Below are 51,256 nucleotides of genomic sequence, written 5' to 3'. Positions count from 1 at the left end.
CGTTGACCCCCGTGAGCACCTCATGCAGCAGCTCACCCGTCCACCCACACGCATCGGCTTCAAGCCAGAGTTGTTTGAGTGCGCGCTCTGTACGTTCCATATCGGTACTGCCCACGATGGACGCGGTGGCGAGACGCTGCTGCAAACACGCCTCCACTTTTTCCAAGAGCGCTGCAATCACCTCCTCCGAGAAGAGATGGCTCATTCTCCACGTGTGCGCCAGGGTAATGGCGCGCTTCCAGGTCGTGCGTTCTTCCGCCCACTCCTCTTCAAATGAGGCATAGGGCAGCGTGGGAGGCACTGCGCATGGGCCAGTTCATGCAGGAGTGTCCGCAGAGCCTGTTCCTCGGATATCTCTGAGGAATACCAGACCCATACATCATGAAGAACTTCGCCCACTATTGGGTGGTTTTGCTCTTCCCTTTTTAACCAGCTTTTCAGTACACTAAGAGCAGGTCGTGTGGCTCTCGCGTTGTGCCTCCCTACCCCTACTATTCTCCACGGCCAACACACGCGTGAGGGCCACACGATCTCATACTAATGAAAGGTAGACAGAACGACATGATCAGTAAAGCGCGCCTCCTGCTATCCTCACCTGCCCTGAACATTTGTATCATGCACCTCCAAAAGAGATGCAAGGGCGTGAAGAGCAGCTGATGGCTCTGAGTATGCTGCATCTGGTTCCTTTTGCATTACAGGAGCAAGTGCAACAGTTATTCGGGTCACACGACCGGCGCTGTCTCAAGGGGCGGGCGTTTCTGAACCAGTGGCTTCGGGTGGCGAGGATCGAGCAGATCCCACTTGTCCCTCATGAGCCTCCTCATCCCGTTGCGGTGCTCACGATCCAGAACCTTCGCGCGTTTTGTATCTCGCCCTCGTCAGCTTGGCCCTGGTGCTATGACAGCACTACAAAATATCTCTCGGTGTTACAAGCGGCAGGCCTTCTCTATAAAGTAAGACAGCCCAAAGGGGTGGGGACTACCTATTATTTTCCCCTGACGTCGACGCCCTGTCTGCCCGTTTGTGCCGAACAGGTGCAGCAGCTCACGCGTCGACGCAAAAGTGTCAAACGTTCGCGTGCGCTGCAACGGGTTGTAGTGTGTCTTGAGGAGACTACCTGCGTCGAGAGTGCTCACGATGGAAAGGAGGTAAGCGACATGAAAACCGGCCCAGGGTATCTGAGCCTGGTCCCACCTCCACAACACGAACAAGGAACACATGAGATCCCTTCTCTGACCACGCAACAACAGGGCAAGCCATCTGGCAAAGAAGATCAGGTGAGACGGATAGTTGAGCGCCTGACGGTGACGATGCAGTCCTATGGGATGCGTCTCACTCCTGCCATGAGAGCATCGATAGCCACTATTATCTGGGAGGAACTGACACACCCAACGCAGGAGGCCTCATCACAACTGCCCGAGGAGCGGGAGCCGGTTTCTTCGTTCTCCGGAACACAGACGAAACCAGCAGGTACGGTGATGCATCATGATCGAACGATGATGAGACGCCAAAGTCGACGGTTTCGAAGCAGGTCGAGGATCTTCTTCCACGATCCTCGACCTGAATGCGAGAGGGGAACTCCAGAGGAAAACCATCGGCCTCAACCTACGGCATCGACGTGTGTGGAGCAGGGGAGATATGCTGAGAAACCGTCGACTTCTGTGGAAGACCGTCGACCTGGAGGAAATACCTTAGTGCTTGAGGGAGAACGTCGACCTCAAGCCAAACCGTCGACTTCTGTGGAGAACCGTCGACCTGTGGTGCAAGAAACCGTCGACTTGGACGGTGCACAAACGCAGACCCAGGAGGCCCATACGCGTACATGCGCGCATGCGCGCGTTGAACTCACTTCTCTCACTAATCATCAATTACCAAAAAAAGAAATAGATGATAAAAGTGAAGATGAAGTGAGAGAACAGGTCTTACAAAAAAACAGGTCGACGGTTTGGTGCGTACCGGAGAGCCGCAAGGTCGACCATCGGTTGACTGTGTCCATAGAGAGGTCATTGATGAACCATCCCCCACTCCGGCTTCTCCAGCGCAAGAGGATGTCTCTCTTGTGACCACCAATGAAGAGAGTGATGGTCCTTTTCGTTCACTTCGAGATCAGGTGGTTGCGATGAAGCGTGTGTATGAGTCGGCGACCCATGAGATGCTGGAAGCACTGGCTCTGGATTACTCGGAGCGCTTCAGTGAGACGAATGGGAAGGTCGGCGTCTACCTCAAGCGTCTGCGTGAGCGCCCGGAGTGGCTACATGTGGCGGCAGTAGATGCCCTGGTGCGCACCTGGTTTCCTGATCCTGGACGTCGTGAGGCTCGCTTGGGGGGAGGATGGGTGATCAAGAAATACCGTGAGTATGTGGAGGGGCAGGAAGAGCCTCCCGCCGAAATGGTGGCCTGGGCACAGTGGATGTTGAATGGTGGGTTGACCTATAACCACCTGGAGTGGGTGCTGGAAGTTGCCGCGCGCAGTGGAAGCATCACGCCAGGTGAGGGAAAACGCCCACTTCCCCACGAGGTGATCATCGAAACTGGACGGTTGCAGGAGTTTTGGGCCGAAGGCGGTGCACAAGGCTTGGAGCGCTCCGGCTATCTCTTTGTGGATCTTGACGGAGACTTCTTTACCCCACAGGACTACGAGGGGTATCGTCAGGTGGCGGTGAATGAAGTGCTTTTCGCCCCATATGACCCCAATGATGCAGAGGTGATGTATGAGATACAAACGTATCTGGCCTGGGCTGAGTCTCAGCGGCTTCCTGTGGAAGAAGAGCAGGCCCTCCTCACCAATTTGCCGCGCTCCCTGGTGCAATGGGTGAGTGCTTTGGGCAAGCGTATTGATACTGATCGCTATAGCATTGGTGTCCGTCTGGCTCCTCGAAGCCGTCGACGCGTCATTGAAATCATTGAGAGCGCCAATCCAGCATAGGTCTGGCATCTGGCCAACCAACAGCAGATCCTTGCGTGGCTTGAGTGGTATGCTCGCTCAGCGTTTGTTATGCCTAAACAGGTGAGTGAAGAAGTCACTCTTTTGGAGAGGACGTGGCGCTTTACTGGATGATATATCTTATAGTCGAGAAGGCAGGAGAGGAAGCTTGGCCGAAGGGTGAGGAGGTCTTGCCATGATGCTGTCTTCTTTCTTTCCGCTTCCAGAGGGGCGAGAGGAAAACCCAGCACAGAGAAGTGCAATCCCGTTTTTCTTCAACAGAAGAGCATCTTGAGGTTGGGCTAAGATCCTAGCTCAACCTCAAACCTGCGTGTCGATGGTGTGCTGCACTCGTGATATTACAGAAAATCGGGCTTGATTCGCGGGGAGTCACCACACCAACATATCTTTTCGATCGCTGATGAGACCGCATCTTCTGCTAAAGGTTCCTTTGGCGTGCATATTCGATCTCCTCCAGCAAGCATTCAATATCCGACTCATTGGTATGGAAACTGGTGATGCATACCCGCAAGACGCGCTCCTGTTTGCCCAACACGACGTCTGAGATCCAGACATGGCCACGCTCATACATGGTTTGGAGGATCTCGCTTGTCGAAAGCAGCCCCTGCTGGATGTCTGGATGCGTAAAACAGATCACTGGCAACGTCGTTTCATTGACCACTTCCCAGCCGAGTTGGTGCAGCCGTTCACGCAAGTAATCACCCATCTGTGCTTGGTACTCGATCAGTTCCCCATAGCCGCTCGTTCCCAATTCCGCGAGGGCCATGAAGACCTTGAAGCCGATAGCACGACGCGACCATTGAGCTATCGTCGCGTAGGGATCGACCGTGTCATCAGCGATCGCATTGGGCATATAGGAGGCGGTAATGGCAAAGGCGCGTTTGATCGCCTCGGGATGTCGGCAAAAGAACATTCCTGCTCCCATGGGCACACTGAGCCATTTGTGGGCATCCCAGGTAATTGAGTCTGCTCGCTCGATGCCTGCTACTCCTCCTTTGAGTCGCGGGGAGAGCACAGCGCTGCCACCCCAGGCTGCATCGACATGGAACCATATTCCGTGCTCTGTAGCGACTTCCGCCAGTTTTTCCAGGGGATCGACGATCCCCGCACTCGTGGTCCCGGCAGTCCCCACGATCATCAGCGGGTGCCAGCCCGAGACACGATCAGCATCGATACGAGACTGGAGGGCATCGATATCCATCATCAAACGGCTATCCGTGGGAATCTCGCGTAGCGCATCTGTGCCCAAGCCAGTCATCCGCGCCACCTTCACGAAGGAGTGGTGCGTCTCACTAGTCAGGTAAATCGCAGGCCGGCTTTGTCGCACGAAGAAGCCCGTTTCGCTCCACTCAGGAACGTGCTGAGCAGACGCACCCCAGGATCACCATCGCGTTGCAATCTGGCAACGAAGCGTCGATTGTGCAAGCTGTTAAAGAAGGACAGTGCGATCTCGGCCTGATCCTGGACCGTCTTTCCGTGGACCCGGAAGTGGTGTGTCTTCCATTACGCAAAGAAGAGTTTGCCATCATTGCTCGGCCAGACTCTCCCTACAGCCACTTGTCGGAAATGAGCGTACAAGAACTGGCACACGCGCGTTTGCTTCTCACTGAAGAAGGGTGTACCTATCGGGCCTTCTTACTCCAGGCACTCCGCCAGTGTGACACTCCGCATCAGGTGGTCTGTGAGTTTGGCAGTCTCGAAGCCATCAAGCAATGCGTCATGTGTGGCCTGGGCATGGCGTTCTTACCGTACATGACCGTGCAGGAGGAAGTAGCACAGGGCAAGTTGCAGGCAATTCCGTTCACATCCCCCAGCAATCTCTATACTCAGGTGATTTACCTGGGAAGAAAGTGGAGATCTGAGGCGTATCAGAGCTTGCTGGATCTGATGGGATCTGCCCTTCAGCAATGATTGGGCACTGTTGATATCGTGACGACTCCCCACGCATGAATGCGGGGGCTTCTCAGGAGGCCGAAGCTTCCTGAAGGCTCCGTCCGAGCCTATGATGTGTTGCTCTCTTGGATGAAAGGCGGCTTGTGGGCTCTTAAAGACCTTTCGAGAGGTACAGGGACACTTGTACGCAAGCATTTTTACGCAAGGACGCGAATTTACCTTGCAACCCAGGAAACACTTTTCATTTGTGTATGTACAAAAATACTTGTTCTAGTCTATCGGAGAAGAGTGAGTATGTCAATACGGGTGTATCCCCCACAACCCTATCCACCAGAAAAGGACTCGCTTGTATCCCCATGCCTGAAGGCAGGGGTCTTCCGCTCGGTCTGATAAATAAGCTTTCTGACAATTTTTGGATTTTCGAGGAAACGACGCATTCGGGTGAGATAGATTTTTATAATGGGTTTGCCCCAGAATATCTATCTATTTATAACCCATCCAAACTATTTATTATATTAATGAACTAGTACATGAAGGCTCAAATAGCTCCACGATCAGGAAAGAGTCCGGTGTAGAATACCGACTCAACACGTAGAGTGCGCATTTTGCACTGACTCTTTGCGGGTACAACCTTGAAAACAGGACCAAACCCCAGTATGCTACGAGTGGCTTAAACTTGTCCCACCATTCGGGAGATTCGTGGACAACCCTTAAAGAAACGTCGATTTTTTACAAGACTCCTGGCGAAGTTCTCTGGTATGATCTCTCTCAGAACGGCTACACGTGAAGACACCTCTCTCCAAGTGAAAACAGTGGTGTGAGAAGCTCTTTACAAAACTGGTTCTTGTAGAACAGGCGACGAGGTAAGATGCACGATGGAAAGATCTGGTACAGTTCATCGAAAACAAATGTCACCGCTTGATCAACAGACGATACCGCTGACTGTCCCACGTGATGGCATCTGGCTCCGCCTTGCCCTCACCTTGGAGGGAACGGTACGCCGCAGTTCTTCTGCCAGGCACATCCTCTCCTCGCAACAATTTAACGCCGCGCGAACGCGTTGGACCCTTGCTGATTTGACCTTTCTGCCAACTGCTCTCGAATTGCTTTACAACACGCAAGGTCAAATACGTATGAGCGCACTTGCTACCAACTGTGGTCTCTCCTTGCGCCAATTTGAGCGACGATTTAAGCAGCGCATAGGCGCATCGCCGAAGGTATTCGCTCGTCTCCTCCGCTTCGAGGCATTGCTTCACTCATTGATACAAGAACCAACCTCTTCTCTCGCTGACGCCGCTTCCCATCTTGGCTATCAAGATCAAGCACATGTCATCCATGAATTCAAACTATGGGCAGGCTGTACGCCAACGGCGTTTCTCGCCCAAGCAAAACAGCGGGCAATGCGAGGACCTCTCATTCCTGATCCTCGCCCTGCTCATACGCCCGTCTACATCATCTGGAAAAAGAAAGAAGGATCAGAAGAAGGATGTCCCTAACAGAGCAATCATTTCAACTTCCCTGGCATGGGATTCATCACATTGCCTTACTTACAGCGGACTTGGACGCGACGATTCGCTTCTACCGAGACGTGTTGGGGATGCATACCAGTGAGATCGCCCCGTCCAAAGAGGGACGCGGCAGGCATTGTCTCATTTTTGTCAAACCAAATGACGACAACGTCTGGGGCTTCCATTTCTTTGAACGCCCGATAGCAAAAACAACGCTCGGCGCTTCAGACACGCATCCACAGAGTTTCGTCCCCCATGTTGCCCTGCGGCTCCCAGATGGAACTGCCGCCCACGCCTTACGCGAGCGTTTGAACGGCGCTCATGTCTCCATCACAGATATTCCTGAATTGGGATCATTTGTGTTTTTTGACAACAATCAACTGTGTTTAGAAGTCACATGGCCCAAAGGGGAAAGTGTCTCTTAGATGAAGAGGCTTGTTTGAAACATTCATCGGTATGACACGATGAGGAAGTCAGGGGTGTACGTCCACTTTATGGGCTTAGCCATTGCCCCATTGTAATAGGCCATAAAGGCCAGCATCTGGTCACGCAAGTCATCGAGCGAGGTGAAGTTACCGCATTTGAGCAGCTTGCGCACCAGAATACTGAGCCAGATCTCCACCTGATTCATCCAGGAGGCATGCTTTAGGGTGTAATAAAACGCGACTCGATGCGTGGGGTCGTGCAAGAAAGCGGCCCGGCTGGCCATCGAACGAAGAATGCCTCTCTTGCCTTTCTTGCCCAGAGTCGTCGGTTCAATGCCTTCCAGATTAGCAATCCATCGCACGAGGGCTTCTGAACTGCGTATTTAAGTTATCCATCATCACATGCCAACGTTTGACCTCTGGCGCGCTTTCCACCAGCCGTTTGAGATGCATGACACAATCCTGTTCCCCTCGTGTAGGACCCCAGGAGGGTTCGATCACCTGGCCGGTGGCGACATCGAAATTGATGAACCAGGACAAGGTTCCATGCCGGATATATTCAAACTCACGGCGTAGCACATGGCCTGGCTGCATAGGCAAATCGGGATGTTTGCGTTCCAGAGCTTGTACCCCGGTCAATTCATCCATGCTGATCGTGCGTTCTCCTTGTTTGGCTCGCTCTGCGGCTTGGGCATAGACCTGGCACCCCTCTACGATTTTCTCCTCCCGCTGGGGGTCTTCTTCCTCGGTTAGCCAATAGCGGAACCGATGCGGTTGAAAGCCCCCTTTTTCAGAAGCCGAGCCGCATGCCGGGAAGAAATCTGCGTGACGATCCCACGCGCCTTGAGTTCATCGGCGATCTCTCGGCCTGTCCACTGGCTGATGGGGCGGCCTGTTTTCGCAGGGGCCTCGCAGGCCAAAGCCGCCATCTGAGCACGTTTGCTCCGCTGTAAACTTGGGAATCGCCCCTGGACGGGGAGCATCCCGTAAGCGTTGGGCAACACTCCCTGGTTTCTGCTCATCTTCCTCTTGATCCATCTCTTGCCCACTTGCCCAGCGATCTCTTCACAGACGCACCGTATCGACGTTGATACCCAACTCGCGCAATCTGCGCATTGGAAGAGCCTTGTGCCGCTGTCAGAATGATGCGCGCTCTTAGCACCACTTGTCGTTCGCTTCGATGACGCTTCGTCAGCCGCGTCAATTCTTCCTGCTCTTGCTCACTCAACTGAATCACTGTCGCTCGTTTCGGCATCGATATGGTGATCTCCCTGCTCTTTTCCTCCTATTCTATCATGGATTCTTCAATGCCTTAATGTACTAGTATGTAATTGTCAAGCATTAAAGGCGTAAATACAGGGCAATCGCATCTAAATTTTTAAGTGGCCTCTAGAGGGCACCTGCACAGCAGAGCTTTAAAATCTAGCACGTTATGACATGGCTTGTAGAGCCAGTTCCAAAAATTAGATGCGATTGCCCCGATCATTTTTCGAGACTATCCTACACTCGAAATCGGGTGTGATTTCCATCGCCAACAAACTAGCGGTAAAATCGAGCAACTATGCCAGCACCGATGTTGAGTGTAGTAAAGGAACAATGATATACTATGAATCTCGACCACTTTTTCGCTGAAGAGAAAAGTGATACTATTTTCAACGTTGGAACAGTAAATAAGGAGCAGTGCGCGATGAAGCCAAATCTTCACCTGAAAAAGGAACGAGAGTTGCGGGGATGGTCTCAGGCGAAAGTTGCCAGCGAAATTGGCGTTGAACCTCATAGCGTAAGCCGCTGGGAGCGTGGCGTATCCCACCCCTATCCATTTTATCGCGAGAAGCTCTGCACACTTTTCGGCACTGATGCCGAAACTCTGGGCTTCCTTTCCAATATTGATAGCGAGGAGCCGGGCGATTTCGCTCTGGTTGACCCCTCGGCGCAAGTAGTATCGCCAGACCGGAGTTATCTCTTTGATCCCGCGATACCTCTACCGCTTGCTCTCCCAGGAGAACTGGTAGGTCGCTCAGCTCTGTTCCATCAGCTAAAACAACGCCTGCTGGAAGGGAAAAATACCGGCGAAATAACGCTGCTCCAAGGCTTGCCCGGCGTCGGTAAGACGACATTGGCCTGCGCTCTTGCTCATGATCCAGAGATCAGAGAATGTTTCCATGCCGGCATTCTGTGGGCTAGTGTAGGGTCTACGCCAGATGTATACAAACATCTGGCACGCTGGGGTACATTGCTTGGATGCTCTCTTGAGCAGAATTATCAGCGTGAGGACTGGGCAGAGACAATTCACGTGCAGATGGGCCAGAAATCCCTATTATTCATTCTTGATGATATCTGGGATATCGAGACGATACTCGAGCTCAAAGTGGGTGGGAACCATTGCGTCTATCTCATTACATCGCGCTTACCACAGGTGAGCAGGCATTTCGCGCGTGAAAATGTCTGGATGGTCCCAGAACTAAACGAGCAGGATAGCATAGCTCTGCTTGAGCACTTCGTCCCCACTCTTACAACGCATCATGTTGATATAGCTCAGAAGCTTGCCTATGTTACTGGTGGGCTTCCTTTCTCTCTGGCTCTAATTGGAAAATATTTGCGGGCACAGTGCACAAACGACCAGCCGCATCGCCTGCATACTGCGCTCAGACAGGTGCAGAACAGGATTTTTCGTTTTCGCTTGAGCGAGCCAGCTTCTCTCGTCGATCGCCATTCGTCCCTACCGGCTGGCACGCCACTCTCGCTCTCCGCCATCATTGCACCGAGCGAGTACCGGATCGATAAGTATGAACGAGAAGCCTGGCAAGCGCTTACGGTCTTTCCAGCTAAGCCCAACACTTTCTCAGAAGAGGCTGCGCTTGCGGTCTGTCAGTTGCCGCTTGCGATTCTGGATGGTTTGAGTGATGCGGGATTATTGGAAAGTCCTGAGCCACACCGCTATCAACTGCCACAAACGCTCCATGACTATGCTCAAGCGCAACTAATAGATATGTATGATGCTACTCTGCGTTTTGTTTTCTATATAGTACATTATGTGGAAGAGCATGCGACAGATTATGCGGCACTGGACCGAGAATATTATAACATCCTCACCGCCATCGAGCATGCGCAATTGCATGCATTGAAGACAGAATATATTCGTGGTGTGATTGCTTTTTCCTCCTTCCTGCTTCTCCGAGGTATGTACGAACTGGCTCGAGAACTGCTCTTACAAGCGTACCACTGGGCGCAGGCTCAACAGGATATCCCCCATATTCAGTTGCTGCTTATTTATTTATTCCAGGTGGCGCGCGAGCAGAATCAGATTCACCAGGCGGAAGTCTATCTGCGCGACGGTTTGCTGTATGCACGGCAACAGGCCGATGAGACAATGATCAATTATTTCCTTACCAGTCTAACAGAAGTGCTAGAACAGCAAAAAGAATACGATCGTCTCCATGACTATGTTACAGAGGGGCAGGGAAGCAAACTACAATTGCTTTTTAAAACCTGGCCACTCACGCGCTATCAGGTCAGAAGCAAGGCCATGATTGAGCGCAACTTTGTCCATTTTACTGAAGCACAGAAGCTATTGCAGCACGGTGTACTTGCTGATATCAATGAGTTTTTTCAGACCTGGAAATACGCCAATAGTGTTCATCCCACGTATCTCAAGATTGTCATGGGACCAGATCAACATATCTATGGTCTTCCGGCAGAAGCCTATACGATGTGCCTGGTTTACAATCGTCGCCTTTTTCAAGAGGCCGGGCTCGATCCTGATCAGCCTCCCACCACCTGGGAGGAACTGCGCGCGATGGCCCAGCAGTTGACCCATCGACGGCGGGGATGCTATGGATTTGTTGAGACAACGACCAACAATATGGGAGGCTGGCACTTTACCAACTGGCTGTATACAGCAGGAGTCGAGCCGCAGTACTATCAGAATGGAGCATGGAAGACGGCTTTCAACGATGCGCGTGCAGTCTCTTTCCTGGAGATGCTCAAGAAAATGCGCTTCCAGGATAGCTCAATACCCAGCCAGGCCTTGCTCAGTTCGCGTGAAATCGAGTATTTGTTTAGCCGGGGCCAGGTCGCGATGATTGTCGCGGCTCCCAACATTATCAGGACACTCTCTAAAGATGGTGTAATGAATATCAATGATATTGGTCTGGCCGCGATGCCCCAACATGGTGGCAATGCCTGCCTGACCGGAGGCACGGTGCGGGTCTTTCATGGTCAGTCATCGTTCCACGCCATCAGGGCTGCATTTGAGCAGATCCTGGCCGAACACTTCGACATTGATAACTATGAGGCCCGCCTGAAGGCCCTGGCCCCCCACGAAGTTATCGGCATACCAACTTCCTCACTATTCGCGGGCAAGCTTCAACAACAGCTAGAGGAAATTACGGCGAAATATGCCAATGTTCCCGTCGAGAACTATCGATCGTATATCACAAGCAAGATCACGCCCAGAACCGAGCCACCGATTGAAGCCCAGAAATATTATGCCTTGATCGATCCCGTGCTTCAATCTATCCTCACCAATCCGTGGGCCGATCCGCAGAAATTGCTCGACGCAGCTACACAGCAATTTCAGGAGCAGGTGCTGGAAAAGCTTGATTTTCCACATCATGATTAAGACTGCGTGATTTCCGGGACGCGCTTGATGCGTGGGCCGCTGAAGCTCCCCGCGCGCTAAAGCGGCGGGGGTTCCAGAGGTTCGTCCCACGCTTCCAGTCCTTCCCACCGAAGCAGGAAGGCTGGCTCTTGTGGTGGTTCCCCTGGACTTTTGGGCAGGCGCGCTCCGGCTCTGGGGATGCCAAAGCTTCGGGGCAGTCTCTGCCCCTCTTTCGCGCGTTGGATGAGACGCTCGTGTGCTGCCCGCAGGCGCGCCTCCGCACCTTCCCAATACCACTGGTATCAGGCACACGAGGGAGTGGGATCTGCTGGATCAAGGTAGGCGGCCAAAAAGGCCGAATACAGGTCGCGTTGCACGGGACCTATGCCGCATTTGCAGTGATGCCACCGCTGGGAGAGCGGCTTCTTGACCTTCTGGGCACAGCCGTGACACCATTGGCTCAGCGCCGTCGCGCGAGTAGGGACTTCTACCAGGGTGCCGCCCGTGCTTGCAACGGTGCGCTTCAACAACTCCACAAACATCCCTGGAGCTCGCAGTCCCACGCTCTTGCCAAACTGCTTCTGCCATGCCTTGTAGGAGATCTTTTCGATGATGATCGTGTTGCCTAGCGCGACCACCTCATGGACCTTGCGGCCATGCAGGCTCTTGCGGTGCGCTGCCAGCTTGCGCTCTTTGGTCGCTTTGCGTCGTCTGGTCGCCTGATAGCGTTTGCTCTGTTTCCAGCGCAGCTTCTTGTTGCCCTGTTTCTTGATGCGCCCCTTCTCATCGTAGTGCTCGGGATTGGCGGCTCTCCTCTGCCGGTCCATCTGCCGCTGCAAGCGGCGAATGGCCTTGGCATCAGGGGCCAATTCCGCGCAGAACATCTCGAGGCTGGCCTCCCCTTCCTGGAGAACGAGGGCCAGGGGCGAGGGTCCAAGGTCGGCTCCAACAATGCCCTGGCCAACCTTGTGCTTGGGCTTGTGGTGGGGCTTGCCCTCCAGGGCCAATTGCACAAAGTAGCGGTCGCCTTAGGCATCAGCTCCGGCCGCTTTGGGGCTGCTGGCGGGGCGTTGGATGAGGCGGGCGTACTTGATGCGGTGCCTCAGGCCATGGGCCACTACCTCATCCTTCCAATCGATGAGGACGGGCAGCTGGTCTCCGTTCCAGAGCACAATGCCTGCGTTGCCTTCTTCGGGGGCTTGCAAGACAAAGCGCAGGCTTGTATCGTTGCGCTTATTCTCAATGCTGGAGAAGCCACGTCCTCGGCTCTTGAAGCGGACGCGCCTGGCCCACACAGACACGGTTGAGGGCGCGATAGGCCCGGCTGGCCAGGGTCTGAGCCAGCACCGCCTCGATGTGCTCGGCAATCCAGCCCACGCGTAGCCCTTTGACCGCTTCATGCAAAGCGGCCTCGGTGAAGCCATGGGCTTTGCGCAAGGCGGAGAAGGCGGCCGCCCGCTCAGTCTTCTGGGTGCGAGGAAGGGCACGGGCCTCTTGCCAGGCGGGGTCAGCTCGCATGCGGCGCAGCCGCTTCTGTCCTTCGGAGAGGATGGCATTGTAGAGCTGACGAGCGGCTTCCAGGTGGGGGCGCAGGCGGGCGGCTTGTCCTGGATCGACGACCAGAGGCAGTTCCAGTAGAAAGGTGGGCGTCGCCGGTCGCTTCTCCTGCTGTTTCTTCGGTTTCCCCTGTCCCTGGCGTTTCTTCGGCATCTTCGCTCCTTCTTCGAACGCATCCGTGATCTCGATCCACTGACCTCTATTCTACCAGAGAGAGTGGAAGAACACAAGTTCTATGTACCTGTTTCCTGCTCTCTTTCCCCCTCATCCAGCAGAGGCTGCGATTCATCCCCGGCATGAATGACCGGGGCGAGAAAGCCCCGGTCTCTGTAAAAACGCCGAATTCGTCACGGCTGGTGCTGGAGAATTCTGAGACAATCGCCCCTTCATCGCCCGCCTGGAACCAATGGAGGGTGTCAGGAGGAATTGTGTATTGCTCACCAGGGCGCAGTTCAATTTCGTGGAAAACGGTATAAACGATGATCTGCAATCCTGTGCGTTCAATTTCACCCAGGTTAAAATCGACGATCTCGATTGCGTTCTGTTCGCTGGATGTTAACGCTGTGCCTTGCTCGGTCAGAAAACGGGCGGCTTGCGCCCGTAGTGCGCGGATCTGGCTTTGTTCTAGTACTCAGTCCAAGTTCATGCGAAGGGTAAAGGCGTTTGAGCTTGATACGAGCATCGTCAGTGGTAAAACGCTAATTGATCTTGGGAGCCTGGCTATTGCGATCTTGCTGCCACGCACCCACCTGCTGTTCAAGTTCCAACGGTGAGCCAATGCGTCGGTTCAAACATTGACGAGCAAGCGTACTGAGTTCGATCTCTGCCATGTTGAGCCAACTGCCATGCTTGGGAGTGTCATGGATTTCCAATTCTTCACACAATCGGCGTGCCAGAGCCGGAGCGAAGGCCTCATACAACGAAGCCATCGTATGGGTATTCAGGTTATCCATCACCAGCACCACTTTTTCGGCCTGAGGAGAGTGGATCTCGATCAACTCCCGTACAAAGGCAGCCCAGTCGTGCTTCGTGCGGCGTTGGGTCACCTGAACCTGTCTCCACCCCGTGAGTGGCTCGCAAGCCAGAAACAGGTTGCGAACCCCTTCGCGATGGTATTCGTTATCCTGTTTGGCGTGGTTTCCTGGTTGGCTGGGCAAGGGATCACGCACCTCGCTGAGCAGTCGTTTACAGAAAACGAGCCAGAAAGCCCCTGTGATTTATCCAGGGGATGAATGGCTCTTCCTTGTCTGGGGCGTGGGTGGAGTTGGCTGGTAGGTTGGATCATCCCATGCCAAATAGGCATCTAAAGCCCGGCGTACTATTTCCGCTTCAGGTAAGTTCTCCTCTCGACTTTTTCTCTCTAATCGTTCCACCTGTTTCTCAGTAAAGTAGATATTTTTGCGTGCTCGTACCATGATCTACCTCTCTTGACTACATCACAATTGTGATGTAAAATATACCACTGGAAACGAGAAGGAGCAAGAGGGATGCTGATCTACGAATACAAACTGGATGGCAACAAGGCTCAATATACAGCCATTGATGAGGCTATCCGTATCGTGCAGTTCATTCGCAACAAGTGCCTGCGTTTGTGGATGGACAAGCATGCGAGCAAGAATGATCTGCAATGCTATTGCGCTGTTCTTGCCAAAGAATTCCCCTTTGCTTTTTCTCTCAATTCTCAGGCTCGGCAAGTGGCTGCTGATCGGGCATGGGCTGCCGTCTCTCGCTTCTATGACAACTGCCGTAACCAGAAACCAGGCAAGAAGAGCTATCCACGTTTTCAGCATGATAACAGGTCGGTCGAGTACAAGACGACCGGGTGGAAGCTGGACTCGGACGGCAAACATATTACCTTCACCGACGGATGCAACATCGGTCGCTTGCGTCTGATCGGCAGTCGTGATCTCGCCACCCGCCCCATCCCTGACATCAAGCGTGTTCGTCTCATCCGGCGTGCCGATGGCTACTACTGCCAGTTTGCCGTCGTGGCCGAGCGGCATATCGAGCATCTTCCCTCTGGCAAGCAGATTGGTATCGATGTTGGCTTGAAAGCCTTCTCTACCGATTCTGAGGGAGTCACCGTTGAGAACCCTCGCCACTATCGCAAAGCAGAAAAACGCCTCAAACGTTTGCAACGTCGTCTCTCTAAGAAACAAAAGAAGAGTCAGAATCGAAAGAAGGCTCGCAAAGCCGTTGCAAAAGCCCACTTGAAAGTCCAAAGGCAGCGTGAAGATTTTGCCAGAAAGCAGGCAAACGCGCTCGTCTCGTCTCACGACTTGATTGCCTTTGAAGATTTGCAGATTCGCAACATGGTCAGAAATAGGCACCTTGCCAAGAGCATACACGATGCTGGATGGGGGCTATTTCTGGCTTGGGCCAAGTACTATGCGGCAGCACATGGTATCCCTGTCATTGCTATCCCGCCACACTCCACCAGTCAGAATTGTTCAGCCTGTGGCACGCTCGTCAAGAAGAGCTTGAGCGTGCGAACTCACATATGCACAGGTTGCGGCATCGTGTTGGATAGAGACCACAACGCCGCTATGAACATTTTGCAGAAGGCTCTCAGTCCCGTAGGGCATACGGAAACTGATGCACCTCTGAGTGCATAAAACGCTTCTGGACAGGAGGGCCTCTACTGTCTCTCAGTAATGGGAGTGAGCAAGTCGCCTGGATGAAGGAAGAATCCCCCTGGATGTATCCGGGGGAGTGTCAATGATCTCATCCAAACAGATTTGGGGAAACCGCTCATCGTAGGGTCGTTGATACACGCTCAGCACATCTTCCATGGCTGCGACAAAGGCAGCGTTGGCTTTGGGTGGGATGCACTATTGCTTCTTGAGCCAGGGCTTGAGTTCGTTTTTTTGAGTGTGGTACGCACGGTTTCATGGCTCACCCTCTCGACGATCTCCAGTTCCACCAGTTTGTCTGCCAGCAAGCGCAATGTCCAGCGAGCCCGCCCGTCCGGAGCTTGGTGGCAGGCCAGGGCAATCAGATGGGCTTCCTGTTCCCCGGTAAGCTTGCGCTTCTCTGGACGCTCCGGTTGGTTTCGACGTTCGACCGCGGCTGGGATCCCTGCTTGCAAAAAGCGGGTTCTCACACGCCAGATCATGCTCTCGACAGCGCCAAAGGCTTCTTGGATTTGCTTATTGGACCAGTTGGGGCCATACTCACCAGCGTCCACCTTTAACAAGATCTGGGCATGTAAAATCTGGCGTGCGGGGGCACAACCGGCTTTGATCCGCTGCTCTAAGATCTGCCGTTGCTCTCGGCTCAAACAAATGATATGCTTTTTCATGAGGGTCTCCTTGATCGTCTTTTTTGGTTTAAGATCTACATTCAGGGACACCTCATCTTTTTTCTCCTTTCCAATCAACTTTGACTGAGTACTAGCATGGATGCCCTTCTTTCAATATTGCTCAATATTGTTTAAGCTATACTACCATATCAGACCCCACCCTTGGCCGGGGCTCAATTGAATGGCGTCAGGGTTGGCTGCGACAAGCGTTGCCACGGCCATATCCATATGCTCGATCCCGGCCAGAAACGTTCCCTCGTTAAAGAAGCCGTGGTCGATTGCTACATCAAAACACTTCCCATCCGTGCCAAAAAGGCGGCGAAACCTCGGTAAAATCGGCATGCTTTATTCCTTTTGTTAGAAGTGGAACGAATATTACAGGTGAAACAAAAGTTAGCTATTTTTCAGGGCTTCGGACCAGGAATAGGAAGGGTGGTAGCCAAGCAACTGGCTAGCTTTTTTTCCATCCAGGAGCGACCAGCGTCCTGGCCGCACGCCGTCACGCCGGGGGACATCAGGATAGTAGCGATCAAGCAGTTCGTCGGTGGGCAAAAGAGACATGGTATCCGCGGCAGTAATAAAGAAGGGCTGATGCCCCTCAAAGTTAGCTGTAAGAGCAAGCAGACAGGCTTGGGCAACATCGCGAGCATCGACGTAGGACCAGAGGTCGCGTATACCACGATCAGGATGTTCGCGTGCTCTATCTATGACCATATGATATTTTTCGCGTTCATCTGGACCTACAACGGTTGAAAGGCGCAGGCTGGCAACGCTGCCACAGCCGCGACGACAATACGCAGCGGCAATCTCTTCCCCAGTAGCTTTTGAAAGGCCATACGAATCCTGTGGGAGAAGCGGATGCTCTTCATCAATGGGGAAATAATATGGTTGAAAGCTGCGCAACTGGAAAGGAAAGCCGAGAGCTGAGACGCTGGAAATATTGACAATACGCCGAATACCCAGATTTGCCGCAGCCTCAAAGACATTAAACTGGGACAGAACGTTGTTGCTATAGACAACATCTGCTGGCGCATGATGCGGCGAGGGCAGCGCGCCTAGATGAATAACGGCGTCTGCCCCAATCAGGGCAGTATAGACATGGCCGAGATCACAGAGATCCGCGAGCACCAGGCGTATGCCAAGCTGGGAAGCTTTTTTGTCCAGACCAATAACCTCGATCCCTTCGGCTAGCAGACGCGGCACAATCGCCTGACCAATCGCGCCACTAGCACCAGTAATCACCACTTTCATAGAATGATACCTTTTTCAGCTTCTTCTTTTTTAGGTTGCAACATCGCTGGCTCACCCTCGAATGAGAGCGGCAAGACGGCAGGAAAGGGAAAGCAAGGAATTCCTTTGCTATCTCCATAGCTTAACCAGAGAGTCAGATCGGGACAATAAATTTCTCTCGCCAACTACTGAACATCTCCAATAAGCTATGGCCCCGACGCGAGGCTTCTCGATCGTGTTCAGTAGTTGTGCTGTACTCGACCACATATGTTCATTCCTTTCTGAGGAACCGGTATGTTACAGTACAACGTAAGGCAGGGATATCACCTGAGTGCTTGCCCACAAGGCAGGCCGGTAGTACCTCGCGACCGGTGTATGGCCACTCTTTACTATTTTTCCCAAAGGAGAGAAGAATATCATGGGCTTGGAACACTTCTACAAACATCCTGTGAACCGGAGGACATTTCTCCGTGGCTCGGCACAAACATCCCTGGGTCTTGTTGCGGGAGGGAGCATCCTTGCTGCCTGCGGCGGTGGTACCGGCTCGCCCGGCACCGTTACCACCGTTAAAGTTGCCAGTATGCCCAGCAAAGCCTCCGATCCTAAAAGCTATGCTGCCTGGAATTCCTTTGCTACTGCCTGGGCCAAAAAGAATCCCGCGTACAAGATCGTCGGTATAGAAGGTGGATTCGATTCCTCAACCTTCTATACACAGTTCGCGGCAGGTACAGCACCCGACGTTATCCATACCTTCTTTACTGAATCCCAGAAAATGATAGAGAAGCGCGTGGCGACGGACATCACTGACTTATTTCAGAAATCTTCTTACGCCAGGATTTTTACCTCGGATGCGCTAGCACTCATCAGCAAACAGAATCATCTCTATGGCCTGCCGTATGCTACCTATCGCTTATCGCTGATGTATAATCGTACGCTATTTCAGCAGGCGGGTCTTGATCCCGCGAAGCCGCCGCAGAATTGGGCGGACTTCCGCGACTATGCTAAACGTGTAGCGGATAAGACTGGTGCAAGCGGTTTTGTCCTGCCCGCTGCGGGCAAACAGGGCGGATGGAATTTTACCAACTGGCTCTATAGCGCGGGAGGCAGGGTTGAAACTACCGTCAATGGCAAGGTCAAAGCGACATTTAATGACAAAAATGGGCTCGCGGTCCTGCAACTCCTCAACGATATGCGCTGGACCGACAAATCGATGAATGCCCAACAGGCAAGCTTTAAGGCGACGGATTGCGCCAACGCTGTCGCGACCGGCAAAGCCGCGATGTGTATTGGCTCTATCAACACACCTGAAACCTATTATACGGACAAGGGCAGCATCGATTTTCTGGGTATGGGTCCGATGCCGCAGAAAGATGGTATTGCGCATGGCGTGCTCACGGGCGGCAACCTCTGGATCTTTAATTCAAAGTCCAGCGCGACCGCCGTTCAGGGCGGCTTAGATTTTATCGCTTACAAGACCTACGACCTGGGCGTGTACGAGGATGATCTTAAAGCGAAAGTTGCCGATGGAAAAGCAGTGGGTTTTCCCGATACGGCCATCTTTAGCGGCGATTATCTGAAGCAGTTGAGTGATATCACCGAGAAATATGCCAACGTTCCGACGCAAAACTATACTGCTTATATGCAGGCCAATCCGCCCATTGTGCCAGAGCCCGCGATCGACACTCAGGTCTATTACAGCCTGCTCGACCCGGTTCTTCAAGCGGTCTTTACCCAACAAAATGCGAATCCACAGCAGTTGCTTGATGATGCGGCTTCAACGTTTCAGTCGCGCTATCTCGACGTTGACGCGCCAGCCTAAGATGGTGAGCGCTTTTCTCTTCTGCATTTTTCCTCTGGATGCTTGCTTCCAGAATGGGAACCTGGAGTTCAGGAGGTATGTATGGCGGTACAAAGTCGGCAGCATACGGGTGAGTTTGCGCGTTCGTCTCCACGTCAGTACACTGGGGATACTGGAGCGCGGCGCAATCGCTTGCGGCGTGCGGTTATGCATAATGTGACGGGCTATCTCTGGTTGGCCCCGGCCATTATTTTCTTCACGCTTTTCGTGGCAGTCCCTATCGTTAAGGGACTGCTATTTGCCTTTGAGCGCGTTGATCTAATTAATCCGCCGAGCTGGATTGGCTGGGCGAACTTTCACTATGTGCTAACAGACCCACTCTTCTGGCTGGCCTGGCGCAACAGTCTGCTATTTCTGGCCTATGGGCTGGTCTTTGGCTATCTGGTGCCGGTGATTCTGGCGATTATTGTCAATGAATTGCCGTTTGGGCAGGGCTTTTTTCGCACCCTTTTCTATCTTCCGGCGCTTCTGCCACCGGTCGCAGGCTCTTTCTTGTGGAAATGGATCTTCATGCCGTCGGGCGGGCTGGTCAATGCGTTTCTTCAGTTCTTGCATATTCCCGCGCAGCCGTTTTTAAATTCGACGAGCCAGGCTCTCCCTGTGCTGCTCTTCATTAATATCTGGGGAAGTTTCGGCGGGGGCATGCTGCTCTATATCGCGGCTCTGCGCGGCATTCCATCTGAGCTCTATGAGGCGGCGGAGATCGATGGTGCCAATATCCTGCGGCGCGTCTGGCATATCACGTTTCCGCAGATCCGCTTTCTGATGCTGATCACTTTGATTACTCAGATCATTGCAGCCACCCAGATATTCAATGAACCGTTTTTGTATACCCAGGGTGGGCCAGTGAATTCGACAACCACGGTGGTCTTTTTGATTTACAACTATGCCTTTACAGAAAACGATTTTGGGGCCGCTGCCGCGCTCTCGCTCATCCTTTTTCTGGCACTGGCGAGCTTCTCGATCTACTATCTCTACCTGATGAGGCGCAGCCTGGGGCTTGTGGGGCAGAAGACTTCTCGCTGATGAGGGATAATAGCGCGCCATCGCCAGGGTTTATTGTCTGACATGCATTTGTAAAAGAAGGAGCGTTCTTGCTATGTCTCTGCAACCGCTGACTGGAAACGATACGCCGACCCTACCGGTCAGGGAACAGCCACGGCGGCGCTTTCCCTGGGCTGCTGGCGAACAGGAAGGCAATGAGCGTGGGCTTATCTCTTCGATTGAGAGACGCAATCCGCTGGTACGCGCCGGATACGCAGGCATTTTGCTGTTGCTGCTGATAATTCTCTTTACAATGCTTTTTCCGGTCTACTGGCTCTTTACCAGTGCGCTCAAGGGACCGCTGGAGATCGCGCAGAATCCGCCGACGCTCTGGCCGCTGCATCTCGATTGGAGCAACTTTGCCGCGGTCTGGAACGCCGTTGACTGGCTGAAAGCGGTGCTGGTGACGCTGATACTGGCGCTGGGAAGCTGGCTGCTGGGCACGTTTGTCTCGGCGACGGCGGCTTTTTCTTTCTCGCAGATCAGGCCGCGTTTCGCCAATATGCTGCTGCTACTGTTTATGTGCACGCTGATGATTCCTAATATTGTGCTGCTCATTCCACAGTATGCCAATATTCTGGATGTGCCCATTTTTCACTGGAATCTCATCAACACACCATTTGCTATCTGGTTTACCAATGCCTTTGGTGCCTGGCATATTTTCATCTATAAACTGTTCTTCGATCAGGTACCGCAGGACTTAGTCGATTGTGCGCGCCTGGAAGGGGCAAAGCAGTGGACGATCTTCTGGCGGTTAAGTCTGCCGTTGATCAAGCCAGCGATCATTGTCGGGCTGATCTTTACATTTATTAGCGACTGGACTGCTTTTATCTGGCCGCTACTGACGCTGCAAGGCTCCTGGTGGCAACCGGTCAGCCTGATTCTCTACCTGGATGTGCAGACGATGACGCTGCCACAGCAGATTGCCGGTGGCTGCATTGGCGCAATCGTGCCATTTGTCCTGGTCGCTGTTTTCCAGAAGCAGATCGTTAAGAGCAACGCTGCTTTCGCCGGCATTAAAGGCTAAGCAAGACAAACCTTGGAAAGATTGTTAAACCTATGACTGACCTTACAATTCGGAATGTGCGCATAATCCTCACAATGCCGGATGGCGCGAATCGGCTAGTGATTGTCAAGCTTGAGACCAGCGAGCCCGGCCTGTATGGTCTGGGGTGCGCGACGTTTACGCAACGTCATCTGGTGGTGCGCACCGCGATTGAAGCATATCTCAAGCCTTTTCTCATCGGGAAAGATCCGACGCGGATCGAAGATCTCTGGCAGACGATGGCAGTCAATGCTTACTGGCGCAATGGGCCGGTGCTCAATAACGCGATCTCCGGTGTTGATATGGCGCTGTGGGATATTAAAGCGAAGCTCGCGGGAATGCCGTTGTATCAGTTGTTTGGCGGCAAGTGTCGCGAGGGTGCAGCGGCCTATGGTCACGCCGATGGGCACGATGAGGTTGAGGTGGCCGACAATGCACAGGCGTTGATTGCGAAGGGCTATCGCTATATCCGCTGTCAGGCCGGTGGCTATGGTGGGAAAGCCCCAGTCAGGCACTCGCCGGAAAAGAGTCAACCAGGCATCTATTACGATTCTGCCACTTATGCCCGCAGCATTCCGCGCCTCTTTGCCTATTTGCGCGAGCATTGCGGCGACGAGGTTGAGCTGATGCACGATATTCATGAGCGGCTCGCGCCCGGCGATGCGATCCGTGTGGCAAAACAACTGGAACCCTATCGGCTTTTCTTTCTGGAAGATCCGTTGCCACCCGAACAGCTTGAGTGGTTGCACATGCTGCGCCAGCAGAGCGCGACGCCAATTGCCATGGGCGAGCTATTCAACAATCCGCAGGAGTGGGTTTCGCTGATCAGCCGGCGCCTGATCGACTTTATACGCGTGCATATCAGCCAGATTGGTGGGCTGACGGCGGCCAGAAAGTTAGCCATTCTGGCCGAAACGTTTGGTGTGCGCACAGCCTGGCACGGACCAGGTGACACGTCTCCGGTCGGGCACGCCGCCAATCTCCATCTCGATGTGAGCAGCCATAATTTTGGCATTCAGGAGTGCGGCGGATTTCCTGAAGCGGTTCGGGAAGTCTTTCCTGGCTGTCCTGAAGTGCGTGGTGGCTATCTCTATCCTAATGAGCGGCCTGGGTTGGGCATCGATATCGATGAACGGCTGGCGGCAAAATATCCATGCGACGATAAACCATATGCTGGCATCCCCATTCGACTTCCTGATGGCACGGCGACGTATCCGTAGGCAAGCAGTTTTGTTGTGGTTGTTTCCCAATTGATTCATAGCTGGTTAGCTAATGTTCTCAGGTCGTTTAGTACTTAACGTTGTCGGAACTGTAACACCGTGGCTCCAGTTAGAAGCGTGTAGAAAGTTCTAGTATCAATCAAGGAGGATTCTGGATTATGAGTGAGAAGGATTCACAACAGCGCTTTACTTTGCCATTGCAGGTCAAAGTGAGCCGTCGTCAGGCGTTGGCGTATGGCCGTAACGCGGCGATTGCTTCCGCCCTCGCGCCGCTACTCTTTGCTGAGGCTGGTGGCGGTGAAGCCAGAGCGGCCAGCACACAACCGATTGTGGCTGCATTCTCAGATCCCACCGCGCTCTATATCGTCGACGCGGCGAATCAGGCCAGTCCACAGCTTGTGGTCACGATTACCACAACCGCAACGGCGTTGCAGGGGCAGATCCAGTGGTCTCTGCTCGAACGGGGAGCAACACAACTGAATCAAGGAACAACACCATTCAATATCCCGGTGAACAGCCAGCAAGTCTTCACGATCGAGCTTGGCACGCTAACCCCAGACTATTTTACCGTACCAGTAAATGTGGTGAATCAGGCAGGAACAGCCTTGCTCACGCAGACGCTGGGTCTGGGTGTGCTATATCCGCCGGTGGACGGTGTCCGCCCACAATCGTCCTTTGGACTTGGCATTCGTTCCGAGGGCGATCCGGTGATCTCCAAGCAGATCGCGCAGAAGATCGGCGTAAAGTGGACACGCGGCATCCAGAAAGTTCAGCCTCAGATTGTGAATCCCAGCCCCGGCGTTTTCTGGGGCCAGACCGAGATCGACGCGGCCCGCCAGGAAGTGGAGACATGGCTGTCCTACGGGGTTATGCCGCTGGGCTTCATCAATTACAACATGCCCTGGAACGTCGAGCTCGGCGCGAATGGGAAGCCGGTGCTTCTCTATCAGAATCGCCCCAAAGACCTGGTCGCCCACGCGGAAATGGTCTATCAATCGATCGCCCCACTTCAAGATCTGGTGAAGTACTGGGAGCTGTGGAATGAACCCTGGGTTCATGGCTGGACCTGGCAGACCGGCACGGCCCAGGATTATCGTGATATGGTCAAGCTGATCTGGGATCGCGTAAAGCCAACCTACCCTGATGTAAATCTAATCGGCGGCGGCTCCGTTTCCTATCAGCGCGATATTGTGTATGCCAAAGGGTCAGACAGCATCGGCTATATCGACGGCTCAGTAAACCATTCCTATGGCTATCCTGATCCGGCCCAGTATGCGATGGCGAAAACCCAGATTAAGATGGATAAGCTCTGGTCGCAGTCGCAAGGTCACGGCGGGCAATGGCAGACCGAGCTGGGCATTGCCACCTTTAACTTCCCCCACCTGACCGGCGATGCTCCCCTATACGGCGTCGCGCGCTCGGTCGCGCCTGTTTATCTTTTACATATGCTTGCGGGCGCGGAAGAAGAATCGCCGATGCGGATTTTCTGGTTTGCGCTCTCCTATGATAAAACGTTTTCGGGCGGCGAGTTCAACATCTACGATTACAGGACACGCACACCTCACCCGGCGGTCGTGGCGTACTCGACCATGACCCATTTCCTGGAAGAGTGCCAGTTGCTAGAGGAACTGTACCCAGACGCAAAGTCAACCTGGGGCATGCTTTTCAGCCATTCCGATGGCAGTGCACGCGCCGCGCTGTATGCCGATCAGGTTTTCGATGGCACCTATGAACATCAGGCCAGCGGCTATACTGGCACAATGACGTTACATGGCGCGCTAGGACTCAAGGTCTACGACTATCTGGGACGGCAACTGGCCGATGGCAGGAGCGCGCAGATCACTTTGCCATTGAACTCCTGGGAAGTGCTCTACTTCGAGTCGAATGCCTCGCCACAGGTGCTGAAACAGATTTTGACGAACGCAACGATATTCCAGTACACGACGCCGCTGCTGATCACGCCGCTTTCGTTCCACAAGCCGCTGGATGGCAAAAGCACGATCGATGTGCAGGTTGAGAATGTGACGCCCCATCTCATTCCAGCTGTTCGTTTAAGCGTTCAGCCTCCCACCGGCTGGCAACTGGCCGGGCCACAGCTTGCTCTGGCGCTTCGTCCGGGCGAAAAACGCGTGGTGAGCTTCCCGGTGAAACAGTTTGTGGTGAGCGCGGATAATCTGTACCCGCTTGGCTATACCGCAACTGTACTCGACGTACGCGATAAACAGGTGGCGCAACAACAGGGACAGCAAAGTATTCAGGTCGCTTATGCCCCTTATAAAACAGTTACTGTTGATGGCGATCTCTCTGACTGGGAGGATATTATCCCGGTGAGCATCACCGGCAAGGCCACGGATGGAACGACCAGGACATATAAGGCGCGAACGGCCTGGGATGATAATTACTTCTACTTCGCGGCGGAGATCGCGGATGATGTGCAGGTTTCCAACCTGCCCTTTGAGCAGAATCCCTATGCATTTCCTTTTAATGTCGATAGTATCCAACTGGTCTTTGATACGCTGGATAAGAAAGCGGAGGATCTGTTGGCCGGCGATGCGCATTACGAGAAGGCCTGCGCGACCAGCGTGGACCATCTTTATGTGGCGACTCTGGCCTCGAACAATGTCCCGGAACTGCATCGACAGGCAGCGCCTGGCACAAACTATCAGACGTTCTATCCGACCAATGCTCCGTTGAATCCGCCGCTGGGGCCCCTGAATACGGGTACCACGGGTACGCAGGAAGGCCAGATCAACGTGGTTCGCGACAACACCAAGCTTCTGACCACTTACGAGATCGCGATTGCCTGGTCGCAACTTCCAGAATTACAGGCGCGGCTGCAAAAGCTGGAGCAGAGAAACGTTCTGGATGTGCATTTTGCCTTCTCTGTTGAGGACGCGGGCAAGGCACCGGCGGTCGGGCGTTCTTACTGGACAAACGAGGCGGGCATTCTGGAGTCGGGAGCCTACAATTTCGCGCCCTTCTGGGGGACCGGCCTGAAGTCAACGGGCGGTCGTGTCATCACCCGCTGGGGTTTTACACGCTGAGTTGACATTTTCAGGTAAAAAATACATAGGCGTCAACAAATGTGGGCGTGGAAAGGCTACGGGGCGAGAATGGACGGGCCAGATGGAAACTGGCCCGTCCTCAGCAGTAGGAAAACATGAAGGGGAAATGAAGCAAAAAGGATAGGGCAGTTGGCTTTGAACTCAATGCTCTTAGATAAAGAGCATCTGATAAGAGCTGCACCCTGTCAAGCTGTGTAATGAAGTGTAATGGATAACGCTCGTGTGAGGAGATAACGACCCGATGATGGACGATACAATTCAATTGCGAAAATATTGGCGACAAGGAGCAACGGGCATCACATTCAAACTGAAGGATGAATTACATCATCCACAGTTTTGCTGGCCGCGAACGCTGCTCAGCTACCCGCTCATCTTTGAGCCAGAGGGAATACGTGCGGATCAACTGCACCTGTTCGACCAGGAAACAGGGAAAGAGGTCCCATTTCAGCTGACGGAGCAGCAAACGAACGGTATCGACCTTGTCTCGGCGCGTCTACATTTTTTTTCTGACCTCCCTTCGGGCGCCACTCGCTGCTTCCGGCTCCAGCGAGAAAGAGGCGAGGAGGAACAACAGGAGACAAGAGACCAGGTGCGTGCGGAAGTTGAAGGGGAGACGATCGTTCTTTATGCCGGCGCACTGCAAGTACGGATACCTGCTTCACAAACGGTGTCTGCGCAAATCGCGCCAGGGCCGATTATCCAGATGAAGCGCGAGCAGGGCTGGATTGGCAATGGTACGGTCCAGGGTGGCCGACTGGGTATCTGCTCGCTTGAAACGAGACAGATAGAGATTGGCCCACTTTTTGTTACCTATCAGATCCGCTACCATTTTGTGGGCGGCGCGACCTACACAGCGACGGTGAGGGCAATCCTCAACTACGATTTTGTCGAGCTCTCTGAGCAGATGCAGGGCCTTGAACAGCAGGCAGGAGCGAGCATGCAGATCGCATGGGATAAGTTTTCACCCACGCATCGTTTCTCATCGACCTGGCCTGGCTCACAGCAAGCATCAGACTATGTGGCGCCGGAGGGTGAGCCTGAACTCTATCAATGGCGCGCCATCGATGATCCAATTGTGGTCGGTTACAATGGCGAAGATCCAGCTTTTTTCGGACGCTCACGCGTTGAACAGCCTGAAGAAGATTTTGCCTTTACAGTTGGCCCATATGCGCCTTCCTATGCTTGGAATATACGCCCGCACGCCACATTCTGGGATCGGAAAAATGCGGAAAGCCTGGGCGTATTTATTCGCAACCCGGACCGCTGGGACGATCAGGCTTATGCGCTCTGGGCTTCCGCCAACATCCTCCAGATTCATTTTCGCTACAAGCAAGGAAAGCTGCACTGGACCTGCCCGCTGACTAATGGAACGCGCCAGATAGGGATCGCGTTCTATAGTCATGCGAAAGATTTACATGTCCTTAAAGAACAGGAAAGACAGGCGCAGGAGCTAGCGGAACGCTATGATATTCCGTTATCTCAAGCTCTAACGAATACACGCTATCTGACAACCTATACACGCCACCTTCATCATTGGTATAGCACCTTGAACTTAGATCTGGTGAAAGATTGGATACTTACGTATTCTGGAGTGCGCCCAAAGGCGTTTTTCCAGGAGGGGCAGATCAATTCTGCTCGCCAGTTGTGGCAAAAACTTTTCGCGGGTAGCGAAGGCCCCAGACTGATCGCCCAGGGGATCAATGAGTTAGCTGGCTATTTAAATATAGGGCAGCGCCCGATCTACGATTATTTTCTCGACGGCTATAATCGGCACTGTGCGCAGCTAACGACACAGCAGCAAACTGAGGTAAATGCGCTCTTTCTGCTCACCGCTTATATTTCGGCCAGGGAGGAGATTGCCCCCCTTTTGCGGATGCTGGGCGGGCATCCGAATTTTATGGCCGATGGCAAGGCAGTGCTTCCTTGCTTTGCCTGGCTCTACCCGGACCATCCGCTGGCTGCGGAATGGCGGGATATCTTTGAAACATTCCTGACGCTTGTGGGGACATTTCATACGCGCCCGGAACTGCCAGCGTTGCAGTCCCGTGGAGGACGTTGGACCGAGAGCCTCGCGGTCTATCTATGGGCCTTTCTGCGTCCCGTGGTGAGCGGTAATTTTCTGGGCCTGATGACCGATGGGCGCAATCGCTGCGCGCAACCTTTTCTGGGGGCTGTAGGTGATTGGATTGTGAATACACTCAGCGCGCCGATTGCAACCCAGCCACTCACAGATTATGTACCTGGCGTCACCCCTTTGACACAAGAAAATGGCTTTCGACGCTTCCATCCGCCCCAGGGAGCACATAGCTCCTGGCCGCACCGCCCTCCGTTAGAAATGTGGATGTTGGGGCAGTTCTTGCGAAACTATCGGCCTCTGGTTGCGGAACATCTGCTGTGGGGTAGCGATCCGGCGGCCTATCGTCTGGACGCTGATGCCGGCGACCCCGATCCGTGGAGGGTGCTGGCCAATCCAGGAGAGAAGAATCGCGGTACAAATCCTCATCTCAGAAGTTGCAAATATACCGGCTATGGCATCATTCTGCGGGCGGATGTCGATCTTCCGAGCGAAATAGCAGTTGTGTTGCAGCAGGTAGATCGTGGACCGAACTATCGTTGGGGTATCGGCGGAGAAAATAGCAGCGGCACGCTCTACTACTACGCGAACGGGCGTGCGTATAGCGGGCATGGCCGGGAAGATAGCGGCGATCGGCGAAGAGAAGATCTGATTGCACTGAGTACATTTGGAGTCTGGAAGGATGGGACGTTTCGGACAATTGGCGAGAATGTATTGGAGCAACCGTTCTATGATCTGGAGATCGCCCAGTATGCGGAAATTGTCGCGCGCAGCGGGACGCCGGAGTTAGATGATTCCGGGCCATTGCAAGGTAATTACGCGCTGCCGGAATATCGCAGCCGCAGCGTGCTGCTGGTTGGTAGCGACTATATTGTGACCTATGACGCGATTGTACCGGGCCAGCGGTGCGCCTGGTCCTGGTTTACGCTGACAAAACCAACCGGGAGAGATGCCAATAGCTTTGCCTACCTGCCTGATCAGTTTCCTTTTATTCGCGCGGTGCGAGGTGTGGTACAGGATGACGGAGCCGCTTGCATTGTGCAAACGTCAACCTCGCGCGGCATGCGTCTGGAGAGTGAGTTAGATGGGAGCGCGTCTAATGTGCTGGTTGTGGTCAGTCATCGCGAAGACCTCCAGGTCGCGGACGGTGTTTCTACGCCCTGGGGGGCGCGGATAACAACGGCGCGGAGCACGGATTATGTTTTTCGCTATCAGGGAGAAATTTATTATCAGCCGCAAGAAATTCAATATGCCGCTGACGGTCTGCTCTTCACCGGCACTGCGGGTCTGATTCGACTTTTGAATGATGGAACAAAACACCTGGCGCTTTTCCACGGCTCACGTGTAGGCACACCGGAAGTCGTGATAAGCGTCGATCATCCGAATTTTGGCGTGAGTCTCATTTATCGCGTTATGTCAGAACTGGCCGGGCACTATTTTACGCCAGAAGCTGGGACGCTTACGCTGAGCATTCCTGCTGGGAGAGAAAACGCGAGTCTCTATATCGATGGGATGCTGGTCGTGACCGAGGGAAATGAGACAGAGATCAAGGCGCTGGTGCCAGCCGGGCATCATCGCTGGCAATTGACAAAAGGGCTGCCGGAGCCGATGCCACCAACGGTGTTGCGAACCGAAAACGGTCACAATGGGGCGATTGTCTACTTTGCTCCTGTACCCGGTGCCGAATATTATGAACTCCAGATGAGCAAAGATAATGGGTGGAGCTGGTTGCTTATGGGTACGACGGCGAACGAGTACTTTTATTTGACGGATCAAGAGAATGGCAGCAAATTTCATGTGCGCGTGATCGCGGTGAACGCCCAGGCGCGAAGCCGACCGGGCCACGAATATCCAATTTATGTGACTACTCTTCCAGCACCCCCACCCGATGGGCTCAATATAAGCTTGGCTGAGAACTGCGTTACGTTGAGCTGGGGAGAAGTTCTAGGTGTTGCGTGTTATCATCTGTATCGACGCGAGAGCGGGAAGACTGATTTTCAGGAAATCTTCTCCGGGCGGGCATTTCAGTTCGTTGATAGGTATGTTTCAGGCGTGAAGCCCGCCTATCCAGAGCCCGGCCTTGCGGCGAATGGACAGCGGGATATGTCGGAGGTAACCATCTATGAATATGCTGTTGCCAGTGAAAACGGGCATGGCGTAGGCGAAAAATCGTTACCTATTAGCACAGATCCTAGAAACTGGCGCAACTGGAAACCAGCTACCAGTCTGAGATTCCGGCGCCAGCACGTCTATAACCAGCCGCCGTACGTCCATGCATCTTATACACTCTCTCTATACTACAATAACTTGGCAACTCCAACAGAATGCTTTCACTAGCATCACGCAAGGCCACTGCTTCTTCCTGCTTGGATGCATCCACGCTGAGATGCTGTTTTGCCTAGTACCAGGAGCAATTGACTTCGAGCAGCTCGCAAAGGCGCCGGACGGAAATGGGCTGCTTCTCCTGGCATGCATGTTCAATGACGGCATGCCGCTGCTCTATCGGTACTTTGTTGACTCCGGTGGCTTGCGCAAAGCAAGAGTGATCATCACCCGCTTTTACAGCGAGTTCAAAGAGAGGAACACTCTCATTTTTTATCGCACCCCTGCCAAATCGAGTCAATCTCATCCAGATGTGGAAGATGCTTTGAAAAGCTAGATGTGTGTCTTCTTTTTTATTTCCATTGAGGTATAGCTGCTTCTCGCAACTATACCTCAAAGAAACAGGCGCTACACTTGTGTTTATCCCGAAAGGGTATGAACCACCATACGATTGAGATGGAACCAATGACCACGTGCCTGAACGAAAGCAACATCTTGCTTCCCAGCTTTTTGAGGGTCCGAGATTACCAAAATTTGGTATTATATTATTTATAGAATTCTTGCCTCTAAAAAAGCGCTTTCTTGAACTGTCTCTCTCCCTGGCACTGGATATGGCCTCTGAAGAAGCTGTATCCAGTGCAATGTCGCGTGTGTTAAGAATGCCTGCGTTGTTCTTGCTGGAGAAGTGCTCTTATTTCTTCTTGGGAAAGACAATCAGCTGGGCGTTCATTGGCTGGCCATGGCTCTTGTCGCGCGTCACCAATGGTTGCTTCGGTGACGAGGCGCCGGGTAAACCCAAAGGGGAAGCGGAACGTGGGATCATCGATAATCCACAGGTGATAGTGGTTGGCGGTGTCCACTTCGCGTGAGCGCGCGGGGAAGAGTTCGATGCCTTCGCATTCTGGTCCGACGAGTTCATCTTTGATGCACATTTTGTCCCTATAGGGCAGAAATGTTCCACGATCCAGGCGTCGGAACGAGAGGTGGATCAGGTCTGGCCCACTGCCATGTGCCTTGAAGCGTCTGCGATGGACCTGATAACGACTATTACGATAGATCTCACTTTCAGGATCACGTGGATCTTTCTCACATTGGACGAAAGGTGTCTAGGGGATGCTTAGAAGATCGTGTTTGGGATCTTGTTTCTTGCGTTTCATAGTTTTTCTTTCTCTAGAAAACAACAGGCTACGCCTTGATAAGGCACCGCCTGACACGTTTCAAACCATTTTTGCTTTGTTGGCTCAGCGCATATCGTCGTTGTGAGGATTCCTCTGCTCTTGCTGTGCCGTAAGAGGAGTTCCTCTCATGTGCTGACAATACTGTTCCGCCGTTTGGGCGCCAAAGAACCCTGTGAGGATCGCCTGAGCGTCAAAATGCTGGCCAAAGCAAATGCCACCTGGTGCAAATGAGAGCACCGCTAGAGCCTGTGCAACATGATTGAAGAGCTTAGCAGTTTCTCCTCTCACCTGGCTTCCAAAGAGGAGGACATCTCCCTTTGATGCAATCAGTGTTCCTACCTGACGGGCTGCTTCCAGGTCATTCTCATCGGGACCCTGCCGTTCATAGAGTCCTAGCACACGAAGAGGAACGGCGGCACTGAGCGCAATGGCGAGATGGCTTGAGGCAACTGAAGAACGCTCAGTGAAGAGCGGCGGTGCACCCAGGGGAGGATGAGATATTCCCCCCTCCTGGCTCGCCGCCGCTCTTCGCTCGGCGCGGCGTTGGCGTTTTGCCTGTCGGTCTGACATACGTTATCTCCTTTTTTGAACACAACAATGCCTCCTGCCCAGCCGTGATCATGGCCGAGCAGGAGGCATTCCTTTTCCATGACAAGAGCACACAGATGACGCGTTTTCTCTGTGTGCTTGTCGTCTTGATGATGCTCCCTGCCTTCCCTCCTACCTGTCTGTGAGTGTGCGCCTAAGACGCAGCAGGAACGTGCTCCGATCGTCATGTGAGTCGCGCCCTTGCTGGAACCAAAGCAGGACAAAACAGTGGGAGTGGAGAGGGAAGAGAAGATGATGATGAAATGCGCGCAGAGAAACTGGCTAGGGTGTGGGCCAGTCAATGAGCGTTGAGAGGATGCCACAATCGCAGGTGATCCCTAGCGCTCTCAACTGCGCCAGGTGGCTTTCGACATTCAGACCCTGACGCCTCAGCCAGATGGCTGTATGCTCAAAGGTGTGGTTACACCTGTAGCGCCATCCAGTCTTGGTCGGCCTGGCATGGCACTGCTGGGGTTCTTGAAGCCAGGTGTAGAGCGCATCAAATTGGCGTTGATCCAGCATTGTCACGCTGTCCCTCCCATCGTGCTCCCATTACCGCTTTCGCTGTCCTCTGGAGAAGGTGCCCACTGAGCCTCTCTCCTATCTTGCAGAGGGTTCACCGGAGTGGAGAGGGATCCTTCATAGCTGATCTCAGCACACCTGATCCAGGACAGCAGGAAGAGTTGCCACGCGACCTCAAGCAGCGTGGTATCTACCCCTCTGGGAAACAGGAACCAGACGGCCCTGGGGAGGCGTTTCTGACAGTCTGGGAGCATCTCCGGGTCTATCCAGGGAGTGATATCGGTCAACACCTCCGTCCAGGGAGTGAAGAAGAGATGGAGACAGTAGAGCCGCGCCGGGTGTGTCACCTGATCCTGCCGAGAGAACAGTTCGTCAAAGCATTGCCAGTTCATCCGCAGGGCATAGCCATGGGCATTAAAGCAAAGCTGATTGACCAGAGCGATGGCCTCCTGGAGCGAGGCCTCATCCTGGATTACCTGACGGCTTCGCTCATAGGACATCGTTCCCAAGGTTACCACCTGCCAGGGACGTGTGGCGAGACGGGTGCGCAGCGCCTCTTCCTGGCGGGCACAGGAGGCGAGGGTCCGCTGGAGCAGGACTACCGCGCTCGCCAAGCGTGTGCCTTCTCCCAGGCGAGAAAGAGGGCCAAAGAGCATCTCTGGGTCAGGGTCATCCTCGAGCTCATGCACCAGTTCCCAGCAGGCATGCAGCACGCACCGATCAAAGGCGAGCACCTCCATGAGCAAACCAAGGTCAGTGTTGACCCCTGTGAGCACGTCATGGAGCAACTCACCCGTCCATCCCCGGGCATTGGCTTCGAGCCAGAGTTGCTTGAGGGCACGCTCTGTCAGCGCCATATCGCTACTTCCAAGAATGGCAGAGGCGGCGAGGCGCTGCTGCAAACACGCCTCCACCTCTTCCAAAAGCGCTGCAACGATATCTTCTGGGAAGAGATGCCCCATCTTCCACGTGTGCGCCAGGGCAATGGCCCGTTTCCAGGTCGCTCTTTCTTCCTCCCATTCCTCTTCTAAGGATGCATAGGGCAGTGTAGGAGGACACTGGGCATGGGCCAGTTCGTGGAGCAGGGTCCGCAGGGCCTGTTCCTCTGGTATATCGGGGGAATACCAGACCCAGATATCATGATCCTCAATGGAATAGGCCCCCGCAGCGCGAAAATCCAGTGGCTGGCGAACCACCAGAAGCGTGCGCACCTTGATACCCGCGGCTCTGGCATACTCCCACAAATGGAGAAACGCGTCAGGTGGCGGATCAATCAGGGGGTCAGGCGTCTCTGGTGGAAGTGACGCACGCAGTTCCTGGAGTTGACGAGTGAACGTGGGCTGTATGCGGTTATGCATGCGTGGTTCTTCCTTTCGTGCGCATGGTGGGTGGAGTGGGTACCGTGAGTTGTGTCCCCAGGCGTTGCATAACGACGAAGAAGCAATCTGCCAGTGCCGGGTCTTCGGGCATCTCGTGTAACGCATGCCAGAGGTCTTGGTAGGCAGCCTGCCAGTGTTGATCTTTAGCATGGAGCAACCCACGAATAGAGAAGAAGCGAGCACACGTGGGATAGAGTTCAATTGCAGCATTAAGATCCTCGATGGCTTCCTGGCGGTACTGCAAGAGGGAACAGACCCCACCACGTTGTGCATAAAGTTCCGCGTAGGCCTCCGCTCGTTCCTCCTGCCGTGGCAAGCGTGGGTCAGGGACGGCAGGGGTAAGGATCTTTGTGAGGACGTTGTGGGCCTTGCGCAGGTGTTTGAGCTGAATGAGGACCTTCGCGTAATACCAGGTGTACGCTAAGCAGTCATACTCCTGTGGTTGGAGCCAGGCCCGTGCCTGTTTCCAGAGAGGAAGCGCATCTGGGTAGCGTTCCTGTTCTGTGGCGAGGACCGCAAGTACCAGACAGGTGAGTCCTTCCAGTCGCCTTGTGGTTCCACCGCGTTGCAGGAGGGTGTGCAGATCCTGTCGAGCCTGCTCAGGCGCTCCAAGGAGGGCATAGGCGACCCCGCGTTGCAGCAGCAGGCGTTGTGTGTGCTCTTTTTTTGGGAAGAAGAGCGTGTGCGAGTGAGACCGAGGATACCCTAATTGTGTAGACCAGGTCGCCATGTGCCTGGAGAGTTGTGTACACTCAACTGTCCCCTCATCGCTGACGCAGGAGAACACCTCTGCGAGTGGATGGGTTGGATACAAGGTGAGGAGTTGGCGCAATGCGTAGCCGACCTCTGAGGCGAGGGGCGGTGTTGATGATGGAAACGTGGGCATGATGTAACCCAAGTCCTTTCTTAGTGAAGAAGAGTGTTTTGATGATGTGGTGCCGCCAGAGAGAGGGTGGTAATGCTCCACGCTCCCTCACTGGCTGGTCTTTGGGGCAGTGGTTAGTTCTCGCCCGCGCGAGCCATGGCGCAGAGCACAGCATGCAACGCCTGGGCGCATTGAAGAGGGTCAGGCGAGGAGGGAAGCGTGATTGCGCATCGCTCGCACAGCTCTGAGAGACGTAACCCAAGTTCGCCGAAGTAGGCGCGCGTATGAGCGCGTAGATCCTCCATCTGTAGGGAGAGAGGTGGAAGATGCAAACGTTCGGCGGTAGCTTTCAGCCGCGCCACATTATAGTCGTGCTGGAACGTGAGCAAGAAGCGACCCTGGCAGGCCTGGGTAAGTTGGCCCCATACCGCGGGAAGGAGTGGGGCCGAAGCCAGTTGAGTCGCCGAGAGACCAAACGCTTCGCAGCGTGCGAACGAGATGGGCTTCGTTGGGTGAATGACGAGATGCTCAATGGGCATGCCTCTATGGTCAACCAGTGTGACGGCAATGATGTCGGCATCGTTGGTGAGTCCGGCGGTGGTGAGGTGAAAGATGGCCAGATCTGGGCGTGCCAGCATCTCTTGCGCCCAGCGAATCTCCTGCAAGGGCGGAAGTGGTGGAAGAGTGTGAAGCGCGTATCGCAGGTGGCCGATGTCCTGTTGCATGTGGATCTGGATCTGCATCAGCAACTGCTCCAGGTGTTCACGTCTCTGTGCTCGTGCCTTGTGAGAGAGACCAGCAGACATGAGACTTGCCTGTTGCTCTTTGTCCAGGAGGCTACGCGCTTGTTCCATCGCTTGTTGGTAATTGAAGGGCGGTGGGTTTGTCATACATGGGTCCTTTCTAAAAAAGGATGACAGCCTCCCTACGCATGGGAAGCTGTCGTCCTGGTGATAGTGAGAGCTTGTTGCACGCCTGGGAGGTCGTGGGGTATGCTCAGAGGAGAGAGCGTTGGAGGACTCCTACTCTCTCGATACTGTGCCTCTTCAGGGAGATTGTCTAGATCGAGTCCTGAAGAGGTTCTTTTGGTTTAGCGTTGGTCCTCACGCCTCTGCTGAAGCAGGTGTTCAACGGAGGCCAGTGCCTCGCGTACTTCCTTTAGAGTGTCGGGCCAGATGAAGTAGTAGTTATGCTTTCCCAGACGTTTCACACCGATCAGTTTGGCTACCAGTAAGAGGCGTAAGTGGTGGGACACGACGGGTTGGCTGCGTGGGATCCGTTCAACCAGTTCACTGACACACAGGTTCCCGCCTTCTTGTGCCAGCAGACGGAGCAAACGAAACCGGATAGGGCTCGCGATGGCTTCAAGCAGGAGCACGAGGCCTGCGTCCTCTTCTAGCTCTTCTTCTCTCCAGTCCTTGTTCTCACTGGGGTCTGAGGTTGTCGTATCAGTGGCGGGATGCATGAGGAGGGAGAGATGGTCACGTTGGTGATGGGTGTTCATTGGTTTTATCCTTTCTTCGATGAGGTAGTGTCTGACGCCATATCGCCTCGTGTAAAAGGGCCGTCAGTGTAGTGACAGAGCAGGCAGACCAGGGTAAGCGTGTGCTCAGGATTGTTGTTCCAAAGCGGGGTCAGCCAGCTTTCGCAGTGCGGGCAACAGGGAGTGTCCTGCGTGTTGTCCAGGGCGATGGAAGGCCTGCTAGCGACAGGCTGTAGTGGCACGATGACCTCTGTCTGGGTCGAGAGCCAGTGGCGTACCGCATCGGCGCTCTGCCCATGGAGTTCCAGGGTCTGGATCGAGGATTCTGCGTTGCCCATCAGTGGATCTGGCAGCGAGAGGTAGCGTAGGAGGAGGGTGGTATCGCCCTCGATGCTACTCTCTATTACTTCACAGATGCATGCTCGTGCGAGCAGATGGGCACCGAATTGCAGAAACGGCCGGGGTGGCTGGGGAAGGGCCTGGAGATACCAGGTGAGCAGTGTTTCCTGCTCGTCGTTGCCCTGGACCAGAAATGACGGCAAACGCTCATGGGTGAACACGACCTCGATCCCTGGCGCAAGTTGGCGTGAGCGGTGATCAATGAGCGTGACGATGTGTTCGCGATCAAGCATACGGCCAGCAAGCGACAGATAGCGGTAGGACGGGTTTGCGCACGGTGAGTGCTCGGTGTCAACGGGGAAATGCGCGTTCTGGGGCGCAGGTGTCTCAGACATGAGAAGATGTGCTCCTTTCGTAGAGAGAAAATGCTGTGATATCTCGTGGTGTGTGAAGTGTCCCAGTGGGGTGGACCGCGGCATTGGGGAAGGCTGGAGACACTGTTCTTCATTGGCAGTCCTCCTTCTACTTGTCAGGGTTTCAGGCCACAAAACGCATTTGCACAGCAAGAAGGGGATGGAAGGTCATGCTTTTGCTCAAGGGCAGGAAGCCAGTTCCACGTGAAAAGGTACAAAGGATGCTGCGATTCGAGGCTTTGACAAGTGTGGTGTTTTTCATAGGCAGAGGGGCAATTATACGTTTATACTGAGTGGGAACGTTGCGTTGTCATGAGGGAGCGAGAAAACGATGGAGACGCCCCTCCTCCTCTGATGAAAGGAAAAAAGAATGATTCTCCCCCCTGGCAACTGCCCGGTCTGTAAGCGCAATGACCAGGTTCAGAAAGTCCCGGCTATTCATCGCAATAGCTCCTTCACGAGGATGGAACCCCAGGTCTCCACCTCTGTGACTGTCACCTATGATGCCGCAGGAAATCCTACCTACACCTCTGTCCCTCAGACGACCACCGTTCCAGTCACCCACCAGACGAGACTCGGGGCCTTGCTCTCGCCTCCTCAGTGCAAGAGGATTCCTCTTCCTGCTGGTGAGAAAATCATTTTTTGGCTCTGCCCTCTCTTCGCCTTCGTCTTTTATTTTGGCCTTATGTCTTTTCTTGAGAGGATTTTTCCTCATGCCCTCGATGCATTCGTCGCCTTTTCATCTCTTGGTGCTTGCTTGCTGCTTCCTCTCATCTTCGGCGGCATCCTCATCGGACCCCCTCTGCTCCTCGCGTTCCTGACGCACAATGTATTTTTCCGTCAAGCGAACAAGCGCCGCCATGAGCTACAACGGCAAGAGAGGGAGCGCTGGCAATATCTGGTGCGCCAATGGGAGCAATTCTGCTACTGCCATCGGTGCGATTGCGTCTTCTCTGCGAGTAGCGAGAAAATCGCTGCACCTGCTCAAATACAGCAACTCTACCGTCAGTAGGTGTCTGCACGGTTTATCATCCTTTGGTCATTTAAAACGACCAGAGCCTGGAACCTCAGCGCCTTTTCACGTGGGACTGGCTTCCTTCCCTTGAGCAGAAGCATGACCTTCCATCCCCTTCTTGCTGTGCAGAAACGTCTTACGGTCTAAAACCCTGCTTGTGTGGTTGCGATGGACTACTCGGATTGGATACCAGGGAGCGTGCAGGCAATGGAAGCGGAGTCACCTGAAGGGGGCGCGTGGTATAGAAGGCGATGAGTTGTGCCGTGCGTCTGGTGAGTGCGCGACTGACTGGCGAGGGAAGGTGTTCGACCTCTCGCCAGTCAGTAAGGGCGGCCAGCCGATGGAGTCGTGGAAGCAAGAGTTGAGGGAGCAGATGTAAGGGTGTGGGAGGGAGTGGAAAGCGCCAGATAACGTAGCTTGTATAATATGTGCTCACCTGGCATTGGCGTGTTCTCATCCCGCCTTCTATCCTGATCAGGAACTGATCGGTATAGCGCCAGGTACGAAATCCAGCGGGGGTGAGTGACCTGGGACGTGTCGGTGACGCTGGTGGAATGTGGACAAAGTCGAGATGCTGGCGTCGCCACTCCTGCTGCCACCATTCGGCCAGGTGCTGTTCCATCCCATCATTGAACGGTGTCAGGACCTTGTCGCGATAGGGCAGAAAGATGCGCGTGGGTTGAGGGAGCGGACCAAAGGGTTGAAAGAGCCGTTTGGGCGTGTCAAAGCCGTCGATACAGGCGAGGACGTGCTCGGGAAAGGCGTGTCGGTAGCCGTGCTCCTGGTCCGTCACGTGAGATGGATCGCTGGTAAATTCCACGAACCAATCCCGGGCCGTCGTTTTGTAGAGGCCGGTGAAGGCCTCTAGTTCTTTGAGCAGAAAGCGATAGCGGGTATCTTCTCGACGCATAGGGGATGTTCCTTTCAAAAAAAGACATGAAAAAACTGGCTCACCCGCCTGTCCGTGCAGGCAGATGAGTCAGTGAGTATGAAGAAAACGCGAATCTATATGAACAGGAACAGCAGTGTTCCTGGGGGATGGTGTCTGCTTAACGCAGGTAGGAGGTTAGGACCACGTCTCGACGGTTATGCCCCAGCGCCCGTGACACGATCAGGACGGCTTCCTCATCAAGAATGCCACGGGGCAGGCGACCCTGTGGCGGGGGCAGAGGACGACCAGAAAGGAATTGATAGAGTGCCTGGGCATACTGCCGACGATAGGCATGGATATCGAGGTGCTTCGGGAGGCGAGGAAAGACCTTCTCCTCGCCCCGCCGTCCCTCGACCAGGCGGAGCACAGTTGTTTCTTGCCCTGGAAGGACAGGAACCTGTCGTATTTTGCCCCCTTTACCGTGGACGTGGGCAAGCATCACCTGTCCATCTGGCAGCCTCTCGATCTGACCTACCCGCAGCGCTCGCACTTCATGCCGCCGTAAGCCAGTTGCACCAAGAAAGGCAAGCAGATCCTGCCAGGCTTCTGGAGACATGTATCGAGGCCGTTTCTGGTGCGAAGAAGGGGTACGGGAGCGACGAATGGCCTCTCGATGCCGTGCCGGTAATGCCACCTCGCTGGCAAGAGTCGGAGAGCCAAAGAAGAGGCGCAAGGCGCTGCGCGTGGTTGCCAGGGTCCAGGGACTATAGCCCTCCTGCACATGCAGTTGCAAGTAGGCAGAGACGAGCGCATCCGCACGCTGATCGATCTCGTGCAGCCGTTTGGTTCCATAGGTTGCGCGGCACCAGCACAAAAAGCGCATCACGATGTTCTGGTACGTCGTCCGTGTAGTATAGGCGTGAATCTTCCCATCAGAAAACGGCCAGTGATAGATTCCCAGGATGCGAGCCTGGGCTTTGGCGTGCGCGCGGCTCTGTCCCAGCGCCATCAAGCCGTCCAGCCTCTGTTGCGCTTCATAAAGGAGCCCTGGTCGTTTCCCCATTGTAGGTACATTCTTCTTTGTGTAAAATGATGTGGTTTTACAAGGCCTGTCGTTGCGTTCAGTAATTGCGAAGCCGTCTGCCTACAGAGGATTGCCTCTGCAGAGCAGGGAGAAGACGGTGAAGAGGGGCTCCGTGCTCTCTTTTGTGCCCTGTGTTGTGCTGGCGCCTGCCTCCCAGAGAAGATGGGAATCATGCATCAGTCGACACAGGATACGTGTTGTCTTCTCGTGAGGTGCGGACAGAGAGCCAGGCTCAATCTGTTGCACGTGCAGTGCCAGCAGAGCAGGAAGGATGGAGCGACTCAACATCCACCCTTGCCCTGCCTTCTTATGCACTGCGGCTCTCATGAATGAGAACACTTGTTCTCCTGTAATACGGGCGAGTAGAGGTTGTGGTTACATGTTTTCTCCTCACTTTCTCAAAAAGCGACTTTTCATTGAAAAGGGAACAAGCGCCTCACTCTGGTTTAGTGACAGGAGGCTTCGAGAGGGGTGTTTGCCGCTGCAGTAATTCCTCGCGCACGATAGTGATCTCGGGGGGAGCGGTGATCCCGAGTTTGGCTCGTCCTTCATCCACCTCAAGGACTTCAATGAGAATGTTCCCAGAGGATAACGCGCTCCCCTTTCTTGCGTCGTATGACTAGCATGATGGTTCCCTTCTTTCTTTTGTGATGGGCTCGAATGGCATTGATGGGTTCGTAGGTGGTGTACCCTGTTCTGGCGGTACTGTGTTCTCTTCGTAGGCACTGGCAACCGCTTTTTTGATCACCTGCCGTTTGCGCAGTGCGGGGCGAAGCAGCGGGACCCACTTGGGGTCAGGATGTTTGACGGTAACCTCTCCCTCTCGCCGGGTGCCATCTTTTCGCGTCGGGTAGCTACGGGTAAAGGTGTCGATGATCCGCTGCTCGTAGAGCAGATCTTCGGGTTGAGCCTGGGCCAGCCAGTTCTGGCGTTTTGCGGTGTTTGTGGATTCAGGGACTTCGGCCGCAGCAGGACGAGAAGCCGCCTCGGAGAGGTCGTAGGTGACGGTAGTGTAGGTGCGCGAATGGGTTACCCACTTCTCTTTGGGCTTCCCTTGGTACAGCCACAGGACATGGTGGAGAATTCTAGAAGCCTCTGCCAATCCCCTCTGGGCTGGATTTTTGTCATTGAACGGTCCAGACAGGCCATCGCTTCCCGAGGCGAGGCTTTATCCGAGTGCTTTTGCTGGCACCTTCACTGACTTTCTCACGACATGACACTGCACCCGCAACTGGCTTCGGTGGCTCTCAAGAGGAAACCGGCGACAATGGGTAAGAGAGCACCTCACGCGCCGTCCATTGTCGGTTGGTTCTGTTGGCTGCCATGGCTGGCGTCTGTTGCCGATAGCGTTGCGCTAACAGTTGGCCACCTCGCTGTCGTGGCTGCTCGAGCGCCACCCGCAGGGATTGATGAGGACGCACAAAATGGTAGTACGCTCGCCACCATTCCAGATGGGCCAGCAACTGTGGGGCCTGTTGGGAAGTGGCCCAGGTACGGCGAGCGAGCGCGGCTATTCCATGTCGGACGGTCAGATTCACCCTTTCAATGAAAGCCGTATTCAGTCGTCCTGAGAAACCCAGTCCCTGCAAGGTGCTTGTGAGAGCAGCCTGTGTCCCAAGGCGCATCACAGGCGTGACTTGTGCTAGCTTGCGTCGTCGGTAGCTTTTCTTCACTTGACCATACAGCAACTTCGTTGCCACTTGCCATCGGAGGACTTTCCGGCCTCGGCGATTCACCTGGAGCCAGTGTCCAAAATGGGTTGTGAGAGCATAGAAGTACAAGTTCAAGCCATCACTGGTGAACAGCGGAATGCACCCAGGCGCCAAGAACTGCCGCAGGGAATGGATGACCGTATGGGCCATGTGCTGCGTGCGGGGACCCAGATGGAGTACGGGAAGGATCTTGGTGAGAGGATCGATGGCTAGCCAGAGCCAGAGCACCTGTGTGGAGCAGCGCAGCCGGGTGCGCAGTTCGTCCAACTGGAGGTGCGGGAGGTGGAGATGGAAGAAGAAGTGCTCATGCAAGGTCTGTGCGTGCCCACCTGCACGAGTGAGCCACGTCGTGATGGTGGCCTGGCGATAGCCGAAGACCCGTTCGGCGGCCGAAGCGTCCAGCCCTTCGGCCAGTGCAGAGAGCACCATGGCGATCTGGGGCGAGGGGGGGTTCAGACGATACAAGGGGGTGTGGCGTCTGGCAGTGAATGTGGTGTGGCAGGCCTGACAACGAAACGTCTGGATCCGCTCAGCCTGGCCATGTCTGCCATCACCGACCAAGGCGTGGACGTGAGCGTCTGTGATCCCGGCGTACGGGCACTGCGGGTTGGGACAAGCGAAGCCTTCAGTGTTGACCCGCTTGGGGGCTCCCCGGCGGCTTTTCACTTCGCTCCAGGGTCGCACAGGCGTAGGCAGTGGCCCTCCCCTCGGCGAGGCGGAGGCAAGACGACAGGAGGAACAATCGTGTGGGGAACGGGGCTTGAGGAGACGATGGAGCTTGGGACATAGCTTGCCAACTGCTCTCGACTGGGCAGGACCATGATGGGTCCAGCAGAGAGACCAAAGCCCGAACAGGCAGAGCGTGAGGAAGGACACGAGCAGGAACAAAAACACATAAGTGGTCATCAGGATCCTCTCTGCTTGAGATGAGGTGAATGGGAAGAGTACTCAGGAAGGATAACCAGGGTCACGGAGGATTGTCAATCCAGTAGGAGAGACAGCTGATTTATCCACCATCGTAAGAGGCTGTACCCTATGGCGTATCCTCCAAGAAATCAGCTTCCCTCGCAAATCATGGTAGAAACGCTACAATCATTATTTAACGGGCATAAAACGAAGGAGCGATGAATGTCATCTAACATTCATCGCTTCTTTTTCTTGGGGCATACGTCAACGGGGTTGTAACTGACGGGAGCACATTTTCGTCTGCCTAACTTGAGAGTGTTGTGGCAGACGCAGGTGGCGCTTGAAGCACAACAGCGCGGCGAAGTATGCGTAGATCAAATAGCTCAAGTGGCGAGCCCAGCATATTTAACACTTCATAAAAGGTCTTCGTTGCAAGTGGATCTTTGGCTGTTAACCAACTTACCCGCTGGGTGTAGGCCTGGAGCACTGGCAGGCCGAAGGGGCGCTTGCCCTCCGTCTCAGGATATCTGAAATCCTCGCTAGTCGTGAGCATCCACGGAATTTGGATCACGCGAGCCAGCTTTTTCTGGAAGGAGAGAGGAAAACCTGCTAGATCTCCGTGAGCCCGTGACAGGCTATCACGCAGCGTAGCTGCCTCTAGCGCGGCAAGCGTCATCCCTTGCCCGTAGACAGGATTCAGGCTACAAAAGGCATCCCCAAGCACAATCAGGCCCTCGGGGAGGCGCGAGAGGCGTTCGTAGTGGCGGTGCCTATTTGCGGGGAATTTGTGGATGGCAATTGGACTCAGCGGCTCGGCGTCCTTGATGGCCTCGTAGATATCAGGTTGAGCCAGATTGCGGGCAAATTCCAGGTACCCTGCTTCGTCAGCGGGGGGATGATCGCCATGGTACCCAGAGAGGGTCACAATCCACATATTGTCCTCAAGCGAGAAACAGTATCCGACGCGTTTCCGCTCCAAGGGCCACGGGTAAATACCCAGCATCTTCCAAGCATGGTTTTTCTCAGGGCGGCGATAGAGGCGGGTGGCATAGCCAACATCCACTTTTACTGTTGTTTCTTCGATTGCTGGATAGCCAAGTTCACCCAACCAGCGCGGGGTTTGGGAACCTCGGCCGCTTGCATCGATGACAAGCTGCGCCTCTAAGCATTCTTCCGTTTGACCATTATCACGCTGAACAATACGAACTCCTGTGATTGCAGTGGAATCATCCGTGCTTTGAAGGCCTCGCACCTCACAGCCATCAAGAATACGTACATTCCCTAGATTGCTCACGCGACGACGAATATGGTATTCAAGGAGCGGGCGACTCTGACTATGTGCTCGTAGCTCCCCTGGAAATTGTTGTTTCCAGCACCCGAAATGGAACCAATGGAAGTCCTGTGTGGGGCTTACTTCAAGTGAGCCATCCGCTTGCAGTTCGTCAAAGAGGCCGGGAAACAGGTCGGAGATAATATCGGCTCCCTTGATCATCAAAAGATGCACATGATTGCCTTGAGGAACGCCTTTGCGTGCCTCCGGAACGGTGGGAAGGTCGTCGCGTTCAATAATGGTTACCTGCTCAAAATAGTCCGAAAGCACGCGGGCGGCTAGAAGCCCACCCATGCTGGCCCCGATCACGAGAGCATGCCGCTTCTCAGGAGTGGACGGTACAGTTTCAATGGTGGACACACATTTTGCCTTTCTACAAAACCATCCTACCGGTTTATCGCTTCTGATTAAAGGAAGTCGGGTTGTTGTCCATGGGAGCGGGAGCCAGACTAATGTCCCTCCCCGGAAGCACAGCAATAAAGCGATCCAGAGGCGTGCGCGTGGGTCGAAGGACTGGCTTTTGTTGATAGGCATCTGCCTGCTGAATAGTAGCGACAGCTTGATCTATTACCGTTTCTAAGTGCTGTAAATCTCTCTCTGTCTGCGATGCACGCTGGAAGCGCACGAGCAAGTTATTGAGCGCACTTGCGATCTGCCAGAGCACGTTGTTTTGGGAGAGGGAGGCTCGTGCGCTAAGATTTCCATTCGCGACTTGTACATGGACATCCAGAAGCTGCTGAATGCCTGCTTCAAGCTCCTGTCTCTGGCCCGACAATTCATGCTCCAGTTTGGCAATCATTTCCGCCTGGTTGGCCCGTTTGATGGCGGCAGACAGCGTGGTTGCTAAAATAAATGCTACGCCTCCTACTAACAAGAGCGTCCCAATTGGGCGCGCGATCATAATGAACCAGCGGTTGTTCAAATCATTTTGAAGGACCGTTGAATGCTGTACGACTCCACCAAACAAGGTCCCGAGAATAGAAGCCACACTTGCGAGGTACACCAGGATGACGCTGCGTGCCGGCAACAGGGATACGGCCAGTAGTTCCACGACAACGTACATATCGTAGCCCTGAAGTGTGGTCTCATCGAACGGAATTGTTGAGAAAAGCGCGGCTGTGAGCGCAGAAAAGGAGGCAATGTTGACAAGAATACCTGCGGTGAGCGTATGGCCTCCACGATTGAGCATCAGGGCCACGATACACGCGCCTGCCAGTCCTAAGGTGAGCCAGAAATAGGATGGATAAAGCGAAATGGCAAGAAAGCACGCTGGAAGTAAGCTGATAACCATCACGGTGAAGAAAAATAGGACGGAACTGGTTAGGCGGGACTTGCGCGAGGCTTCACGTGCAGTGAAAGACGCGGTGACCGGAGCTTCGGGAATAGCGGTAAGCGCGTACCAGCGCTCTATGAGATTGTTGTTCTTTGGCGCTTCTTGCTCCATCATTTCTGATGGAGACCAGCTCCCTTGGGACTGGTTAGGTGGGGGAAATTTGGCCATGATGAAAAAGAACCTCCCTATTCAAGAAAAGTCGCACGAAAGAGTACACCCATTTTCTTCTTGCCCATGTCGCATTCAACAAGGCAAGAAAATTGACGTGCGCCTATGTATAGATCCGGGCCAGAAGGGGACTTCCTTTTACATAAACTCAACTATAAACACAGCCAGCGTATGAAAAAGGGAGAAAAAAGGGTACCTTTATTGCTCTCCTGGCACATAGAATTTATAATAACATATGTTAACTACTTTTAAAATAACAATCCCTATTTTTCTCATTAGCGTTCCATTATTTAATGAGCCATAAGTACTCTTTTCGAAGGACCTGGCTCTCAAGATGCAACTGGAGAGGATATAGTATCTTGAACTTGCCTCAGCAAAATGAGCCTATCGCAATTATTGGCATGGGATGCCGCTTTCCTGGTGCCCCCAATCCTCAGGCTTTCTGGCGTCTGATGTGTGATGGCATTGATGCGATTACAGAAGTACCTCCTGATCGCTATGATGTTGACGCGTTCTACGATCCGCGCCCCGCGACGCCGGGGAAAGTGATGAGTCGCTACGGCGGCTTTTTAGATCAGGTGGACCAGTTTGATGCCAGCTTCTTTGGCATCTCCCCGCGTGAAGCAGCCAAAATTGATCCTCAGCACCGTCTCTTGATGGAGGTGGCCTGGGAAGCGATGGAAGATGCCGGACTCGCCCCTGCACAGATGAGCCAAGAGGAGCGTCTCTATATTGGGACCTTTATCGGTATCCTGACCGGAGATTTCTGGGACCGGCAATTTAAAAACGCTGCAAGCCTGGATGTATACGGAACGACCGGTAGCGCTCGTAGTGGCGCCGCCGGTCGCATCTCGTACACGCAAGACCTGATGGGGACCAGTTTCGCGATCGATGCCGCCTGCTCATCTTCACTGATCGCCGTCGACCAGGCAGTCCACAATCTGCGCGCTGGAGCCTGTCGTATCGCCGTTGCGGGCGGGGTGAATGTCATCCTGAACCCTGATCACACCATTGGTTTCTCGCAGGGCAAAATGATGGCCCCCGATGGGCATTGTAAGACCTACGATGCGGCTGCCGATGGCTATGTGCGCAGCGAAGGCGCAGGCGTGGTCATCCTCAAGCTCCTTTCACAAGCACAAGCCGATGGCGATCAGATCTATGCCATTATTCGCGGCAGCGCCTCCAACAATGACGGTCACTGCGATTCCTTTATGGCTCCCAGTACCCAGGGGCAGCAAGCCGGGTTAAAGAAGGCACTGGAAAACGCTGGCGTCGACCCGCTGACCATTGGTTTTGTCGAGGCACACGGCCCGGGGACCAAAGCAGGCGATCCCGTCGAAATTGAGACACTGGGAGAAGTGCTCTGTAAGGATCGTTCCGCAGAACATGCCTTGCTCGTGGGTTCGGTGAAGACGAACATCGGGCATACCGAGGGCGCAGCAGGTGTCACTGGCTTGATCAAGGCAGCTCTCAGCCTCAAGCATGGTATGATCCCGGGAAACCTGCATTTTCATACGCCTAGCCCCGCTATCCCGTGGGAGAGATATGCGCTGACCATTCCTACGGATCTCACCCCCTGGCCACGCTCCGCCGGTACCCCGCGTCGCGCGGCGGTGTGTTCTTACGGTATTGCCGGGACCAACTCGTATACAATCCTCGAAGAAGCTCCATACGCTGTGACTACGGCGGCAGAACCGGACGAGGAATCCTCCACTACCTATCTGCTGCCCTTGTCCGCGCAGACAGACAAAGCCCTTCAGGAACTCGCTCAGCGGTATATAGCCCACCTGGAGCAGGAGGAATACCAAGCGCAAACGCTGCGCGATATCTGTTACACGGCAAGCCTGGGCCGTCAGCCCCGCGAGGAGCGCCTGGCCGTCACAAGTTCTTCCAAATCCGAACTCCACAAGAAACTCAGCGCCTTTGGACAAGGTGAGACAAGCGTTGAGCTGCTCTGCGGCCGAGCCATCGCAACCAAAAAGCACAAAATTGCCTGGATCTTTCCTGGTCAGGGATCACAGTGGTTGGGCATGGGACGCGATTTACTGGCCCAGGAGCCTGCATTCCGCGCTGCTATCGAGGCGTGTGATCGGGTCATGGGCAACTACGTAGACTGGTCGCTGCTCGACCTCTTGCAAATCAATGAGGACCCCGCGCGCCTGGATGAAATCGATGTGATCCAGCCGACGCTCTTCGCGATTGAGGTTGCCCTGGCGGCACTCTGGCGCTCCTGGGGCGTCGAACCAGATGCGGTGGTAGGGCATTCCATGGGTGAAACAGCGGCAGCCTATATCGCCGGAGCGCTCAGTTTGGAAGACGCTGCCTGGATTATTTGCTCTCGCAGCAAACTGGCACTGCGCCAACGAGGCAAAGGCGCGATGGCAGCAGTAGAACTCTCGCTGGAGCAAGCCACCGCGCTCGTCAAAGACAACAAGTATGAGGAGCGTGTCGCGGTTGCCGTCAGCAATAGCCCAAACTCGACAGTTCTCTCAGGTGACGCTGAAGCCATGAAAGAAATTCTCACCGTCCTTGAGGAGAAGGGCATCTTTGGCCGCCTCGTCAGAGTGGATTTTGCCTCGCATAGCCCGCAGATGGACCTGCTGCGCGATGATTTGCTCAGCCTGATGCAGCGTGTTCAGCCACATCCGGCCAGTGTGCCAATGTTGTCGACGGTCGACGCCACATATATAGAAGGGAGAGAATTAACCGCGCAGTATTGGGTGGAGAACCTCCGTAAACCGGTGCTCTTCCTCAATGCGACGCAGGAGTTACTGGAGGAGGGCTTCGATATCTTCATGGAGATGAGTCCCCATCCGATCCTGGTCGGCGCAATCAGGCAGACCATTGAACAATCCGATAAGCCTGCGATGGCTCTGGCCTCGCTGCGGCGTGATGAAGGGCGTAACGCGTTGCTGACAACGCTGGGCACACTGTACCTTTATGGCTATGACGTGGAATGGTCTCGCCTCTATCCCGATGGAGGACAACGGGTATCCTTGCCCACCTATCCCTGGCAACGGCAGCGCCACTGGAATGACGGCGTCAATCACTCGCAATCCCGTGCCATTTCCACGTGGAAAAGCGACGGGACCCTCGCTCACCCCATCCTTCATATCGGCACGCCCTTGGCGCTCCAGAAGCAGACGTATCTCTGGACGACCGAGATCGACGCGGAGCTGTTCCCCTATCTGGAAGAACACCGTGTGCATGACATGCCGGTCCTTGCCGGTGCCGCCTATATCGAATTAGCCCTGGCCGCCGCAACGGAGATTTTTGGCGCCCGTCACTTTTGTATCGAAGATCTTCAACTTAAAAAAGTGCTCTTCTTTCCCAAAGACACCAGGCACACCTTGCAAGTCACCTTAACACCCCACGAAGCAGAGGAAGGAAGCTGGGTATTGCAGTTCTACAGTACTCAGGCTGAGCAGGGCAAGCAAGCCGTCTCCTGGACCCATCACGCGACGGCGATGGTGCGCAGGGTGGAAGAATTTCTGATCAGTGAGGCGCATCCTCCTCTTCTCCCTGAACAGGCTCCCGATCAATGGACCATGACGATGGAAGCGCCAGCATTCTACGAAGGCATCCGGGCGCGCGGCATTCAACATGGTCCGCGCTTCCAGGGTGTCACCCATATCTGGCGCAGACCAGGCGAGGTGATGGCAAAAATTACTGTTCCCCAGGAAGTTACCGACGAGCGGTCCGGCTACCAGGTTCATCCCGCGCTGATGGATGCCATTCTGCAAGGCATCATTCCCTTTCTGCCGGAGACAAATGAGGATAGCTATGTCCCTGTCATGGTGAAACAGGTGAGACTGTATCAGCAGCCAGAGAGTACAGGAAGTCTCTGGAGCCACGCGACACTCCGCTCAGATAATTCAGACAATATGAGCACCATCGAGGGTAATATCATTCTGCTTGACGGCGAAGGACATGTGCTCCTGGAGGTCCTCGGCTTCCGTTTGCAATCGCTCGAGGACAATACTCAGGGACTCATGCGCCAACGCCTGAACCAGCTCTTGTACACCATCCAATGGGAGCAGCAGGCACTCTCCAAACAGCAGGAGCACGTGGAGCGCAAACGGTGGCTCATCTTCGGGGAACACGAGGGTCCCGCTCAGCAACTGGTTAAATATCTCCAGGAAAGCGGCGCCCAGTATATCATTGCCACTCCAGGGAATGCCTATAAACAGATTCAACAGGGTCAGGCGCAACAGTATGAGTTGAACCCTGTGTCGCCTGAGGAGTTTCATCAGCTCTTCAGCGAGTTGTCCCAGGGGGGACACACCATCGATGGCATCGTCTACTTGTGGAGTCAGTTGACACGACCAGTCAACGAAGCGAGTACTGTGCACGCGTTGTCTGAGGATCAGCAGCTGGCGAGTATCGGCATGCTCCACTTGCTCCAGGCATTGACAGCGGCAAAGCAGGAGTCCACGCCGCGGCTCTATCTGGCGACCAGTGGTGTCCATGCTATTGAGGAGCACGAAGAGACCACTGCGCTGTCGCAGGCTCCGCTGTGGGGTCTGGGTCGCGTCATCGTCTACGAGCATCAGGATTTGCACGCCACGTTGATTGATCTCGATCCAACGCCTTCAGAGGAGAGCATCGAAGCTCTAGGCAAGGAAATCCTCGCCAACGATGAAGCCGACGAAGTGGCACTACGCGGTCAGAGGCGCTATGTCGCCCGGCTTGCGCATCACACCTTACCAAATGAACAGGAGCCATCCGAATCCTTATTCCGTCAGGATGGCACTTACGTGATTACCGGTGGCCTGGGCGGGGTTGGTTTACGCACAGCTCAATGGATGATTGAGCAAGGTGCTCGCACCCTTGTCCTCATGGGCCGCCGAGGCCCCTCAGAGGAGGCTCAGGCCACGCTACACATGATGCGTGAGACGGGAGCGACGGTGCATCTCATGCTGGCCGATGTTTCCCAGGAAGAGCAACTCGCTCTTGCGCTGGATGAAATACGGCGCAGGATGCCTCCCTTACGTGGAATCTTCCACTCCGCCGTTGTGCTGGATGACAGTACCCTGCTTCAATTGGATCGCGAGCGTTTCCAGGGGGTCATGCCCCCCAAGGTTGATGGAGCATGGAACCTGCATCGCCTGACGCTGAATGATCCCCTGGATTTCTTTGTGCTCTTCTCGTCGGCTGCTTCACTTATCGGCTCACCTGGCCAGGGCAACTACGCAGCAGCCAATGCCTTTATGGATATGCTGGCGTTCTACCGCAGGCAGCAAGGATTACCCGCCCTCTGCATCAACTGGGGTCGCTGGGGCGAGGTTGGACAGGCGATGAAGGGAGACCGCGGCGAACGCCTGGATGTGCGCGGCTTTGCCAGTATGAAGCCGAAGGAAGGCCTGACTGTCCTGGGCGAACTCTTGCGACAGAGTCCGCCACAAGTCGGCGTCATGTCGTTTCATCTGCCCAAATGGAGCCAATTCTATCCAAATTTGACCAGCTCCTCGCTCTTTGCGGGTCTGGTGGAGGAAACGAGGGCACAAGAGCAAGAGGGAGCAGCAGAGCCACGCCTGACAGGGGACATGCTGGTAATGCTGGACGAAGAGGCACGCCACCAGGCACTGAGCCAATATCTCAACGGTCACATTGCGAGGGTGCTGGGACACGCATCACTCAACCTTGATGCGTACCAACCGCTCAATCGGCTCGGCATCGATTCGCTCATGTCTGTCGAACTCAAAAACCGCATCCGCGCGGACCTGGGAGTGACCATTGCCGTGACCTCATTTCTGAAGGGCGTGACATTTGAGCAGCTTATCGGGGAGATCCTGGAGGGACTCTTGGTGCACAGTGGAGAACAGGCCTAGAGCGTGAATCATTAGGCTGTTTTCTTTGTTGACGGAGGTAGCAAAAACAGGGCAACCACAGCGAATTACATATTCCCGTGGTTGCCCTGTCGCTCGCAAAAGTAAAACGCTATGAGGCGCTCTCGTTTTTCGACGAAAGCTGCTGAAAAAGCG

Annotated in this window: 40 protein-coding genes and 5 pseudogenes (1 of these 45 cut by a window edge); 16 read left to right on the top strand and 29 right to left on the bottom strand. The window is 54.3% G+C overall.

Translation table 11 applies throughout. The features are described 5' to 3' along the window. Positions 1 to 301, bottom strand: a pseudogene (locus tag JMJ16_RS53055) (hypothetical protein); the annotation flags it as partial. Between the two features lie 355 nt (positions 302 to 656). On the opposite strand from JMJ16_RS53055, the gene JMJ16_RS53050 reads away from it, so the two are divergent. Both JMJ16_RS53050 and JMJ16_RS53045 read left to right on the top strand, forming a co-directional pair. Then, the gene (locus tag JMJ16_RS53050; RefSeq protein ID WP_201394754.1) at positions 657 to 2,063 is read left to right on the top strand and encodes a hypothetical protein; all 1,407 of its coding nucleotides are present in this window, start codon (positions 657 to 659) and stop codon (positions 2,061 to 2,063) included. Further along, positions 2,060 to 2,926, top strand: coding sequence for a hypothetical protein (locus JMJ16_RS53045; protein ID WP_201394753.1), 867 nt, complete (start codon positions 2,060 to 2,062; stop codon positions 2,924 to 2,926). The genes JMJ16_RS53050 and JMJ16_RS53045 overlap by 4 nt, the downstream gene beginning before the upstream one ends. 436 nt (positions 2,927 to 3,362) lie before the next feature. Here JMJ16_RS53045 and JMJ16_RS53040 read toward each other — a convergent pair whose 3' ends face one another. Further along, positions 3,363 to 4,271: an aminotransferase class V-fold PLP-dependent enzyme gene (locus tag JMJ16_RS53040; protein ID WP_201394752.1), complete on the bottom strand. Its 909-nt coding sequence runs from the start codon at positions 4,269 to 4,271 to the stop codon at positions 3,363 to 3,365. Between the two features lie 44 nt (positions 4,272 to 4,315). Here JMJ16_RS53040 and JMJ16_RS53035 point away from each other — a divergent pair. From JMJ16_RS53035 to JMJ16_RS53025, 3 genes and pseudogenes are all read left to right on the top strand, one after another. Next, positions 4,316 to 4,855, top strand: a pseudogene (locus JMJ16_RS53035) (LysR family transcriptional regulator substrate-binding protein); the annotation flags it as partial. An 857-nt stretch (positions 4,856 to 5,712) separates the two neighbouring features. Continuing rightward, positions 5,713 to 6,333, top strand: coding sequence for a helix-turn-helix domain-containing protein (locus JMJ16_RS53030; protein WP_201394750.1), 621 nt, complete (start codon positions 5,713 to 5,715; stop codon positions 6,331 to 6,333). Then, positions 6,324 to 6,770: a VOC family protein gene (locus tag JMJ16_RS53025; protein ID WP_201394749.1), complete on the top strand. Its 447-nt coding sequence runs from the start codon at positions 6,324 to 6,326 to the stop codon at positions 6,768 to 6,770. Before JMJ16_RS53030 ends, JMJ16_RS53025 begins: the two co-directional genes overlap by 10 nt. A 23-nt stretch (positions 6,771 to 6,793) precedes the next feature. Here JMJ16_RS53025 and JMJ16_RS56385 read toward each other — a convergent pair whose 3' ends face one another. The 4 genes from JMJ16_RS56385 to JMJ16_RS55775 form a co-directional block, all read right to left on the bottom strand. Then, the gene (locus tag JMJ16_RS56385; RefSeq protein WP_255553352.1) at positions 6,794 to 7,132 is read right to left on the bottom strand and encodes a hypothetical protein; all 339 of its coding nucleotides are present in this window, start codon (positions 7,130 to 7,132) and stop codon (positions 6,794 to 6,796) included. Continuing rightward, positions 7,116 to 7,418, bottom strand: a complete 303-nt coding sequence (locus tag JMJ16_RS56380) for a transposase (protein WP_255553351.1) — start codon at positions 7,416 to 7,418, stop codon at positions 7,116 to 7,118. Before JMJ16_RS56380 ends, JMJ16_RS56385 begins: the two co-directional genes overlap by 17 nt. A 101-nt stretch (positions 7,419 to 7,519) precedes the next feature. Further along, positions 7,520 to 7,792: a hypothetical protein gene (locus JMJ16_RS55780; protein ID WP_236602229.1), complete on the bottom strand. Its 273-nt coding sequence runs from the start codon at positions 7,790 to 7,792 to the stop codon at positions 7,520 to 7,522. Then, positions 7,789 to 8,025 (bottom strand): hypothetical protein, encoded by a 237-nt coding sequence (locus JMJ16_RS55775; RefSeq protein WP_236602227.1) that lies wholly within the window; start codon positions 8,023 to 8,025, stop codon positions 7,789 to 7,791. The genes JMJ16_RS55780 and JMJ16_RS55775 overlap by 4 nt, the downstream gene beginning before the upstream one ends. 432 nt (positions 8,026 to 8,457) lie before the next feature. Between JMJ16_RS55775 and JMJ16_RS53015 the strand changes: the two genes are divergently transcribed. Further along, positions 8,458 to 11,391: an extracellular solute-binding protein gene (locus tag JMJ16_RS53015; protein ID WP_201394748.1), complete on the top strand. Its 2,934-nt coding sequence runs from the start codon at positions 8,458 to 8,460 to the stop codon at positions 11,389 to 11,391. A 56-nt stretch (positions 11,392 to 11,447) separates the two neighbouring features. Here JMJ16_RS53015 and JMJ16_RS53010 read toward each other — a convergent pair. From JMJ16_RS53010 to JMJ16_RS53000, 3 genes and pseudogenes are all read right to left on the bottom strand, one after another. After that, positions 11,448 to 13,080, bottom strand: a pseudogene (locus JMJ16_RS53010) (AAA family ATPase). Between the two features lie 545 nt (positions 13,081 to 13,625). Beyond that, positions 13,626 to 14,096 carry an IS630 family transposase gene (locus JMJ16_RS53005; RefSeq protein ID WP_255553350.1) on the bottom strand — a complete coding sequence of 157 codons (471 nt, stop codon included), beginning with the start codon at positions 14,094 to 14,096 and terminating at the stop codon, positions 13,626 to 13,628. Positions 14,097 to 14,144: 48 nt separating this feature from the next. Further along, on the bottom strand, positions 14,145 to 14,342 hold the full coding sequence (locus tag JMJ16_RS53000) for a ribbon-helix-helix protein, CopG family (RefSeq protein ID WP_201377430.1): 198 nt from the start codon (positions 14,340 to 14,342) through the stop codon (positions 14,145 to 14,147). A 72-nt stretch (positions 14,343 to 14,414) separates the two neighbouring features. On the opposite strand from JMJ16_RS53000, the gene JMJ16_RS52995 reads away from it, so the two are divergent. Continuing rightward, positions 14,415 to 15,542 (top strand): RNA-guided endonuclease TnpB family protein, encoded by a 1,128-nt coding sequence (locus JMJ16_RS52995; RefSeq protein ID WP_201394746.1) that lies wholly within the window; start codon positions 14,415 to 14,417, stop codon positions 15,540 to 15,542. A 108-nt stretch (positions 15,543 to 15,650) separates the two neighbouring features. Here the strand turns inward: JMJ16_RS52995 and JMJ16_RS57830 are convergent. The 3 genes and pseudogenes from JMJ16_RS57830 to JMJ16_RS52980 all read right to left on the bottom strand — a co-directional run. Beyond that, positions 15,651 to 16,042 (bottom strand): annotated as a pseudogene (locus tag JMJ16_RS57830) (helix-turn-helix domain-containing protein); the annotation flags it as partial. Positions 16,043 to 16,393: 351 nt separating this feature from the next. Then, positions 16,394 to 16,570 (bottom strand): annotated as a pseudogene (locus JMJ16_RS52985) (aldolase); the annotation flags it as partial. A 51-nt stretch (positions 16,571 to 16,621) separates the two neighbouring features. Beyond that, complete coding sequence (locus JMJ16_RS52980) at positions 16,622 to 17,479, bottom strand: NAD(P)-dependent oxidoreductase (RefSeq protein ID WP_201394743.1); 858 nt, start codon at positions 17,477 to 17,479, stop codon at positions 16,622 to 16,624. 397 nt (positions 17,480 to 17,876) lie between these two features. Between JMJ16_RS52980 and JMJ16_RS52975 the strand changes: the two genes are divergently transcribed. The 6 genes from JMJ16_RS52975 to JMJ16_RS52950 all read left to right on the top strand — a co-directional run bounded on the left by JMJ16_RS52975 (position 17,877) and on the right by JMJ16_RS52950 (position 30,101). Next, a complete protein-coding gene (locus JMJ16_RS52975; protein ID WP_201394742.1) occupies positions 17,877 to 19,277 on the top strand; it encodes an ABC transporter substrate-binding protein in 1,401 nt (466 codons plus the stop codon). A gap of 81 nt (positions 19,278 to 19,358) precedes the next feature. Then, entirely contained in the window at positions 19,359 to 20,342 is a 984-nt protein-coding gene (locus JMJ16_RS52970) for a carbohydrate ABC transporter permease (protein ID WP_201394741.1), read from the top strand. Between the two features lie 73 nt (positions 20,343 to 20,415). Beyond that, positions 20,416 to 21,387: a carbohydrate ABC transporter permease gene (locus JMJ16_RS52965; protein ID WP_201394740.1), complete on the top strand. Its 972-nt coding sequence runs from the start codon at positions 20,416 to 20,418 to the stop codon at positions 21,385 to 21,387. Between the two features lie 32 nt (positions 21,388 to 21,419). Beyond that, positions 21,420 to 22,625 (top strand): enolase C-terminal domain-like protein, encoded by a 1,206-nt coding sequence (locus tag JMJ16_RS52960; protein WP_201394739.1) that lies wholly within the window; start codon positions 21,420 to 21,422, stop codon positions 22,623 to 22,625. A gap of 158 nt (positions 22,626 to 22,783) precedes the next feature. Next, the gene (locus JMJ16_RS52955) at positions 22,784 to 25,669 is read left to right on the top strand and encodes a hypothetical protein (protein WP_201394738.1); all 2,886 of its coding nucleotides are present in this window, start codon (positions 22,784 to 22,786) and stop codon (positions 25,667 to 25,669) included. Positions 25,670 to 25,931: 262 nt separating this feature from the next. Next, positions 25,932 to 30,101 carry a hypothetical protein gene (locus tag JMJ16_RS52950; RefSeq protein ID WP_201394737.1) on the top strand — a complete coding sequence of 1,390 codons (4,170 nt, stop codon included), beginning with the start codon at positions 25,932 to 25,934 and terminating at the stop codon, positions 30,099 to 30,101. Between the two features lie 638 nt (positions 30,102 to 30,739). Here JMJ16_RS52950 and JMJ16_RS52945 read toward each other — a convergent pair. From JMJ16_RS52945 to JMJ16_RS52910, 8 genes are all read right to left on the bottom strand, one after another. Beyond that, complete coding sequence (locus tag JMJ16_RS52945) at positions 30,740 to 31,018, bottom strand: hypothetical protein (protein WP_201394736.1); 279 nt, start codon at positions 31,016 to 31,018, stop codon at positions 30,740 to 30,742. Positions 31,019 to 31,327: 309 nt separating this feature from the next. Then, positions 31,328 to 31,834: a hypothetical protein gene (locus tag JMJ16_RS52940; protein ID WP_201394735.1), complete on the bottom strand. Its 507-nt coding sequence runs from the start codon at positions 31,832 to 31,834 to the stop codon at positions 31,328 to 31,330. A gap of 300 nt (positions 31,835 to 32,134) precedes the next feature. Then, the gene (locus JMJ16_RS52935; RefSeq protein WP_201394764.1) at positions 32,135 to 32,374 is read right to left on the bottom strand and encodes a DUF2695 domain-containing protein; all 240 of its coding nucleotides are present in this window, start codon (positions 32,372 to 32,374) and stop codon (positions 32,135 to 32,137) included. A gap of 2 nt (positions 32,375 to 32,376) precedes the next feature. Next, positions 32,377 to 33,732 (bottom strand): hypothetical protein, encoded by a 1,356-nt coding sequence (locus tag JMJ16_RS52930; RefSeq protein WP_201394734.1) that lies wholly within the window; start codon positions 33,730 to 33,732, stop codon positions 32,377 to 32,379. Further along, positions 33,725 to 34,639, bottom strand: coding sequence for a tetratricopeptide repeat protein (locus JMJ16_RS52925; protein ID WP_201394733.1), 915 nt, complete (start codon positions 34,637 to 34,639; stop codon positions 33,725 to 33,727). The genes JMJ16_RS52930 and JMJ16_RS52925 overlap by 8 nt, the downstream gene beginning before the upstream one ends. Before the next feature lie 113 nt (positions 34,640 to 34,752). Beyond that, positions 34,753 to 35,508, bottom strand: coding sequence for an exonuclease (locus JMJ16_RS52920; protein ID WP_201394732.1), 756 nt, complete (start codon positions 35,506 to 35,508; stop codon positions 34,753 to 34,755). A 200-nt stretch (positions 35,509 to 35,708) separates the two neighbouring features. After that, positions 35,709 to 36,122, bottom strand: coding sequence for a helix-turn-helix transcriptional regulator (locus JMJ16_RS52915; protein WP_201394731.1), 414 nt, complete (start codon positions 36,120 to 36,122; stop codon positions 35,709 to 35,711). Positions 36,123 to 36,127: 5 nt separating this feature from the next. Continuing rightward, positions 36,128 to 36,835: a hypothetical protein gene (locus JMJ16_RS52910; RefSeq protein WP_201394730.1), complete on the bottom strand. Its 708-nt coding sequence runs from the start codon at positions 36,833 to 36,835 to the stop codon at positions 36,128 to 36,130. Positions 36,836 to 37,223: 388 nt separating this feature from the next. On the opposite strand from JMJ16_RS52910, the gene JMJ16_RS52905 reads away from it, so the two are divergent. After that, the gene (locus JMJ16_RS52905) at positions 37,224 to 37,865 is read left to right on the top strand and encodes a hypothetical protein (protein WP_201394729.1); all 642 of its coding nucleotides are present in this window, start codon (positions 37,224 to 37,226) and stop codon (positions 37,863 to 37,865) included. A 139-nt stretch (positions 37,866 to 38,004) separates the two neighbouring features. Here the strand turns inward: JMJ16_RS52905 and JMJ16_RS52900 are convergent, their stop codons facing one another. From JMJ16_RS52900 to JMJ16_RS52875, 6 genes are all read right to left on the bottom strand, one after another. Continuing rightward, positions 38,005 to 38,778 (bottom strand): hypothetical protein, encoded by a 774-nt coding sequence (locus JMJ16_RS52900; RefSeq protein ID WP_201394728.1) that lies wholly within the window; start codon positions 38,776 to 38,778, stop codon positions 38,005 to 38,007. 139 nt (positions 38,779 to 38,917) lie between these two features. Next, positions 38,918 to 39,802 carry an integrase gene (locus tag JMJ16_RS52895; protein ID WP_201394727.1) on the bottom strand — a complete coding sequence of 295 codons (885 nt, stop codon included), beginning with the start codon at positions 39,800 to 39,802 and terminating at the stop codon, positions 38,918 to 38,920. Between the two features lie 81 nt (positions 39,803 to 39,883). Next, positions 39,884 to 40,138, bottom strand: coding sequence for a hypothetical protein (locus tag JMJ16_RS52890; RefSeq protein WP_236602226.1), 255 nt, complete (start codon positions 40,136 to 40,138; stop codon positions 39,884 to 39,886). A gap of 121 nt (positions 40,139 to 40,259) precedes the next feature. Further along, positions 40,260 to 40,379 carry a carbon storage regulator gene (locus JMJ16_RS55765; RefSeq protein WP_236602225.1) on the bottom strand — a complete coding sequence of 40 codons (120 nt, stop codon included), beginning with the start codon at positions 40,377 to 40,379 and terminating at the stop codon, positions 40,260 to 40,262. A gap of 63 nt (positions 40,380 to 40,442) precedes the next feature. Beyond that, positions 40,443 to 40,925: a hypothetical protein gene (locus JMJ16_RS52880; protein WP_236602223.1), complete on the bottom strand. Its 483-nt coding sequence runs from the start codon at positions 40,923 to 40,925 to the stop codon at positions 40,443 to 40,445. A 145-nt stretch (positions 40,926 to 41,070) separates the two neighbouring features. After that, positions 41,071 to 42,000, bottom strand: coding sequence for an integrase core domain-containing protein (locus JMJ16_RS52875; protein WP_201394726.1), 930 nt, complete (start codon positions 41,998 to 42,000; stop codon positions 41,071 to 41,073). A gap of 6 nt (positions 42,001 to 42,006) precedes the next feature. On the opposite strand from JMJ16_RS52875, the gene JMJ16_RS52870 reads away from it, so the two are divergent. Next, positions 42,007 to 42,324 carry a hypothetical protein gene (locus JMJ16_RS52870; protein ID WP_201394725.1) on the top strand — a complete coding sequence of 106 codons (318 nt, stop codon included), beginning with the start codon at positions 42,007 to 42,009 and terminating at the stop codon, positions 42,322 to 42,324. A 421-nt stretch (positions 42,325 to 42,745) separates the two neighbouring features. Here JMJ16_RS52870 and JMJ16_RS52865 read toward each other — a convergent pair whose 3' ends face one another. Beyond that, positions 42,746 to 44,131 (bottom strand): NAD(P)/FAD-dependent oxidoreductase, encoded by a 1,386-nt coding sequence (locus tag JMJ16_RS52865; protein ID WP_201394724.1) that lies wholly within the window; start codon positions 44,129 to 44,131, stop codon positions 42,746 to 42,748. A gap of 34 nt (positions 44,132 to 44,165) precedes the next feature. After that, positions 44,166 to 45,272, bottom strand: coding sequence for a hypothetical protein (locus JMJ16_RS52860; protein ID WP_201394723.1), 1,107 nt, complete (start codon positions 45,270 to 45,272; stop codon positions 44,166 to 44,168). A gap of 359 nt (positions 45,273 to 45,631) precedes the next feature. On the opposite strand from JMJ16_RS52860, the gene JMJ16_RS52855 reads away from it, so the two are divergent. After that, positions 45,632 to 51,103 carry a type I polyketide synthase gene (locus JMJ16_RS52855; RefSeq protein ID WP_236602222.1) on the top strand — a complete coding sequence of 1,824 codons (5,472 nt, stop codon included), beginning with the start codon at positions 45,632 to 45,634 and terminating at the stop codon, positions 51,101 to 51,103. A 109-nt stretch (positions 51,104 to 51,212) separates the two neighbouring features. Here the strand turns inward: JMJ16_RS52855 and JMJ16_RS52850 are convergent, their stop codons facing one another. Then, on the bottom strand, positions 51,213 to 51,256 hold the end of the coding sequence (locus JMJ16_RS52850; protein ID WP_201394722.1) for an ester cyclase. The gene runs 397 nt beyond the window's last position; 44 of the gene's 441 nt are visible here — the last part of the coding sequence; its start codon lies beyond the right edge, outside the window; the stop codon is at positions 51,213 to 51,215.

Source organism: Ktedonobacter sp. SOSP1-52 (assembly GCF_016587395.1).
This window is presented reverse-complemented; position numbering and strand designations above follow the sequence as displayed.

What these genes read in the sequence shown, in the direction of transcription:
- JMJ16_RS53050 (WP_201394754.1), top strand. Translation starts at nt 657, where the DNA reads ATGGCTCTGAGTATGCTGCATCTGGTTCCTTTTGCATTACAGGAGCAA.
- JMJ16_RS53030 (WP_201394750.1), top strand. Translation starts at nt 5,713, where the DNA reads ATGGAAAGATCTGGTACAGTTCATCGAAAACAAATGTCACCGCTTGAT.
- JMJ16_RS53025 (WP_201394749.1), top strand. Translation starts at nt 6,324, where the DNA reads ATGTCCCTAACAGAGCAATCATTTCAACTTCCCTGGCATGGGATTCAT.
- JMJ16_RS56380 (WP_255553351.1), bottom strand. Translation starts at nt 7,418, where the DNA reads ATGGATGAATTGACCGGGGTACAAGCTCTGGAACGCAAACATCCCGAT.
- JMJ16_RS55780 (WP_236602229.1), bottom strand. Translation starts at nt 7,792, where the DNA reads ATGAGCAGAAACCAGGGAGTGTTGCCCAACGCTTACGGGATGCTCCCC.
- JMJ16_RS55775 (WP_236602227.1), bottom strand. Translation starts at nt 8,025, where the DNA reads ATGCCGAAACGAGCGACAGTGATTCAGTTGAGTGAGCAAGAGCAGGAA.
- JMJ16_RS53015 (WP_201394748.1), top strand. Translation starts at nt 8,458, where the DNA reads ATGAAGCCAAATCTTCACCTGAAAAAGGAACGAGAGTTGCGGGGATGG.
- JMJ16_RS53000 (WP_201377430.1), bottom strand. Translation starts at nt 14,342, where the DNA reads ATGGTACGAGCACGCAAAAATATCTACTTTACTGAGAAACAGGTGGAA.
- JMJ16_RS52995 (WP_201394746.1), top strand. Translation starts at nt 14,415, where the DNA reads ATGCTGATCTACGAATACAAACTGGATGGCAACAAGGCTCAATATACA.
- JMJ16_RS52980 (WP_201394743.1), bottom strand. Translation starts at nt 17,479, where the DNA reads ATGAAAGTGGTGATTACTGGTGCTAGTGGCGCGATTGGTCAGGCGATT.
- JMJ16_RS52975 (WP_201394742.1), top strand. Translation starts at nt 17,877, where the DNA reads ATGGGCTTGGAACACTTCTACAAACATCCTGTGAACCGGAGGACATTT.
- JMJ16_RS52970 (WP_201394741.1), top strand. Translation starts at nt 19,359, where the DNA reads ATGGCGGTACAAAGTCGGCAGCATACGGGTGAGTTTGCGCGTTCGTCT.
- JMJ16_RS52965 (WP_201394740.1), top strand. Translation starts at nt 20,416, where the DNA reads ATGTCTCTGCAACCGCTGACTGGAAACGATACGCCGACCCTACCGGTC.
- JMJ16_RS52960 (WP_201394739.1), top strand. Translation starts at nt 21,420, where the DNA reads ATGACTGACCTTACAATTCGGAATGTGCGCATAATCCTCACAATGCCG.
- JMJ16_RS52955 (WP_201394738.1), top strand. Translation starts at nt 22,784, where the DNA reads ATGAGTGAGAAGGATTCACAACAGCGCTTTACTTTGCCATTGCAGGTC.
- JMJ16_RS52950 (WP_201394737.1), top strand. Translation starts at nt 25,932, where the DNA reads ATGATGGACGATACAATTCAATTGCGAAAATATTGGCGACAAGGAGCA.
- JMJ16_RS52945 (WP_201394736.1), bottom strand. Translation starts at nt 31,018, where the DNA reads ATGTGCATCAAAGATGAACTCGTCGGACCAGAATGCGAAGGCATCGAA.
- JMJ16_RS52940 (WP_201394735.1), bottom strand. Translation starts at nt 31,834, where the DNA reads ATGTCAGACCGACAGGCAAAACGCCAACGCCGCGCCGAGCGAAGAGCG.
- JMJ16_RS52935 (WP_201394764.1), bottom strand. Translation starts at nt 32,374, where the DNA reads ATGCTGGATCAACGCCAATTTGATGCGCTCTACACCTGGCTTCAAGAA.
- JMJ16_RS52930 (WP_201394734.1), bottom strand. Translation starts at nt 33,732, where the DNA reads ATGCATAACCGCATACAGCCCACGTTCACTCGTCAACTCCAGGAACTG.
- JMJ16_RS52925 (WP_201394733.1), bottom strand. Translation starts at nt 34,639, where the DNA reads ATGCCCACGTTTCCATCATCAACACCGCCCCTCGCCTCAGAGGTCGGC.
- JMJ16_RS52920 (WP_201394732.1), bottom strand. Translation starts at nt 35,508, where the DNA reads ATGACAAACCCACCGCCCTTCAATTACCAACAAGCGATGGAACAAGCG.
- JMJ16_RS52915 (WP_201394731.1), bottom strand. Translation starts at nt 36,122, where the DNA reads ATGAACACCCATCACCAACGTGACCATCTCTCCCTCCTCATGCATCCC.
- JMJ16_RS52910 (WP_201394730.1), bottom strand. Translation starts at nt 36,835, where the DNA reads ATGTCTGAGACACCTGCGCCCCAGAACGCGCATTTCCCCGTTGACACC.
- JMJ16_RS52905 (WP_201394729.1), top strand. Translation starts at nt 37,224, where the DNA reads ATGATTCTCCCCCCTGGCAACTGCCCGGTCTGTAAGCGCAATGACCAG.
- JMJ16_RS52900 (WP_201394728.1), bottom strand. Translation starts at nt 38,778, where the DNA reads ATGCGTCGAGAAGATACCCGCTATCGCTTTCTGCTCAAAGAACTAGAG.
- JMJ16_RS52895 (WP_201394727.1), bottom strand. Translation starts at nt 39,802, where the DNA reads ATGGGGAAACGACCAGGGCTCCTTTATGAAGCGCAACAGAGGCTGGAC.
- JMJ16_RS52860 (WP_201394723.1), bottom strand. Translation starts at nt 45,272, where the DNA reads ATGGCCAAATTTCCCCCACCTAACCAGTCCCAAGGGAGCTGGTCTCCA.